At 35.7% G+C, this 43,202-nt stretch carries 28 protein-coding genes; 21 read left to right on the top strand and 7 right to left on the bottom strand.

The features are described from left to right. From HOO91_16710 to HOO91_16700, 3 genes are all read left to right on the top strand, one after another. A partial coding sequence (locus HOO91_16710) for an RHS repeat-associated core domain-containing protein (protein ID NOU19200.1) occupies nucleotides 1–1,031 on the top strand: 1,031 nt, incomplete at its 5' end. Beyond that, on the top strand, nucleotides 1,028–1,429 hold the full coding sequence (locus HOO91_16705) for a hypothetical protein (GenBank protein ID NOU19199.1): 402 nt from the start codon (nucleotides 1,028–1,030) through the stop codon (nucleotides 1,427–1,429). The genes HOO91_16710 and HOO91_16705, both read left to right, overlap by 4 nt. A gap of 792 nt (nucleotides 1,430–2,221) precedes the next feature. Continuing rightward, on the top strand, nucleotides 2,222–2,785 hold the full coding sequence (locus HOO91_16700) for a transposase (protein ID NOU19198.1): 564 nt from the start codon (nucleotides 2,222–2,224) through the stop codon (nucleotides 2,783–2,785). 85 nt (nucleotides 2,786–2,870) lie between these two features. On the opposite strand, the gene HOO91_16695 is transcribed toward HOO91_16700, so the two are convergent. After that, nucleotides 2,871–3,185, bottom strand: coding sequence for a type II toxin-antitoxin system RelE/ParE family toxin (locus tag HOO91_16695; GenBank protein ID NOU19197.1), 315 nt, complete (start codon nucleotides 3,183–3,185; stop codon nucleotides 2,871–2,873). Further along, nucleotides 3,185–3,418 (bottom strand): hypothetical protein, encoded by a 234-nt coding sequence (locus HOO91_16690; GenBank protein ID NOU19196.1) that lies wholly within the window; start codon nucleotides 3,416–3,418, stop codon nucleotides 3,185–3,187. Before HOO91_16690 ends, HOO91_16695 begins: the two co-directional genes overlap by 1 nt. Nucleotides 3,419–4,227: 809 nt before the next feature. Between HOO91_16690 and HOO91_16685 the strand changes: the two genes are divergently transcribed. From HOO91_16685 to HOO91_16665, 5 genes are all read left to right on the top strand, one after another. Then, nucleotides 4,228–10,461 (top strand): M6 family metalloprotease domain-containing protein, encoded by a 6,234-nt coding sequence (locus HOO91_16685; GenBank protein NOU19195.1) that lies wholly within the window; start codon nucleotides 4,228–4,230, stop codon nucleotides 10,459–10,461. Between the two features lie 247 nt (nucleotides 10,462–10,708). Beyond that, the gene (locus HOO91_16680; protein NOU19194.1) at nucleotides 10,709–11,746 is read left to right on the top strand and encodes a hypothetical protein; all 1,038 of its coding nucleotides are present in this window, start codon (nucleotides 10,709–10,711) and stop codon (nucleotides 11,744–11,746) included. A 36-nt stretch (nucleotides 11,747–11,782) separates the two neighbouring features. Continuing rightward, nucleotides 11,783–13,765, top strand: a complete 1,983-nt coding sequence (locus tag HOO91_16675) for a caspase family protein (GenBank protein ID NOU19193.1) — start codon at nucleotides 11,783–11,785, stop codon at nucleotides 13,763–13,765. Nucleotides 13,766–13,873: 108 nt separating this feature from the next. After that, nucleotides 13,874–14,410 (top strand): hypothetical protein, encoded by a 537-nt coding sequence (locus HOO91_16670; protein NOU19192.1) that lies wholly within the window; start codon nucleotides 13,874–13,876, stop codon nucleotides 14,408–14,410. Between the two features lie 93 nt (nucleotides 14,411–14,503). Further along, nucleotides 14,504–15,802, top strand: a complete 1,299-nt coding sequence (locus HOO91_16665) for an MFS transporter (GenBank protein ID NOU19191.1) — start codon at nucleotides 14,504–14,506, stop codon at nucleotides 15,800–15,802. Nucleotides 15,803–16,016: 214 nt separating this feature from the next. Here HOO91_16665 and HOO91_16660 read toward each other — a convergent pair whose 3' ends face one another. Then, complete coding sequence (locus tag HOO91_16660; protein ID NOU19190.1) at nucleotides 16,017–19,682, bottom strand: GHKL domain-containing protein; 3,666 nt, start codon at nucleotides 19,680–19,682, stop codon at nucleotides 16,017–16,019. Between the two features lie 73 nt (nucleotides 19,683–19,755). Next, nucleotides 19,756–20,229, bottom strand: a complete 474-nt coding sequence (rlmH, locus tag HOO91_16655; GenBank protein NOU19189.1) for a 23S rRNA (pseudouridine(1915)-N(3))-methyltransferase RlmH — start codon at nucleotides 20,227–20,229, stop codon at nucleotides 19,756–19,758. Between the two features lie 229 nt (nucleotides 20,230–20,458). On the opposite strand from rlmH, the gene HOO91_16650 reads away from it, so the two are divergent. The 4 genes from HOO91_16650 to pdxH are packed head-to-tail and all read left to right on the top strand — an operon-like array spanning nucleotide 20,459 to nucleotide 23,374. Next, nucleotides 20,459–20,884: a DUF4783 domain-containing protein gene (locus tag HOO91_16650; GenBank protein NOU19188.1), complete on the top strand. Its 426-nt coding sequence runs from the start codon at nucleotides 20,459–20,461 to the stop codon at nucleotides 20,882–20,884. Nucleotides 20,885–20,912: 28 nt separating this feature from the next. Beyond that, nucleotides 20,913–21,755, top strand: coding sequence for a carboxylating nicotinate-nucleotide diphosphorylase (nadC, locus tag HOO91_16645; GenBank protein ID NOU19187.1), 843 nt, complete (start codon nucleotides 20,913–20,915; stop codon nucleotides 21,753–21,755). A 9-nt stretch (nucleotides 21,756–21,764) separates the two neighbouring features. After that, a complete protein-coding gene (locus HOO91_16640) occupies nucleotides 21,765–22,733 on the top strand; it encodes a YihY/virulence factor BrkB family protein (protein ID NOU19186.1) in 969 nt (322 codons plus the stop codon). Then, nucleotides 22,730–23,374: a pyridoxamine 5'-phosphate oxidase gene (gene pdxH / locus HOO91_16635; protein NOU19185.1), complete on the top strand. Its 645-nt coding sequence runs from the start codon at nucleotides 22,730–22,732 to the stop codon at nucleotides 23,372–23,374. The genes HOO91_16640 and pdxH overlap by 4 nt, the downstream gene beginning before the upstream one ends. A 34-nt stretch (nucleotides 23,375–23,408) precedes the next feature. On the opposite strand, the gene HOO91_16630 is transcribed toward pdxH, so the two are convergent. Then, the gene (locus HOO91_16630; GenBank protein ID NOU19184.1) at nucleotides 23,409–27,215 is read right to left on the bottom strand and encodes a PAS domain S-box protein; all 3,807 of its coding nucleotides are present in this window, start codon (nucleotides 27,213–27,215) and stop codon (nucleotides 23,409–23,411) included. A gap of 130 nt (nucleotides 27,216–27,345) precedes the next feature. Next, nucleotides 27,346–28,851: a glutamine synthetase gene (locus HOO91_16625; GenBank protein ID NOU19183.1), complete on the bottom strand. Its 1,506-nt coding sequence runs from the start codon at nucleotides 28,849–28,851 to the stop codon at nucleotides 27,346–27,348. Nucleotides 28,852–29,417: 566 nt separating this feature from the next. Between HOO91_16625 and HOO91_16620 the strand changes: the two genes are divergently transcribed. Next, the gene (locus HOO91_16620) at nucleotides 29,418–30,659 is read left to right on the top strand and encodes a PD-(D/E)XK nuclease family protein (GenBank protein ID NOU19182.1); all 1,242 of its coding nucleotides are present in this window, start codon (nucleotides 29,418–29,420) and stop codon (nucleotides 30,657–30,659) included. A gap of 235 nt (nucleotides 30,660–30,894) precedes the next feature. Here HOO91_16620 and HOO91_16615 read toward each other — a convergent pair whose 3' ends face one another. Then, nucleotides 30,895–33,522, bottom strand: a complete 2,628-nt coding sequence (locus HOO91_16615) for a valine--tRNA ligase (GenBank protein NOU19181.1) — start codon at nucleotides 33,520–33,522, stop codon at nucleotides 30,895–30,897. A gap of 686 nt (nucleotides 33,523–34,208) precedes the next feature. Between HOO91_16615 and HOO91_16610 the strand changes: the two genes are divergently transcribed. The 8 genes from HOO91_16610 to HOO91_16575 all read left to right on the top strand — a co-directional run bounded on the left by HOO91_16610 (nucleotide 34,209) and on the right by HOO91_16575 (nucleotide 42,863). Next, entirely contained in the window at nucleotides 34,209–34,424 is a 216-nt protein-coding gene (locus HOO91_16610; protein ID NOU19180.1) for a DUF1653 domain-containing protein, read from the top strand. A 3-nt stretch (nucleotides 34,425–34,427) separates the two neighbouring features. Then, nucleotides 34,428–35,510, top strand: a complete 1,083-nt coding sequence (gene dcd / locus HOO91_16605) for a dCTP deaminase (GenBank protein NOU19179.1) — start codon at nucleotides 34,428–34,430, stop codon at nucleotides 35,508–35,510. Between the two features lie 455 nt (nucleotides 35,511–35,965). Continuing rightward, on the top strand, nucleotides 35,966–36,964 hold the full coding sequence (locus tag HOO91_16600; GenBank protein ID NOU19178.1) for a radical SAM protein: 999 nt from the start codon (nucleotides 35,966–35,968) through the stop codon (nucleotides 36,962–36,964). A 633-nt stretch (nucleotides 36,965–37,597) separates the two neighbouring features. Further along, on the top strand, nucleotides 37,598–38,080 hold the full coding sequence (locus HOO91_16595; GenBank protein ID NOU19177.1) for a cupin domain-containing protein: 483 nt from the start codon (nucleotides 37,598–37,600) through the stop codon (nucleotides 38,078–38,080). Nucleotides 38,081–38,646: 566 nt separating this feature from the next. Further along, nucleotides 38,647–38,973, top strand: a complete 327-nt coding sequence (locus HOO91_16590) for a QacE family quaternary ammonium compound efflux SMR transporter (protein ID NOU19176.1) — start codon at nucleotides 38,647–38,649, stop codon at nucleotides 38,971–38,973. A 211-nt stretch (nucleotides 38,974–39,184) separates the two neighbouring features. Further along, nucleotides 39,185–40,567 carry a hypothetical protein gene (locus HOO91_16585; protein ID NOU19175.1) on the top strand — a complete coding sequence of 461 codons (1,383 nt, stop codon included), beginning with the start codon at nucleotides 39,185–39,187 and terminating at the stop codon, nucleotides 40,565–40,567. A gap of 4 nt (nucleotides 40,568–40,571) precedes the next feature. After that, nucleotides 40,572–41,963, top strand: a complete 1,392-nt coding sequence (locus HOO91_16580; protein ID NOU19174.1) for an LPP20 family lipoprotein — start codon at nucleotides 40,572–40,574, stop codon at nucleotides 41,961–41,963. A 189-nt stretch (nucleotides 41,964–42,152) separates the two neighbouring features. After that, nucleotides 42,153–42,863: a hypothetical protein gene (locus HOO91_16575; GenBank protein NOU19173.1), complete on the top strand. Its 711-nt coding sequence runs from the start codon at nucleotides 42,153–42,155 to the stop codon at nucleotides 42,861–42,863. Nucleotides 42,864–43,202 lie beyond the last annotated feature (339 nt).

Below are 43,202 nucleotides of genomic sequence, written 5' to 3'. Positions count from 1 at the left end.
GCCATGAGCACATGGCTGGATTTGGCTTAATTAATATGAATGGGAGGTTGTATGACCCTTACCTTCAAAGATTCTTAAGCCCCGATCCATTTGTACAATCACCTACCAATACCCAGAGTTACAACCGTTATACCTACTGCCTAAACAACCCGCTAGCATTCACCGATCCAACGGGGTACATTCAGCAGTCAGCCTTTGCAGATGGCTGTTATGAGTTAACACCAGCCTATTCTGCTTTTCAAAGAGCGTTTGGTTTACAAAATTTTTTACTCAATGCGGGTCGTAATAATACAATGCTAGCAATGAATCCACTTGTTGCGATTGGTTTACTAGGGAATTCAACGTCTGGCGGATCGTGGTCAAGGTCTACTGGAATGTCATATTATAAATCAGATATAGATGGGCTCAATGCTGGTTGTGATTACAACGATTACTTTAATTCTTGGGGTGAAACTGAAGCCAAAAGCAAGGCAAACGCCAGAGGAGCTTTTGCTAATAATATGACCGCTGAACAGTATCTTAAATATATGAGTTTGACCTGTTCAATTGAGGGTGGAGTTACACCCACAGGAGGAGGGGATGGATGGTTTAGTAATATTGATTGGGAAGATCTTGTTGCCCGAGCGGATGATTTTTTCACAGTTGCAGCCATGGCCGATGCTCAATTACCTATCGGAGATGTTGTCGGACTTGTAGCAGTGGGAGGCGCTAGATTAGGAAAACTATTATTTGCGACTAGCAAAGTTTTTAAATTTGGTGGTGATGAAGCGGTTATTCACTTTGGTAGGCATGCTAGCCAAATAATGCAAGTCACAGGAAAGGCTTCATATAATTTAGCAAATTATATAAGTGATGCAAATTGGATTATTAGAAATGGTACATATAGTTCTCAACTGAATGGCTATTATTATTACATGGGTAATTCTGCAAGAACAGGTGAATCACTATTTGGCTTTGTTGGCATGAAAGAAGGTGGTACTTTAATTTCTACTTTTCACATTAAAACGGTCACTCAATTAGGATTAAGATGATGAATTACAATGCATTAATTAAAAAAATTGATTGGATTGACAGAGAAGGTCAAGAAGCAGATATTCTTTTTGAAATATCCGGAAAAGTATTTTGGGCATTTTGTCATCCATGTGATTTTGAGGAAGGTGAAACAGCAACTGTTTGTTTTAACTTTATAGAAAAGGATTTACCTGAAGAAACATTTTGGGAAGAAAACAAATCCAATAAGAAAGGAATAGTCTCATTAGAAAACATTCGAGGGTATTATAATTGTTATGGTCAAATTAAAAATATTCAGCCTGTGATGATAGATTGTGGAACAATTACTTTTTCTAATGGAAATTGGATAAATGATACCGAGGCGATTGGCAAATATGTATACTTCACAATATCGAGACTTGATATCTCAAGAATATAAGTTAAAAACCTCTGGTTGCATTGAGGTTGAATCTAGTTTCTTTACTAGGCTTCTAGACTATAGACAGAATAATCCCCGTTAGGCTGAGGCTATTTAAAGAAGTTCGGCTAAGGTTCTACCCCCGTTAAGCTGAGACTGTTTAAAGAAGTTCGGCTAAGGTTCTACCTTAGTCGAACATATCTTTACAGGCTACAGCCTGCTAGGATAGAGCCAACTTACGCAAGCAGCCTAAAAACAAACAAATCAAACCACAAGTAAAATAATCGCATTTTGCGATAATAATACGGAAAGTGAGTTGTGCCTTGGCTGTTACAGCAGATTTCACACCACAGTTAAGCTGAAGCTATTTAAAGAAGTTCGGCTAAGGTTCTACCTTAGTCGAACATATCTTTGCAGGCTAATGCCTGATAGGATAAAGCCAACTTACGCAAGCAGCCTAAACCAAACGAAGCAGGTCATAAGTAAAATAATCGCATTTTTCGATAATAATACGGAAAGTGAGTTGTGACTGCAGATTTCACACCACAGTTAAGTTGAGGTCACTTCAAGAAGTTCGGCTAAGGTTCTACCTTAGTCGAACATATCTTTACAGGCTTCAGCCTGATTTGATAAAACCGACTTAGGCACAGCCTAAGCCGAACGAGGATTGATTGGGTTCGGCGGCGGCTACATGTCGCCGTCGTTCTATGAATAGTAGGCTGCACCTGAGATCAAGGTCAGCAAAATTATTAACCACTGTAAAAGCAATTGATAATGGTATAATTTGTAAATTCGCAATAGAAACTACAAAAAATGTCTACAGGTTATAAAATTGCTGAAAAGGATGGTCTTTACTATCTAACTTTTCAAATTGTTGGGTGGGTTGATTTATTTACAAGGAAAATTTACCGTGATATTGCCATCGATAGCTTTAAGTATTGCCAGCAGAATAAAGGCTTAAGCCTTTTCTCTTACGTAATTATGTCGAACCACATACATATACTTGCACAAAGCGAGCGCAATGATTTAAGCGGAATCATTAGAGATTTCAAGAACTACACGAGCAAAAAAATTTTAGAGGTAATAAATGACGGCATTGAGAGCCGTAGAGAGTGGATGAAGATGGTTTTTGAGTACCATGGAAAATTCAAGAATAAGCAGACCAACCAAGTGTGGACACATGAGAGTCATGCAGAGATAATCTATAGTCAGAATTTCATTGAACAAAAACTTGAATATATTCATGATAATCCTGTGCGAGCGGGTATCGTTACAAAGCCAGAAGATTACCTTTATTCAAGCGCAAGGAACTATGCAGGTCTCGATTATGTTCTTGATATTATTGAGATTGATATGAAATGGAAAACCGTTAAATGAATTTATACATTATACGAATTTCAGGCAAAAGCCTGAAAGGAATGAATACAAATTTCACTCCTATTTGAGTGTGGGTTTGTGTTTTTTAATGCCTGTTGGTTTTCTCTGTCCAGATTTTGGGGTTGCGATCGGTGCTAATCACAGCAAGTACTTCAACCGTACCGTTCTCTTCGTTAACATAAAAATGCACCATGTAGGGGAATTTCTTTATCAAAACACAACGAATCTCCCTGTAGCGAATGGCATAAACTTGAGGTTCTTTGCCCAGCGAATTCATCTGCTTAACCACTGTTTCCTGAAACCTTACGCCAAGTCCAGCTTGTTTTTCGTTGTACCATTCGGTAATTTTCTGAATGTCGGTAAGGGCATCGGGCTCAATCTTTATTTTGTACCTCTTCATCAGGCTTTCAGCGTTTTCTTGGCTTTGTCCCAATCCAAAAGCCTTTCAGGGTTCTTGCGTACTCTATCAAAGCGTTCCAGCACTAACTTCTGGTGAGCTTCGGGGACTTCAAGGCTTTCCTTCTCTTTCTTCAAAGCATAATCGAGTATATTCTTTATAGCGTTAATCAGGTTCACATCGTTAACCTGTTTAAACTGCTCTATGATAATCGCTTTTTGGGCTTGTACGTTCATGGTAATTACTTTACTTTGTTAAACTGCCTAATTACTTTGAATATTACAGTGCAATTTACGTTGAAAAATCAAAAAAACAATTCCAAATATTGAGAAATTAGAGATAAAGCAGGTTTTTTAAGCGTTCCCTGATTAGGCTCTGTTTGAAGAAGTTCAGCTAAGGTTCTTCCCCCGTTGGTAAGCGGAAGCCTAAGCCCAACAAATCAACCCACAAGTAAAATAATCGCAATTTGCGATAATTATACGGAAAGAGGGCTGTGCTTTGGTAGTTACAGTAGATTTGATTTTGTTGAACACTTTAAGTTGAGGCTGTTTGAAAAGGTTCATCTAAGGTTCAACCTTAGTCGAACATATCTTTACAGGCTACAGCCTGCTAGGATGGAGTCAACTTAAGTACAACTTGTTCCTCTGATAAGCGGAATTTTAAGCCCAACGAAGCAACCCACAAGCAAAATAATCGCATTTTGCGATAATAATACGGAAAATGAGCTGTACTTTGATTGTTTCAGCAGATTTCTTTTCGTGGAACTTGCAAAAACGCTTGGTTAGCAAAACGTAATCCGTGCTAAACAATGTAAGAAGCAAACAGTAAACCCAACTGTAAAAGGTTGGGTTTACTGTTCATAAAAGTGAATAACTAATAACAAAGTAGTCACCAAGTACTATTATATATATTGTTAATTATCAGGTTCTAATATGCATAATATAGAATAAATCTATCAAAATCCCAAAACCTACCTATAAAAATTTCTTTATATATATTTTTTTTATATTGACCCGTTTGAAATTACTAACCTAAAAACCTAATTATGAAGAAAATTTTTACTCTAAAATGGTTATTTGCGTTGTTTCTATTATCGGTTTTTTCTTTTGTAACCGATAAGAATGTAACGAGCAATATAACATCGACAATTGGGCAAGGAATCTACTTTTGCCCAGCTTATCCTGGTAAAATAGTATATACAAACCCTGATGGCTCAACAATTAACATCTTCCTAAAAGGGGATGAATCTTTGCATTGGGCAAAAACCGTTGATGGTTTTACCATTATTCAGGATGAAGAGGGAACATACTTCTATGCCGAACAGGATTCAAATGGCAATTTAGTTCGTTCAGATATTAAAGCGAATGATCCAACCAAGAGAACTGGAATGGAACAATCGTTTCTATCTTCAAAATCGAAAGATTTATCGTATAGTTCAAAACAATTGCAAACCGTTAAATCCGAAAGAGAGTCTATTACAAAAACGGACGGACCTCTTGAAGCATTCCCAACTGGCGGAACAAGAAAGGTTCTTATGATTTTGATGGATTTCCAAGATAAACCTTTTGCTTTTACAAAGACTGATTTTGAAAACATGATGAATCTGGAAAACTACAATGGAACTGGTAGTTTTAAAGATTTCTATGAATCAATGTCATACGGTACCTTACATTTACAAACAGTGGTTACCCCAATATATCATGCAACTGGTACAATGGCAAAATACGGTGCAAATGTTGGTACTAGTAAATATATTAATGCCAGACAATTTGTTCAGGAAGCAGTTGATGCTGCTCACGCCGATGGAATTGACTTCTCTCAATTCGATAACGATGGTGATGGTGTTTGCGATGGTGTTATTGTTGTGCATTCTGGTTATGGCGAGGAAGCTGGTGCCTCTCCAAATACTCTTTGGTCGCACAAATGGAGTCTTGGAGCATTGGCAAGAAATTATAATGGTGTTTTAGTTGATGCATACAACGTTGACCCTGAATTATCTGGTTCTTCTGGCTCAGCAATGACTAATATCGGTGTTATTTGCCATGAATTTGGCCATGCACTTGGCCTACCCGATTTATATGATATTGACTATTCAGGCGCATTCGATGCTGGTAACTGGGATTTAATGGCTGGTGGTTCATGGAATAATAATGGTATTACTCCTTCAAGTCTGTCAGTATGGTGTAAAACTTTCCTTGGATGGTCAAGCCCAACTGTAATTTCAACCCCTGGTACTGGTAAAACAGTAAACTCATCAGTTGCAAATAATAGCTTCTTCAGGGTAAACAGCACCACCGATAATGAGTATTTTCTTATTGAAAATCGTCAAAAAACTTTGTGGGATCAATATATTCCAGGTCATGGTATGGTAATATGGCATATTGATGATAATTGGAATGCTTCTCATCGCGGGGTTAATGATGATCCAACCCATCAAGGCGTTGATCTTGTTGAAGCTGATAATATTCAAACGGCAGCAACTGTTACTGGAGATCCATTCCCAGGAACAGCTAACGTAACCTCATTTACTGATTTAACTACCCCTAACTCAAAGTCATGGGCAGGGAAAAGTACTTGGAAACCGATAGTAAATATTGCAGAAAACTTAGGAGTAGTTTCTTTTGATTTTATGCAGAATATGCCTACGACCGATGCAACCATAACCGGAATTACAGCCCCAGCAGGTAACACATGTGGTTTAACAAGTACAGAGACAATTACAGTTGTAATCAAAAATAATGCAACAACTGATATTACAACAGGATCGGTAAGTTTTCAGATTAATGCTTTGACCCCTGTTTCAGAAACATTTAACATCACAATTGCAGCAGGAGCTTCTGCGCCTTACACCTTTACTGCAACAGCAGATTTGTCAGTAGTGGGTTCATACACAATTAAATCAACTGTAACTGTTACAGGTGATGGAAACACAGACAATGATGTCTACAGCAAATCTATAATTAACTTCCCAGTTGCTTTAGCTACAATGCCATTTACCGAAGATTTTGAAGGAACATTCCCACCAACCAATTGGACAATTCTTAACCCTGATAATTCTACAACTTGGGCTCAAGCCGCAATTGCTGGGAATGGTGCTAGTACAAAAGCCGCTAAGATGGATTGTTGGAATTATACTGCTACTGGTCAACTTGATGGATTGGTAACCCCGAAAATTGATTTATCAGGTGCAACTCAACCAACCCTTACCTTTAAGGTTGCTTACCATATGACAGCTGCCGATGGATTAGGTGTTTACGTTTCAACTAACAGTGGTGCAACCTTTACAAAGGTTTATTATAAAGAGGGTTCGGAACTTCAAACTACAACCAATTATGACCCAAGCTTAGGGATGACCCCCGCTACTGCTAATGAGTGGCGATTGGAGAGCATCGACCTAACCCCATATGTTGGAAGCAGCGTTATGATTAAATTCGAATCGTTTAATAATTTTGGCGATAATCTTTATATTGATGATGTTGCAGTATCTGAACCTTCGTGTGTAACCCCAACATTGCAAGCAAAAGATTTTAATGCAAGTGCTCTTGCTTTAACATCGTTAACCGCAAATTGGACTCGTGGTAACGGTGCTGGTGTAATAGTTGTTTATAAACAAGATACTCCAGTTGATTTTTCACCTGTAAATGGAACTGATTACACCTCACTGGTTGGAACAGATCTAGGTACTGGTAATATTCTAGCTTATGTAGGAACAGGAACAACAAATAATATAACTGGATTAAATGCTGCAAAAACATACTATTTCGCAATATATGAGTATTCTGCAACTAACTGTTATAAAGTTCCTTCATTAGTTGGAACAGCAGCAACACTTGGTACTCCATCTGTAGTAACCAGAACCATAACAAATATAAATATTCTTGCTGCAACAATTGGTGGCGAGGTAACATCTGATGGTGGCGATGTAGTTACCGAAAGAGGATTTGTTTGGAATACAGCGGGTAAAGCAACTTTGGCTGATAACCATATTGCTGTTGGTGCTGGTGTAGGTACTTTCCAACAGGCAATTACCCTAAGTAAACTTGCAACTTATTATGTAAGAACTTATGCTACAAACAGCTACGGAACAGTATATGGTAACGATCTATCATTTACTCCCACAGCTGGTTGTGATAAAATGTCATTTGCATCTACATTATCACAAATAGTAACTGGTGGCGCATATACAGACCTAGGTACAGATGGTTCTGCTATTACAGTTGCCAATAACGATAATGCAAACTCATCGGCTATTGATATAGGTTTCCCATTTAACTTTAACTGTGGTACTTTTAGTAAGTTTATTTTAAACACCAATGGTTTCATTAAACTGGGAGATACACCACCTTCAACGGCTGCTTTGTTCTATTCTACATATAGTGGAATGGTTGGAGGTGTATTCAATAGTACAAGTTTGGATGATATAAACTTTATTAGTCCATTCAATCACGATTTAACTGCTGGTACAGGAACTCCTGAATTCAGGGTGTATACCGAAGGTACCACTCCAAATCGAATAACCACTGTTCAGTTTAAAAATTTAAGCGATAAGGTTAAGACTGGTGGACCCGTTCAGTACTCAAACTTATCTTTCCAAATAAAACTCTACGAAACTACAAATGTTATTGAGTTTGTTTATGGAACCTTTACTCCAACAGCAAATGCATCAACATTTAAAACAGTAGCAGTTGGATTAAGAGGATTCTCAATTGGAGCTGAAAATACAGTATGTATTACCAAGGGCTCAACAAGTGCTTGGACTGCTGGTTCATTTTTAGATGGTAATTATACTGGAAACGCATTCAATATAAGACTTTCACCTGTCCCTACTGCTGGTTTAAAGTATAGATTTACACCTCGTCAGGCTAATGACATATCTGTTAAAGAGGTTTATACTATGGCTCAGTTGCCATTAAACTACGGTGCTCCTCACATTGTTTCTGCAGCTATCTCCAATGAGGGTACTTCAGTTCAAACAAATATTGATGTTACCTTAAACATCACAGGAGCAAATACTTTTAGCCCTGCTGTAGTAAATATACCAACAATTAATCCAGGTGAAGTAAAAGTGGTAAGTTTTGCTTCTTTCACACCTAGTGTTACTGGTGCAAATGTTATTACTGTTTCTATTCCTTCTGATGATATAAACACCAATAATACAAAATCAATTAATCAAACAGTAACCACTGGAACATACAGTTATTCAGATCCTGCCAGTACTGCTTCAAGTGCTTACTCAGGAAGTTTTATTGGAGCATGTAAATATCATGTTACAGGTACTGCCTACATTGCTTCAGTTGATGCAATGATTTTGAACAATGCTGTAATGACAGGTCTTACTACAACTGCCTATGTAATGGATGCTAGCGGAGCAATAATTGGACAATCAAATCCATTTACTGTTGCGGCAGGCAATTTAGGTACCTGGGTTACATTTACAATTCTTACACCACCTTCTATTACTAATGCTGATTATTATGTTGGTCTATCATGCGCTGGTGGCTACTTTGGTTCATATCAAGCAGAAAACCCATCAAGAAGTGGAGCATTCTTTAAAATTCCTGTAGGTGGTGGAATTCCAAGTGAGTTTGGCAATAATGCAAGGTTAATGTATAGAGCAAATGCTTACCCATCGCTTCAAACAATCACCTTTAATGCTCTACCTGCAAAGGTTTATGGTGATGCCGATTTTGATGCAGGGGCAACTACTACCTCTCCACTAACTGTAACTTACACAAGTTCAAATACTGCTGTAGCTACTGTTACGGGTAGTACAATTCATATTGTTGGTGCTGGTTCTACTACAATTAAAGCATCGCAAGCGGGTGATGCTAACTATGCACCTGCAAATAGCGTTTCTCAAACATTAACTGTTTCAAAGGCTACTGCAACTATTAATATTAGCAATACCACCCAAACCTACGATGGTTTAGCAAAACCTGTTACAACCGTAACTACTCCTTTAGGTTTGACTGTTAATGTTACCTATGATGGCTCAACAACTGTTCCAACCAATGCCAGTACATATGCTGTAGTTGCTACTATTAATGATGCTAACTATCAGGGGACTCAAAGTGGTTCGTTAACCATAAGTAAAGCAGAACTAACTATTACTGCCGATAACCAAACAAAAACTTATGGTGCAACTAACCCAACATTAACTTTCCACTATAGCGGATTTGTTAATAGTGAAACTGAAGCTGTTCTTTCAACTGCTCCAACAGCAATTACTAGTGTCGATGCAACCACCGTTGTAGGTACTTATAATGGAGCAATAACAGTTTCTGGTGCTGTTTCCAATAACTACACTTTCACCTATGTTGATGGCAACTTTACTGTAACTAAGGCACCTTTAACTATTACTGCTGATGATCAAACAAAGGTTTATGGAACTGTTAATCCAACTTTAACATTCCAGTATAGCGGTTTTGTAAATAATGAAACTGCCTCTGTTCTAACAACTGAACCTACTGCCAACACAACAATCGATGCAACCACCGTTGTTGGAGTATATACTGATGCTATTACAGTTTCTGGTGGGGTTGATGAAAATTATTCTTTTAGCTATGTTGCCGGTGATTTTACTATTACCAAAGCTACTGCTACAATTAACATCACAAACACCACCCAAACCTACGATGGTTCAGCAAAACCAGTAACTACCGCTACCACCCCAGTAGATTTGACTGTTGATGTTACTTATGATGGTTCAGCAACTGCTCCAACCAATGCTGGTACTTACGCTGTTGTGGCTACTATTAATGATGCTAACTATCAGGGAACTCAGAATGGTTCATTGACTATTAGTAAGGCTACAGCTACCATTACAATTACCAATACAACTCAGGTATATAATGGTACAGCAAAAACAGTTACTGTTACTACAGTTCCTGCTAACCTTAACTATACCGTTACCTACGATGGTTCTGTTACAGCACCAACCAATACTGGTAATTATGCAGTTGTTGTTACAGTTAATGAACCTAATTATCAGGGAACTCAAAATGCTACACTACAGATTACACCTGGTACTGGTGTAGATCCTAATGATTTGAACTCGATAATGATTTACTCTAATACTACGGATATTTTTGTAGAAATCCCCGTACTTGAAGGAGCTGCTCAACTTGGTATTTTCAACATACTTGGAGCGCAAGTTCATTCAACAGTTAATCTAATTCAAGGATTAAATAAAATTGAAGGAAACTTTATTTCTGGTACATATATCGTTAAGGTAGTGGTTGGGAAAAAGGTTTACACTCAAAAGGTTCTTCTTAAATAGTAACTATTTCAAATAACCTGTAAAGAACAGGTTCTAGATTATAAGGTGAAGGCTACTCTCAATGGGTAGCCTTCATTTTTATTATTGATGATATCCCGATAGTCTCTATATCTATTCTAATTGGTTTACAATTGATAATGCAGCTCTCACATATCATTATCGACCTTACATCAAAAATGGATAATATAGTTTGGTAATGGAATGCTTTTTATTTCCTATTTTTACCTAGATAAGAGCTTTTAATACTATGATAAAACTTTACCTTTACAGCATCCTTTTTCTTATTGCAATTGTCATTATTCCAAGCAATTCCAAAAGTCAAGAGAAAAATAATTTTGAGAAAACTTTTTTAAAAGAGACCAGTGAATCTCAAAACAGATCGTCAAATAAGTTTAAAAATTTGACAAAACTAAGCTTCTACCCAGATACACTACCTACTTGGTTTTTTACACCACCGCAGAGTGCTATGAATTGCATTTACGCTGTTGGAATTTCCGATCCCGATATGGAATCGGCTCAAGCAAAAGAAATGGCCATTCATAGAGCTAAAGCAATGGCAGGGATATATCTTAATGCTAAACTTCAATATTTTAGGGATGTATACACTTCCGATAAGCAGTCAGGCAGGTATTCCGATTTTCGGCAACGATACGATACTTACTTTAAAGTTTCCTCGGCATCAAAAATTGATGATGCTTCTTTTGCTGTCTTGGATAGCCACATGACACGCTATAACGAATCGATGATACTTATTAAATATGAACCTAAGGAATTAAAGACTGAAAGTAATAATATACTTTCAGTGGTGGGTTCAGTACTTTATATTGAAGCACAAGTTGCCGATGCTTTTGAAGTTCAGGCTGAGTATGAACTATTATCGGCATTGCGTCAATCAGAAAATGTAACTCAATCAGCACATTATCTATATCGCGAGAAAGGAAATAAGTTTCTATCCAACTCTGAATATTTAAACAACAAAATTGAATTCCCGGTTTATATTTATAAATATACAGCTCCCACTGAGGATAAAAATATTCCTCCTCTAATCAGCTATAATGGACTGTGGAGCAAATTTACCCGGGAACTTCTTCGCAACTTGACTCTCTCCACACAACAAACCAAAACTAGAATCAAAAACCTAGGAGAAAAATATAACCCGTCAACATCTAACCTTACACGCGAAACCGTTTCTTACCTTGCCCAGCTAAAATTAAATGGCATTGTATTTGAGAGGGACACTATGAAACTTGATTTAAACATAAACGAAATATTTACTCCCAAATAATAAACTATATTTTCAGAACCTATAAAACTTTAAAATATGAGCAAAAGATTTAGAACAATCTTATCAGTAATGGCGGTAATATTGCTTAGTGCAATTTCCGCATTAGCTCAAGATTTCACTAACATTTCAGCAAAACAATTTGGCGAAAAAGTTAACCTTGAGTATGCAATTTCAGGTGAAAGCCTTGGACAAATGTTCAACGTAACACCTTATTATTCTCTTGACGCTGGCAAAACTTTTTTGCCAATGAAAAGCGTTTCGGGTAACGTAGGGGCTAACGTTCCTGGTGGAAGAAATCAAATCATCATCTGGGATGTTCTGAAGGACATGAAAGAACTCGACGGAGATGTTATGTTTAAACTAACCGCCGACACAAAATCAACACTTCCTACACAAGATGAGGTTGGTAAGGTAAATTTCAAAATTGAAAGTTTACATCATCTGAATAAAAATAGTTTAGAGATGATGCTTACTATTACCAACAATGGTCCAACCCGTGATCTGAAAATGATTAATGGGTTAATTACAATCACTGACTTTAAAAAGCAAAAATACGATGCACAGCGAGGTACTTTAGGTGATGTTCAAGGAAATGAACGCTACTCAACCCCAACAAAAACTTTAAAGAACGGTGAGACGGTAAAAGCAGTTTTTACTTTTGATAGAGTTCCAGAAGATTTGAACCGAGCCATGAAACTCGATCTTGGTATTGAGCTTATTACTTATGATGGTTATGGACTAGATCTCAAAATAGGAAAAGTAAAGTTCCAAGATTTACCAATTACTGCAGTAAAAACTCTTGGAATGAAAGTTGAAGTTTCAAAGAAACTTGAAGCTGCATCAAGTCCATCACATCTTACCATTAAAAAAGTTGAGGTTGTAGATAAAAACCCTCCTGTACTTACTGTTACAAGCCCAGAAAATGTTGTTCTTTCAGGGAAAGAAGCAACTCGTGGTCGTCCTTATGGTCAATTATCAAGTGGAATGCACGATAAACGCTTAAGAGCATTAAGTACTGGTGAGGAATTTGCAACTACTGAATCGAATATAACAGTTAAAGGGAAGGCCGCTGATGAAAGTGGTTTATACGAGGTTGTTATAAACGGTCTTGAAGCAAAGTTAAGTTCCGATGGAACCTTTGAAGCAATTGTTTCTCTTTCCGTAGGAAAAAACGAAATTGCAATTAGAGCATTGGATGTAAGGCAAAATAGCGTTGAGAAGAAATTTTTTGTCCTTAGAAAATCTACTTCTGGTGCAACTGCAAAAGGGGAAGCTGAAGAGTTAGATCTTCTTTTTAACAATACTGAGAAGAGAGCACCAAAATACTATGCTCTTATCCTTGGTGCAAATGATTATCAGGATCCTCAAATTCCAACTCTTGATCAACCGATTAGCGATGCTGCAAAACTTTCCTTAGCATTAACAACCCGTTACACCTTTAATCAAGAAGATGTGACATTTATAAAAAACCCAACTAGAGAGCAAATAATCAACGAATTAGATCGGTTAACCCGTAAAGTAACTAAGAACGACAACATTCTTGTTTTCTATGCTGGACATGGCTACTGGGATCAGCAAACTGATTTTGGGTACTGGCTTCCTGTGGATTCAAAATCCAATACCACATCAAATTGGCTCGCAAATAGCCAGATAAAGGATTATGTTGCAGCAATAAAGTCAAAACACACCCTTTTAATCACTGATGCTTGCTTTGGTGGTAGTATTTTTAGAAATCGTAAAACATTTGAGGAAACCTCAGCTGCAAAGAACAAACTTTATGATAATCCCAGTCGACAGGCGATGACGAGTGGAGCACTAACAGTTGTTCCCGATAAGAGTTTATTTCTTGAGTACCTTGTTAAAAGGTTGAATGAAAATACCAAAGATTATCTTACTGCAGAAGAACTTTTCAGCAGTTTTAAAACTGATGTAATGAATGGAAGCCCTGTTACACCTATGTATGGTGATATTAAGGATACTGGCGATGAAGGTGGCGAATTTATGTTTGTGAAAAAATAAAGAAAAAGATACCCACTAAAGTAAAGTGGGTATCTTTTTACTAAATTTACCCAACAACTTGAAAAAATCAACGTACAACTATCCAGTTTAATCTTAAAAAAAACCATTATGAACAAACTTATACTCCGAAGTCTAAAAATATCCATGATACTTCTATTCCTAGTATCTGTAAACCTTAGTTTTGCTCAAGATGATCCTAAAGTAAAGAAACTTCAAGATAAGGTTGATGCAGCAAAATTAAAATTTGATAAGGCTGATGCTAAAGTAGTCTCTGCTGATAGCCTTATTCAAGTTGGGCAGGAAATGTCAAAAGAAGCTGAAGGTGAACTTAAGTCTTTAGAGAGTGAACTTAAATCGCTTGATAAAGAGTATTTCTCGAACACTAAACCTCTTGAAAAACAGCTGAGATCTAAGGATAAAGAGACAGTTACACAAGCAAAAGCTGAATTAAAAACATTAGATACTAAGTATAAAGCTGATTCTAAAGAGATAAATAACAAAATCAAAGCTTCTACTAAAAAGTATGAAACTGGTAATAAATTGAAAATAAAAGGAAAAGAGGCTCTAAATAAAGCTAAGGATGCAAAAAAAGAAGCCGAAAAAGCACTGAAAGAAGCCGAGAAAAGTCTGAACAAAAAGAGTTAATTTTATAAGATATTTTTTTATTCAAAAAAAACAGCTGTTCTTTAATGAATGGCTGTTTTTATATTTAGATAATCAATCCTGATGATAAAAACTATGGAAGTTAAATCTGCTAAAACTAATGTTTATAAGTCATTTCCAAAGAACTTTTGGACAGTAATTGTAATGGAATTCTTTGAAAGGGGTTCCTATTATGGTGTGATGTCAGTTCTTTCAGTTTATTTAATTTTGGATACAAATCAGGGAGGATTAGGCTTTTCGAAAGAGGGTGTAGGTGTTATTAAAAGTGTTATTACACCATTACTCTACTTTCTACCTATACTATCAGGGGCAATTGCGGATCAATTTGGCTACCGAAAAACCTTAATGTTTGCCTTTATTGTAATGAGTTTAGGGTATTTCTGTACCAGTATTAGCACATCCTATTTTGCCGTTTTTCTTAGCCTACTGCTTATGGTAACTGGAGCAGGAACCTTTAAACCTATAATATCTGGAACAATTGCCCGATCAACAGATCAAAGTAATTCCGCTTTAGGTTTTGGAATTTATTACTGGTCTATCAACCTTGGAGCATTTCTTTTTCCGTTAATTTTAATCCCATTCCTTAAGAATATTGGCTGGTCTTATATATTTCTTATGGCATCAGCATTTACTGGTTCAATGCTCATCTTAAATATCTTTATTTTCAAAGAGCCTCAAAGAGCCACAACCTCAAAATCAATCATAGATGTTTTTAAAGGAATGGTATTGGTTTTAAAGGATTACCGATTTTTCCTTATGATTCTAATTTATTCCGGCTTTTGGGTAATGTATTTTCAGATGTTTGATGCTGTACTTTGGTATTTAAAGGAGTATATTGATATGGCTCCTGTGAATAATGTAGTTAATTCATTCCTATCTATATTTAAAGAGAACCCTCAATGGGCTTTTGATGCTGAACACGTTACAGTAATTTCAGCAGGAACAATAATTCTACTCCAACTTGTTATATCAAATATTGTAAAAAACAAAAAGGCACTGCCAACCATAATTATTGGTATTACATTTGGAACAATTGGAATGGGAATTATTGCATTGTCAACACAAGCATGGGTCTTCTTAATGGGATTGGTGGTATTTTCTATTGGTGAGATGACGGCTCACCCAAAGTTCATTTCCTATATTGGATTGATTGCGCCTGAAGAAAATAAAGCCCTTTACCTTGGATATTCTTTCCTTTATGGTGTAATAGGTAGTTTTATAGCTGGTATTTTAGGTGCATTTTCATATGTGAGATTAATTACAAAAATGGGACGTCCAGACCTGTTTTGGTTTATGTTCTCTATGATTGGGGTTGCAACAATTATTGGTCTTTTACTTTATAATAAATACTTGGCACCTAAAAAAGATGTTTAATCACAATGTTTCTGAGTACGTAGATTTCAGGGATATTTTGGTTATATGAGTATCCGTTTAGATTACTATTTCAATAAACATACTTAGTTGTCATTCCGGGCGAAGTCCCGGAATCTGGATGTAAACAATGGGATTCCTGCATTCGCAGGAATGACAGGATAAAGGTTTGATTTTGTTATTTAAACGGACACTCATATTGGTTATTATTCTGAATCTAATTATTGGAATTCAATGGCAGTTCCACAAAAAACTTTGTTCCTTTACCTAATTCCGTTTCAAACCATATCTTACCGCCCGTACTCTCAACAATTCCCTTTACAATTGCCAAACCAAGCCCCATACCACTGGATTTTGTGGTAAAATTTGGGCTAAATAATTTTGGACTAAGTTCATCGGGTATACCTTTACCATTGTCTTCAACACTAACAATCACTGTTTTATCTTTACAAGATAACTCAATTTTAATATCCCCTCTTTTCCCTTTTTCAATGGACTGAACGGCGTTTTTAGTAAGATTTACAAAAACTCTAAATAGCTGCTCTCTATCCCCCTTAACAGTAATCTGTCTACCACACCCATTAACATAGGTGAATTTAATATTGTTATACCCTGAGAATAAGGTCAATATTTCATCAACAATTGAATTCATATTTACCTCAACAATAGATGAAACGGGCATCTTAGCGAAGTTTGAAAACTCAGTTGCTATATTCGATAAACTATTTATTTGATCAATAAGGGATACAGAAAACTTCTGAAACATCAAATCCCAATTCTCGCTCCCCTCCTGTTTTACCTTAATTAAATGCTGAAGGCTAAGTTTCATGGGAGTTAAAGGGTTTTTAATTTCATGTGCAATTTGCCTAGCCATTTCGCGCCAAGCACTCTCACGTTGACTTCTAGCTAACTTCTCAGCACTATCAGCAAGTTCCAGTACCATCCTATTGTACTCCTTTACTAGTTGGCCTAACTCATCCTCGCTAATATATTTTATAGGTTCATTATGACCTGAAATATCTACATTACGTATTTTCTCTCTAATTAACTCAAGTGGCTTGGAAATCTGATTCGATATTATTATCGCCACAACAAAAGCAAATAGCGTGATTAGCGCATATATATTGATAATTGCAACAATTATAGAATAGAGTTCAAGTATAAATTCCCCTTGACGTGTAAAATACGGTAAATTAAGGTAGCCTATGATATTACTGTTCTGATCAATTAATGGAACATAAGCCGAAAGGAAGGACATATTACCTATCTTTTCCTTATGAATAATTTTTTGGGTATTGCAGTAGGCCATTTCATACCAAGCGGCTGGATTCATATTTCTTCCCTGCAATTTTCTTTCGAATATTTCGGGGCGGGATGAACCAAGCAATATGCCAGATGTACTGTAAAGGTTAATGTCAGAATAAAAAATATTTGATAGCTGAAATAGTTTATTTGATAGAAAATCGTAGTTGGATGGTGTAAATAGATCTTCTTTTCCGTAATCTCGTTCTATCTCAACCATCACAGACAGTAGTTTCTCGCTAAGATTATCGATGCTTCTTTTCTCAAAACTCTTAATGCTATAAATAACTGAAACCGTTGCTACTAGAATAAGTGAAAGAAAAACGACTAAGATCATTGCAGTCTTTATCCTATACTTGAAACTGGATATTTCAGATCTTGTTCTTATTGGGAATAATGCTAGTTTGAACAAGAGTGTAAGTACGAGTCCAAAAAAGAAGAATATGTAAGCAAATGATGCCGTTGTATTTAGTAACGTTTCTCGGGGTCTGCTGATTATAACAATATCGTCATCATCGTTTCTGTAAACCAGATGGTTATATTTGCCAAGATTTGTGAAGTCAAACTTTTGAGTTGAATCGAGCTTAAATGTACTCTCTAGCCTGTAGGAATAATCACCCGTTTGAGCTATTAGCTGATTTTGGTGATATTTCGCTGTAGAGTAAACAGGAAGTTTTGATTTGCTAATAAATTTTTCCTCAAGAAGCAATTCAGGGTACCCCAACTGCTCAAGATTCATTTTTGAATCAAATTCGATATAAAGTCTGGATGTCCTAGATTTGTGATTACATTCTGCATATCCAATGTAATTTATTCGTCCATTTTGAGTATTCAAAAAATAGAACGATGTACCTGGAATGCTTATGCCATAAACATTTATCAAATCATTAAAAAATCCATTACAGTCAACCTTTTGATCGGAATTATCCATTATAAGATCAGACCCCGGATAGCAGACTGTTGCTCGAAAATTATATTTTTTAAAATATCCATTAAAGTATGAGTTCTGCAAATAACCGTACATCTCAATATCATGCTTTTGAATATCTTCCAGATATTGATGTACTATCGTATCAGCCTCTAATCTCCTCTTAAGAGAACTAAATAAGGTCTCCGCTATTGGATCTCTTTCGTTACTAAGATTAATTGCCAATACCTTTCGTACTTCACGATCTTTACGATATGTAAAGTCTGATACTAAAAGAACGGCGTAAAGCGCAAGAAAACATAACAAAACCAAAAACCATGATGTTGAAATCTGAAGATTCCTATATCTAAGTCTAAAGAGTAAACTAAACGTGGCTATGGCCCAAAGTAATCCGTAAATTGTAGGCATATAACCCAATGTAATGCCAATGGTATATGCTCCAATGAAACCAAATAGTGCATTTAAAGCTAAGGTTGACTCATTAAAAATTTTCCTGAAAATGCTTGTCCATAAATCTGTAAGGAGCAATGAAGAAACAATCCAAAAAGATATGGCAACATAGCAAAGGAGCGAAAATATTGAAAGGTTAAAAATTCTATAGGTTTCTAAAGTAATAGTAGAATGCATTATAAGCGATGAAAAAAGACTATCAACCAAAATATAGACACCCCAAACTAAAGCGGATAAAACGATAACATAGATTTTTTTAAACCTAATGGATACTGTGATACTGGAAAGTCTGTATTTCCTATAAATCAGCAATACTAAAGTGAAGACAAGAATAGCATTTATTAGAAAATCTCCAAGAGAGGGATTTAATGTTGAATGGGCATATATTTCTGGACTAAAAAGCTCTCCTAACCCACGGTTTGGATATCCAAACTCTAAACTCAATAACCTAAGAAGAATGATTAAACTCGTACTAGTAATTGAAAATAGCAAATGCTTATTCCTAAAATATTGGTGATTGAAAAAAGTAAACACAACTCCTAGCAACGACAAGAATGATATCCATTGAAGAATAGATTTGATAATACTGTACCAGTCGTTATGTTGCTTTTTACTGTTCTTAAAACTAATAGTTGTGCCATCTTTTAGCATTAATTTCTTAGTATTATTATCGTTCTGCTCAGCAATTACATACCCATTCAAATCATTGAATTTAGGGTTATAGCCATTCTCCAGAAACTTATTTTGATATGGGTATTCATGCTTCAATAGAAGTAATGCTAACACCTTATCACTCTTTTCAGTCGCCCACTGTCCAACATACCAAGTGTTTTGATTATTACAGAGAAAATATTTTGATTTATCAATCGCATTACTTTTAAAATCAAGGCTATTGGACCAAAAAACGAGTTTATCATTTCTAAAAAGTAGAATTGAAATATTTTTTTCAGCCAATTCCTCACTTAAACTGTCTGTGTAAATTTTAAAAACCCTGCTAATACCATATCTACTAGATTTATCGAGGAAAAATTGAGCGTAACGTTCTGCTTCATTTAAATCCTTTTGGATTTTTCTTTCAATTTTTTTGAAGTTAGGTTCAGATCTAGACAGAGATGATAATATAGATGGCGAATATTCCGAAAGTAAAAAGAAGCCAATAGCCGCAATTGAAAGGATAGCTGAATGAAACCATTTATAATTCATAGCTGTTTTTTTTGGACTTTAATTGCATCAAAAACTAAGCCGCTTCTTATATTTTAACCTAGAAAACTAATTTTTACTCGTGATGATATGGTTCTCCTTTAATGATTGTCATTGCCCGGTAGAGCTGCTCCATAAAAACTAACCTAACAATTTGATGTGAAAAAGTCATCTGTGATAACGAAACCATTGCCGTAGCCTTTGATTTTACATCGGGCGAAAAACCGTATGGTCCACCAATAATAAATGTAATTTCTTTTAATCCCAATACGGCTTTTTTCTCAATAAATCTTGCAAAATCTATTGATGTGTACTCACTCCCCCTCTCATCAAGAATTATAACCTCTGTTGATGAACGAATTGCAGCTAGGATTAATTCTCCTTCCTTTTGCATCTGAATAGCTGGCGTCATCGCTTTTGAATTCTTTATGTCAGGTATCACTTTGACATCAAGTTTGCAGTAGTGTGAAAGTCTTTTTTCATATTCAGTGAAACCATCAAGAATATACCTTTTGTCTATTTTGCCAACAACTATTAGAGTTATCTTCATTAACCAGCTTATTAGATTGCAAAAAAATCAAACCTTAAGGGGATTTGGTAAATATAATATCTTGTTCAACGAACTCAAGCAATTTACAATAAGTTTTGAATATCTGATTTTAGGTAAAATTAGGTATTTTGCCAATTCTAAATTAAATTTACCATTTAATGGCTCTAGCTTTTTGGTCTAAACTTTGTTATCCTAAGTAGTATACTGGATAAATATTAAAAAAAAGAAAATGATAAAAACTAAAATTCTACCTCTTATAATATTAGCGCTTAGCATTATGACTGTATTTGCATTTACAATGAGTCAGAATGCAACGGATGTTATGAAAAAGGTATCCACAGCACTCCAAACTGGTAATTCGAAGGAACTTTCGAAGTATTTTACCGAAACCGTTGAGCTTGAGATTGTAGGGAAAGAAAATTTCTATAGCATATCACAAGCTGAAATTCTTCTTAAAGATTTTTTTGAAGAGAATAAGCCCACCAAATTTATTATTAATCATCAGGGTGTAAAAGATGTATCAAGTTTTGCGATAGGAACTTTAACTGTAAAAAGCGGTAATCTTCGAGTATCGTTTTTTATGAAAACAGAGAATAACCAAACTCTTATTCATCAGCTTAGGATTGAGCAAAACGACGAAGGAGTCAACGAATAATTCAAATTAATAATCCCTTTAATCAACAATGGAAGATATTCTAATTGATAGCCTAATTGATTTAGCTATAGCGGAGGATATTGGCGATGGTGATCACTCATCGCTTTCTTGTATACCAGAATCCGCAAAGGGAAAGGTTCGGTTAATGGTTAAGCAACAGGGCATAATTGCTGGGGTTGAAATTGCTAAAAGAATTTATCGTAAATTAGATATCTACATTGATTTTGAGGTTCTTATTATTGATGGTACTCCTGTAAATTCGGGCGATTTTATTTTTACTGCTGAAGGTAAAACTCACTCGCTACTTCAAGCCGAACGGATAGTTCTAAATGTGATGCAACGCATGAGTGGAATTGCAACGCAAACCAATGAATACGTAAAAAAAATTGAGGGAACCAAAGCCAAAATTCTTGATACTCGGAAAACTACACCTGGTATGAGGGTGCTTGATAAGATTGCTGTGAAAATTGGAGGTGGTGAAAATCATCGTATGGGGCTTTACGATATGATAATGCTTAAGGACAACCATATTGATTTTGCTGGAAGTATTGAGAATGCAATTCTACAAGCGAAAAATTATCTCTTAAGAACAGGGAAAAGTATTGGAATTGAGGTTGAAACACGCAATTTGAATGAAGTTGAAAGGGTATTATCTGTTGGGAGCGTTCAAAGAATTATGCTCGATAATTTTAACCTCGAGAATACCCGACTAGCCGTTAAAATGATTAATGGTCGTTTCGAAACGGAATCATCCGGTGGAATAAACCTAGATACAGTAAGAGGTTATGCTGAATGTGGAGTTGATTTTATATCTGTAGGAGCAATAACTCATCAGATCAAAAGTATTGATATGAATCTAAAGAAAGTATAGGATTCTCTTATGAGCATTAAGCAAAACAATCGTTTTATTCAAAGACAAATAAGATTTTTTAAAATTAGCTACCAAATTGCTATCAAAAAAGCAAAAAGTTTTACCGTTCCTGGATTTCATGAGGTTCCTTTGTATTATGTAATTAAATTTTTCTTCAAAGGAATTGTAAACGGGGCAATTACAACACGAGCATCGGCGGTAGCTTTTAGCTTTTATCTTGCAATTGTTCCAACTCTCATTTTTCTATTTACACTCATTCCTTATATCCCAGTAAAAGATTTTCAGGTTCAACTACTCTTGTTGATACAAGGAATAATGCCCGATTATGCTTTTCATACCGTTCAATCAACTTTAACCGAAGTTCTAACAATGAAGAGCGGAGGATTGCTTTCCTTCGGATTTTTTGCTGCGCTTTTCTTTAGTCATAATGGGGTTAATGCATTAATCGAAGCGTTCAATGCTACATACCATACTATCGAAACCAGAAAGTTTTTTGAACAACATCTCATTGCACTTGTTTTAACCCTGATTCTACCAATTTTAGTGATGATTGGTGTAGTACTCATATTTTTCGGCCAAAAGTCCTTAACCTGGGCTATAAACTTTGGGTGGATTGAAATGGATTTGACTTATTACCTTTTAGATATTGGTAAATGGTTTATTATTATTGCCCTATTCTATTTTTGTATTTCATTTCTTTACTATTTAGCTCCTGCCAAAAGGGAAAAATTTAGATTTTTCTCAGGAGGTTCGTCGCTTGCAACCTTACTTATTATTCTTACCTCGCTGGCTTTTTCATTCTATGTTAACAATTTTGGTCAATACAATACTTTCTATGGATCTCTGGGAGGGTTAATCGTTTTCCTTCTTTGGTTATACTTTAACGCCTTCGGTTTAATCCTTGGGTTTGAATTGAACGCTTCAATTACATCGGCAAAAGAAAAATTAGATAGTGATAGCAACCCGATATTAGAATGAGTACTCGAAATATAGCCTCCATTCGAAGGGATTATACTCTTAAAAAACTTGATGAACAGGAGATTGATCGCGACCCTTTTGTTCAGTTTGGTTTATGGTTTGATGAAGTTTTAAATGCTAAAGTTCTCGAACCCAACGCTATGATTCTTGCAACATCAACCCGTGAGGGAAAGCCTTCGGCAAGGGTTGTTCTACTAAAACAATTTGATAATAGAGGGTTCTCATTCTTTACTAATTACCATAGCCGGAAAGCTTTGGAACTTGAGAAAAATCCTTATGCATCGCTTGTTTTCTTTTGGCCTGAACTTGAGCGACAGGTTCGTATAGAAGGATATGTAAGTAGAGTTAGTGAGACCGAAAGTGATAACTATTTTGACTCAAGACCAGAAGGTAGTAAAATTGCTGCATTGGTATCCCCGCAAAGTCAGGTAATACCAAATAGAAACCATATTGAGTCATTACAGGTTGATTATCATCATAAATTTTCAGAAAAGCCAATTAATCGCCCATCGAATTGGGGTGGGTATCTCCTCCGCCCTTCTCTTTTTGAGTTTTGGCAAGGTCGAACCAATCGCCTTCACGATAGAATTCAATACAGGTTTGTGAACGGTGAGTGGATAATAGAACGATTAGCTCCGTAGTAAAAACTTCATAAACTTCATCGGATTTTTAAAACTATTCTGCCTTCTGAAAAACATTATGAATTTTTAAGAATAAAAGATCAGGGTCAATGGGTTTTGTAATATAATCATCACATCCAAAGGATGCGCTCTTCTCTTTTTCTCCATACATTGCATATGCGGTTTGGGCAATAATAGGAATTTCGGGTTTAGCCCTTTTGAATTCAAGGGATAGATCATACCCATCACCATCAGGTAATCGGATATCAAGTAAAACTAAATCAATTTTTTGATTATCATTAAACAATCGCCTTGCTTCTTTTAAAGAGTCGGCAAAAAGTAATTTTACACCTGTTCTTTCAAGTATTTTTTCAAGGTAAAATTGAATCTCTTTGATATCCTCGATAATTAAAAATGTCTTACTAGACCAATTTAGCCCATCAACTCTATTCAATCCAATATCTTCAACTTTACTACTATCAGGTTTTTCTCTTATTTCTGAGAATACACAATTTATTGGCAAAGTAAAATAAAATTCAGATCCTTTACCCACTTCACTTTCGACCCAAATTTCACCCCCAAGTAATTCAATTAAACCTTTTGAAATGGCTAAACCAAGACCCGATCCACCATATACTCTAGTATAGGAGTCGTCAGCTTGGCGGAATCTTTCAAAGATTAACTTTTGCTTTTCGGGAGCTAAACCAATTCCTGTATCCTTAACAAAAAGTTTAATTAAAGGATTTTCATCATCAATAATAATTGAATAACCGAACTCTATAACACCTTTTGGAGTAAATTTCATTGCATTGCTCAACAGATTGATTAGTATCTGCCTGATTCTTAAATCATCAGAATTTATTAGGAAAGGTGATGGATTACCAAATACTGGAGGTAGTAGTAAGGTGCTTCTCGTAGGTTTCTCCTTAATTTGAGTGCTAAATACTGTAAAAACATCAGAAAGAAGAGCATTAAGATCGAACTCATGAATACTCAATCTGAGCTGATTTGCTTGAATTTTAGATGTATCTATAATATCCTCGATTATTGAAATTAGCTGCATCCCGCTGTTTGAAATAAGTTCAATGTATTGCCTTCCTTCTTCAGAGAGGTTTTCCTCCTCTTTAAGAATTCGAATAAACCCAAGGATTGCATTCATTGGAGAGCGTATCTCATGGCTCATATTAGCTAGGAAAGACGTTTTAAGTCTGTCCGACTCCTCCGCTTTTTCCTTTGCTGCTAAAACCTCCTGTTCGCTAGCTTTTCTATCAGTAATATCATTAGCAACTCCAACAAACGCTAATGGTTCTCCATTTTCATTTCTTACAACAGCGGTTGACAATGATATTGGGAATTCGCTTCCATCCTTTCTTTTGTTTATTAACTCCCCTTGCCATCCACCATTAAGGGTTCGCTCTAGTATTATTTCAGGCAAATTACTGTCAACTGAAACTGATTGAATGATTGAAATATCTTGCCCTAATACTTCATTTTCTTCATACCCATAGGTCTTTAAAAATGCAGGATTAACATATATAAGTTTACTATTTAAATCTTCTATTGAAATACATTCCTGCACATTCATAATTGTTTGAGCAAGCATTCTAATGTTCTCTTCTGTCTTCTTCTTATCTGTAATATTTCTAAAAAATGATAGCACCTCATTCACTCTAATTGGAACTAAACGAGCTTCAAAAAAGTTTAATTCATCCTTTACCATTATTGAATATTCAAATGATTGGAGTTTTGATGTTTCCAAGCATTCGTTTATTTTTGAAAGTAGAGTATTACAAAAATCGGATGGGAAAAATTCAAAAATGGATTTACCATTCATTTTATTGGACTCGATAATAAAGTCTTCCTTTTCTATTGCAGGCAAATCGAGATAAACCCCCTCCTTGTTAAATTTAAATATTTGATCTGGAATGGCATTTAGCATTGCTCTTAGGTTACCCTCACTATTTCTAAGTGCCTCGTCAGCTTCTTTTTGCTCAGTAATATTCTCGATTACCCCAGCTATATATAGAATTTCGCCTTTTTTGTCGTATGTAATTTGTCCATTATCTCTAACCCATATGATTTTGCCATCCTTGCGAATTATTTTTAACTCATCACTTATTTGTTGTGATTGATTATTTATTCTTTGAGCGTGATCAAATCTTTTATTAGGAATGAGATAAAATTCATTCGAGTTATGTTGCATCAATTCAGCAACTGAATTAAATCCAATTATTTTAGCAAGGGCAAGATTTGCGTATAAAAAACGACCATCAACAGTAATTTGATACAATCCAACGGGGATTTGCTCTGCTAAAGTTCTGTATTTCTCTTCACTCTCAATTAAAATCTCTTCAGCGTTTTTTCTATCAGATATCTCTCTAGCCATTGCAAATACGACATCATTACCAAAATAACGCCCTTTATTTAGGTATACTTCCTTAGGGAAAATTCTCCCATTTTTTGCTTTACCCCAAAATTCAAAGAATTGAGTTTCTCCTTCAAATGCCTTGATCAATCTTTTTTTCGTTTCTTCGAGATTATTTTTATCAGGTGCTGACAATTTCTCAGGTGTATGGCCTACGATTTCGGATTTTGAATATCCGTAGAGTTTTAAGGCCGCTTTGTTAACATCTAGAAAAATTCCCTTTGAATCTTGAATATAAATTGCCTCACTTGCATTATCAAAAACACTTCGATAACTCTCCTCGCTCTCTCTCAAATATTTTTCTGCTAATTTCCTTTTCGAAATATCTCTAATAAATATTATTGTTATGTTTTCACCTTTAAACTTTGCATTTTTTGCGCTAAGCTCAACAGGTAAATGTTTCCCATTTGCACTTAGAATTGATGTTTCATAAATATCAGAGATATTTTCTCCAAGATGCTGATTTTCGAATCTGTTTTTTATTGTTTCTGATTTGTCAGAATAAATAAATTTTTCTATAGGTTGACCAATAAACTCTTCCGAAGGAATACCAATTAATTCTAATATTTTCGGGTTTCCAAAAATCAACCTGCCATTCTGGGCATAGGCTATTCCATCATTTGATTGCTCAACGAGAATTCGATATTTTTCTTCTGATTCTGATAGTGTTATATTTATTTCTTTCCATTTAGTAATATCTGATAACATAATTACATAACCGAGTTTACCATCCGAAAGTATAATTCGTGTTTCAACAATGTTGAAATATTTGATACTACCATCTTTGCAAATGTTTATTACTTCAGAATATAGTGTTTCGCCATTTATTATCCTTTGAATGTTTTCAACTATTTGTTTATGAATATTTTTAGGAGCAATATCCTTAACATGCATGGAAAGTAACTCTTCAAGACTATACCCTAAAAGGTCGCAAAGTATTCTATTAGCATTAATAATTTCACCCGATTCATTGCAAATAATAACTCCACTAGGAGATAAATTAAAAAGAGCCTGAAATCCTCCAATATTTATTCGTAAATCGTTTTTGGCTATTGAACTCCCTGTTACTATAAAAGCCTCTAAGCACAATTCCAGCTCACGAAGTGTAAAGGAATGATTGATATAACCAAAATTACTCAAAAGACCCTTTCTCACCAACTCTTTTGCTCTAACTTCGGCAGCATAAATGATTATTGGTATTATAAAACCAAAATATTTTTGAATAGTTTCCTTTGTCTCCGATAACCATACCTCACTCTCATTATTGAGTTCAAGTACTATAAGTTCAAAGGATGAGTTAGGTTTAACTGTTTGTATGCTAGCAGCATTTGGAATAACAGTAAAGTCAGTAAATCCTAAGGTTATCAGATTTTCTTTAACCCTACTAACGATTAATTCGTTTGATGTAATTACAATAGCACCTCTTTCTCTCCTCATAATCATAAAACGAAAGTCGTCTAAGTTATGAATTTTTTGAATTTATATACGAAAATTAAAAATTAAAAAGCCCCCTGAGAATAAAGCATTCATAGGGGGCTTTTTTTTGAATAAACATAATATCCTAATTCTATGCAATATGCAAGAATTGTTGAACTAACTTAGCTATTTCGTCGTTTTTACCATAAAGTTTCTCGCTAAGACCCTTATCATTAAAAGCCTTTAAATATTTGATTCGAGAATCAATCATACCTTTTGGGAAGATGCCATTGGCCTCAAATGATGCACGCTTTGCGTCAAGCGCTTCGGCTGATTCATAGCAAGAAAGTGGTAGCTGTTTAAGTGTAGCCAGTTTCTCTTTGAATTCTGGCTTGAATATATTCACATCTACATACAATTTCTCAGCTACTTCAAGAGCATCTGGACGTTTGATTCCGTTTAAAGATGAAATAATAAGCCCTGCAACCAAAAGGTATGGATCAGCAGAACCATCGGGTACTCTGAATTCAAAAGTTTGCTTATTAACACTTTCGGGCTGGCATTTGCAATCCTGAGGGTTAGCATCTTGAATCATGTGTTGAGCACCTGACCATCCAAGAGGAACGCGAATAACTACTGAACGGTTGCGATCTCCCCAGCAAATATTCGTTGGAGCTTCCTGATGAGGCACAAGTCTTAAGTATGAAGTTGGGATTGAGTTTCCAAATGCTGTTAGAGCATCTGCAACGTCAAGAATTCCAGCAATCATCTTACGAGCCATTGGGCTTAACTTGCCATTCTCAACCATTAGATTACAACCATCCTTCTCTGCCATCATATGGAAATGGAGGCCGCTTCCTGCCTTCCCAACTGTAATCTTAGGGGCAATACTGATATCAACACCATACTGATACCCAAGCATTCTAACAATCCATTTTGCAATTACAAACTGGTCAACAGCTTGTTCAGCAGGGGTTGGTAAGAACTCTATTTCGTGCTGCTCGTATAGTTTATCCTCAGTCATAAAGCAACCAACCTCGGAGTGTCCATATTTGATTTTCCCACCAGCTTTTGCAATTAATACAAGAGCTTCCCTTCTAAGGCCTTCCCATTTTGCAAATGGCTCGGAGGAATGATACCCTTTTTGGTCAACACCAGGGTATGCATCTTCTCTCTCACTAATTACATAATACTCAAGTTCTGCAAGTGCTTTAAAAGTAGCTCCTGTTTCTTTCTTAAATAAATCGTGAGCTTTCCGTAAAACATATTCAGGTGAACTCTCAAGAGGTTTTCCCTCATTGGTATAGAAAGTACAAAGAATATCAATGGTTGGAACTTCTGTAAAAGGGTTTACAAAAGCTGTTTTATAACGAGGTATTACATACAAATCGCTACTACCTGCCTCAATGAATGAAAAAAGGCTACTCCCATCAACTCGTTCTCCTGCAGAAAGTATTGAATCGAGATGTTCCTTGGAATTTATAACAAAATTCAAGGTCTTTAACTTCCCATCCTCAGCAACATAGCGGAAGTTAACCATTTCAATACCATTCTCCTCGCAGAAAGATATAATGTCATCCTTGGTAAATTGATCTGCTGGTTTCTTTAAAAACTGAACCAGCTCATTAGGGTTCATTGAGATTTCAGAATCTTTCATTTTTATTCTGTTTTATTAAAAGAAAAGTTCACAAATCTATAAAAGTCCTTTACATCAGCAAGCAAAAGAAAAAATGTTTCGCAACAGGCATTTAAGAAAAAACCTTCCAAGATGAGTATCCTGAAAAGTTTTGTGAGTATTATATAGATTAAATCGTTCTGAGTTTGATATGAATTCGGAGTTTTTAAAGGTATGGAATTGTAAAGTTTAAGAAGTTGCTTTAGAAGGAATTCGACTTTCCTACCTTATTCTATCGTTCGAGAAGAAAAGAATTCGACTTTCCTGCATTGGTAAATCGATTAGGAAGAAAGAAAAGACTTTCATTAAAATAAAATATTAACTTTGTATAGGGTTCGATAAAAAAAGTATACATTTTTCTGATTTTTGGAGGATATATACGGAGAACCTGAATAATTAATTAGATGCGGCACTCAAAAAAAGAAAGGCAAACGGTTCAAACAAGAATACTAAAAGACAAATATTTATAAACAACAATTATTTTGGGTTTAAACCAAATTAATTAATCTTAAATCAAAATGTGTAAAAAAATGAAATTCAATTAAAATATGAATGACGAAATAGAACTGTTTGGTGATTCAATTGCATTAGTTAATGAGATTTATCATTTGTCCGACATATCAAATCTAATTGACTTTGATGAAATTAACAAGTTGACAGTTTCGTTTATGTCAATTTATCAAACTGAGAAAAATAAATTACCCTATCATATAAATATTTTGGATTTATTATGGGCAAATGAAAATGCAAATAGCAGAATCTTTGCAGAATTATTAAAACAAAAAAATGACAATAAATCTGAAATACTTCACAGTTTTTTATGCTATTTGACAACTCAAAATGCTGACTTTAATCAAAGACCGGTTAAACCTCAAATTACTTCTGAAAAAGAAAGAATTGATATATTAGTTATTGACAAAGATTTTGCTATTATTATTGAAAACAAAATTCATGATGCAGTAGATCAAGTATCCCAAATAGCTCGATATATTGATAAAGTTAAGAAAATGGGATTTAAAGAGACCCAAATTTATTTTATTTACCTAACAAAATATGGTAATAAAAAACCTGAAAATCAAAGTTGGATAAATGAAAATGGCACTAATTATAGAGAACTATTCAGTAAAAGATATTTTCAAATTTCATTCAGACACGATATTTTACCTTGGCTCACTGATTATGTACTTCCAAACTGTAAAGTAAAAGATGTCTATCTAAAATCTACTATAGAACAATATATTGATTATTTAGAAGGTATGTTTAATCTCCGAAAAATTAATCATAAAATGAACTCAGAATTACAAAAACACATCAAAGAGGCTCTTGAATTAAATTCAACTCCTGAAAAAAATCATTATAAATTAACCAATAAACTATCACAACTTATAAAAGTTGAAGAGCAAATCAAGTCGATGTTGCAATCCACAGAAAAAGAATGCTGGAACAGTTGGCTCAGACAATTAAAAATTGATTTTCCTAACTTGGTTACTGTAGATTATGTAAATGCAATTAAGTTCCCAAAAGTTGGTGTTATTATAGAGTACAATGGATATAAGTTTGCTATTTTAATAGAGAAAGAAACAAATATCTACTATGGTATTGGCAGACATGAAGCGAGTGCTGAGTTAAATGAAGAAGTTAAGTCGTTTTTAAAGCCATTGTTAGAAGGCTTCAAAGAAACACCATGGTGGTACGGTTGGAAATATACGACTTTTGAAAATGGATATGGTAGTTTAAAGGTTTTAATTGAAAATGTTCTGATTAAAATCTCCGTTCATCCGAACCAGTAAGCAAAAACAAAAATGATTGTTTTCGGCGCAAGTTAGCTGAGTGTACTTGCATCGTTCTATTGCTACAGGCTACGCCTGAGATCGAAACCAGAAAGACTAGCAACTTCCGTTTTATCCTACAAAACCACAAAGGTCTTTAAGACCTTTGTGGTTTATGAAGTTTACGATAATCACGTTCAGCTGAGGCCGTAAAACAAAGAGTTCCGAACTTTCAAAAAGTTCGGAACTCTTTGTTTTATTTGGATAGTAGAGCCAGCCTCTCCTCAATAACTTTAATTTTCGATTCAGCATCAGCTTGTTTATTCTTTTCTATTTCAACAACCTGAGCAGGGGCGCTATTAACAAATCGTTCGTTGCTTAGCTTCTTCATTACACTTTGGAGGAATCCCTTGGTATACTCCAGCTCGGCTTTAAGCTTTTCGATTTCCTCTTCCGCATCCACTAAGCCCTCAAGAGGAATATAGAATTCTGCCGATTTAACCATAAACGATGCAGCACCCTCAACCTTCTCATTGGTATAGGTTAAACCTTCGAGACCCGCAAGTTTAGAGATAATGCTCTCAACCTCATCACCAAATTGATCTGTAACTTTAATGAAAAGTTTGAGCGATTGCTTATTGGGGATATTCTTTTCCTGACGAACAGTACGAACCCCTGCAATAACCTCCTTCATCAGCTCAAAACGCTCAAGTAAACCCGAATCGAAACTCTCAGCATTTGGCATTTGGCTAATCATAAGGCTATCGCCCTGTTTCCGCTCCTTTAGGTACTGCCACAGCTCCTCAGTGATAAATGGCATAAATGGGTGTAGCAGTGCGAGCATCTTCTCAAATATATCAACCAGTTCGGAATAGGTTTTAGCATCGATAGGTTGCTGATAGGCAGGTTTAACCATTTCGAGTAGCCATGATGAGAATTCATCCCAGAATAGCTTGTAAACCACCATCAACGCTTCGGAGATACGATATTTATTGAAATGATCGTCGAGTTGAACTATCTCCTTATTTAAAATATTATTGAACCACTCGATCGACGCTTTTGACGAAATAGGTTGTGATATCTTATCATCTACCTCCCACCCTTTAACCAAGCGGTAAGCATTCCATATCTTATTGCTGAAATTACGACCTTGCTCGGGTAAACTCTCCTCAAACATAAGGTCGTTCCCAGCGGGTGAGCAGAGTAGCATACCAATCCGTACCCCATCGGCACCGTACTTGGCAATAAGATCGAGCGGATCTGGAGAGTTTCCCAGCTGCTTGCTCATCTTACGCTTCTGCGAATCGCGAACTATACCCGTTAAGTAAACATTCTTAAAAGGTTTTTCATTTTGATATTCGTACCCAGCAATTATCATTCTGGCAACCCAGAAGAAAAGAATTTCGGGAGCAGTGATAAGATCATTTGTTGGGTAGTAGTATTTGATATCAGCGTTTTCGGGGTAACGAATACCATCAAAAACGGAAATTGGCCATAACCAAGAGCTGAACCAAGTATCGAGAACATCGCCCTCCTGCCTTAAATCGGATAGTTTAAGCGATTGATTCCCCGTTTTCTTCTTTGCAAGTTCAAGAGCCTCCTCGGCGGTTTCGGCAACAACGTATCCACCTTCGGGCAGGTAGTATGCAGGAATCCGATGTCCCCACCATAGCTGGCGCGATAGACACCAATCCTTAACATTCTCCATCCAATGGCGGTATGTATTCACGAATTTGGCGGGATATATCTGAACATCACCATTCATTACTGCATCCAATGCAGGTTTAGAGAGATCCTGCATCTTCAAAAACCATTGCATTGAGAGCTTTGGCTCAATAACCGCATCAGTCCTTTCGGAGTATCCAACTTTATTCTGGTAATCATCAACCTTTGCAAGGTTACCAGCAGATTCTAAATCCCTTACAATAATCTTGCGTACCTCAAATCTATCCTTACCGATGTATAGCTGAGCGGCTGCGCTCATAGTGCCATCATCATTGAAAATATCAACAGTTTCCAGATTGTGCTTATCACCCAGCATATAGTCGTTGATATCGTGTGCAGGAGTCACTTTTAATGCCCCTGTACCAAACTCCATATCAACGTACTCATCGTAAATAATAGGAACGCTCCGCTTGATAAGTGGTACAATAACCTTTTTCCCCTTCAAATGGGTATAGCGTGGATCGTTAGGATTAACGCAAACGGCAGTATCGCCAAGAATTGTCTCAGGGCGAGTGGTAGCAATAGTTACGAAACCATCCTCACCATCAATAAAATATTTTAGGTAGTATAGCTTACTATTAACCTCACGGTAGATTACCTCCTCATCGCTAACAGCAGTTTTAGCCTGTGGATCCCAGTTTACCATACGAACACCACGGTAAATCAAACCCTTATTATGAAGATCAACAAAAACCTTTATAACGCTAGCCGATAAGCTCTCATCCATTGTAAAGCTGGTGCGTTCCCAATCGCACGATGCACCCAATTTCTTTAGCTGCTCAAGGATAATTCCACCATGCTTCTCCTTCCATTCCCAGGCATGTTTAAGAAACTCATCGCGGGTAAGGGAATTCTTATCAATTCCCTCAGCTTTTAGCTTCGAAACAACCTTTGCCTCGGTTGCAATCGATGCATGATCTGTTCCAGGAATCCAGCACGCATTTTTCCCTGTCATCCTAGCCCTGCGGATAAGCACATCCTGAATGGTATTGTTAAGCATGTGCCCCATATGTAGCACGCCTGTTACGTTTGGCGGGGGGATTACAATACAGTAAGGTTCGCGCTCATCGGGAACTGAACGGAAAAACTTATTCTCCATCCAATACTTATACCACTTATCTTCAACCTCGGCAGGGTTATACTTTGCAGGAATTTCCATATAAATTGACTCAATTATTATTTTAAAAACATAGCTGACAAAAGTAAGAAATTAATGAGAAGAATAAAGAAGTTATTCGGAAGATAATTAGAATGAAACAGAAGTGAATCGGAATTAAGTCGGGGGTTGGAAGATGGGAGACCGAAGATCGAAGACCGAAGACGGGAGTTGGAAGATGTTTAATAATTTGAAAATTGGGGAATTTGAAGATTGGAGAATTTGAAAATTTGAAAATTTGAAGATTTGAAGATTTGAAGATTACCTCAACAAACCAACGACCCCACAGCATCACAGAAAAACAGCAACACAATCCCTTTCTATTGCATCAGATTATGCCTAAAATCTAAAACTCCAACACAGTTGAGGAATCGTTTTTCTTTCACCTATCCTGTTAGCCAAAACAATCCAAACTTTACACAAAACATGTTTCTAAACATCAAATAAAAAGTAAACAAAATATAAGTTTAATAGTAAAAGAGGAACAATATACAGAGTAAACTATGGAAATTGAAAGAAAGCAAATGATATTAAACCCGAACCCACAACCTAATAAGCTATCGCATTTTGCGATAGGGGGCATTACACCCAAGAGTTCCCAACCTTTTAATGGGTTGGGGGCTGTGGGGTTTTATTGTATATATAAACAAGTTATGCACAAATAATACAAACTACAAAACAGAAACAACATGAAAGTAAAAAAAGGTATTTACAAACACTTTAAGGGACATACCTATAAAGTTATTGGAATAGGCAGACATTCTGAAAGCCTTGAAGAATTTGTTGTCTATATCAACACTGAGGATGAAAATGATATTTGGTTAAGACCAGAAAAAATGTTTCTTGAGAATGTGACAAAAGACGGTGAAACATTCCCTAGATTCCAATTTATAAAAGAGGATTAAAAAATGCGATTATCCGACAAGGACATACATAAATATTTAGAAAGCGGTGAATTTGTTGCTGTCGGAACAAATCCAAAATATCCTTTTGATAGTATTAAGCAAGTTCAACCCTGTTCAATTGATTTAAGATTAGATAATAAATTCTTCAAATTCCGAGAAGATATTAATGATTTTGACTTAAAGTATTTAGGGAATATTCAAGAATACATTTATGTATTTGAGGTTGCAGATGGTGAGAAAATTACTTTGCAACCACATGAAATTCTTTTCGGACAAATTTATGAACAATTGAGAATTCCCAGTGATTGTTCTGGAATGATAGAAGGTAGAAGTAGATTTGCACGGCTTGGATTGTCCATTCATGCTACCGGTGGGTTTATAAATCCAGAATTTGAAGGTGCCATGCCTTTACAAATTATCAATAACAATAATATTCCAATTATAATATATCCATACATAACTGTTTGTCAATTGTTATTGATTAGATTAACAACAAAGCCTTTAATACCATATCCAATGAGGTCTGACAATCCATATCACAAAGAAATAAGAGCAGGGCATTCAAATCTTCATAAAGATGTTGCATTAGGCATAACAGATGAAAATTTACCAAATCTAAATATTGAAATAGAAAGAAGATTAGTATCTAAATATTTAAAACAAATGGAAATGGCAGAATTACAAAAACATTTAAGCTCTCATATCCCTAAAAAAGTAACAAATATTCGAATTGATAATAGTCAAATCGGATTGCTTAATACTGGAACTATTGAAAAAACGAAAAAAATAACAGCAAATGTGAATTCTCTTAATAAAAAAGGGGATAAAGAAATAGCAAAAAGTTTGGAAGAATTAACAAATGCTGTTATTAATTGCTCCTCGTTAAAAGAAGAAATAAAACACGAGATTATTGAACAGTTAGAAGAAATATCAAAACAAGCGACTTTAAAGGAAGATAGAAGGTCTAACAAGTCAACTATTAAAGCAATCTTAAAATCTATTAGTGAAACTCTTTCAGCGACTGGAGGTTTAGCCGAAATATGGACAGCATGGGGGAAGGATATTGCTTCCTTTTTTGGACTATAAATTATCCCTCTGTTCAGCTGAGAAAAAAATATTTATCCAATAATCACAAACCAATGTCCGAATAAGGAGCGGACATAAAACAAAAAGATTATGGCAACTCCCACAGAAGAAGAATTTCAAGAATTCTACAATGAAGAAACTGAACATCAAGATTCTCAGGATGCATTTGAAGATGCATATGTGGATGCAGTAGAAGAAGGCAATGCAAATGATGAAAATGAATAGCATCCCCTAGAACCTCCACTCGGCATAGATTGCTTTCAGCAAACTCGAAAAGAACTCTCGGTTACCAAAGCGAATCTATGTAGTGATTAAACAGGTAATCCCGCTAGGTGAATTTTCGCTTCACTAAACTTCACCTTATCTGGAGTATCAAAGAACGATATTGTACACAGTTGAAAATGATCAAAACAAAACGCAATGCTTGTGTTTAATAAACTAAAAAATTTGTACAAATGAAAAAAATAGTACTACTGTATAAAAAGAAGAATCTTATAACTAAACATTTTAGAATTTTCCTCCCATATATTTCTTTACTCAAACTTACTAATTTAATGTTATCTTATATTGAGTTTTTAATGAGAAGAGAGAAGTTAATTTCCAGTCCAACTTTTATTAAGATTGAAACAAGTCGCATTTGCAATTTAAAATGTCCAACTTGTTCTCACAGCAAGGAGGGTAATGAACTTAATGAAAATGTTAATTATTCATTAAGTTTAGCGGATGTTAAAAAATTAATAGAACCTTTTCACAAAACGTTAATATTTGCAGCTTTAACATTACAAGGTGAAGCATTTTCTAATAATGAGCTACCTTTAATAATTGAATATATTCACAAAAAAGGTATTGCTACAAGTTTTCCAACAAATTTTTGTTCTAAAATCACAGATGAAACATTTGAAAAAATAATTCTTTCAGGATTTGATTCAATTTATATATCATTAGATGGTACAACAAAAGAAACATATAGTATGTATCGAATAGGAGGAGATTTTGATCTTGTATTACAAAACGTTAAATCCCTTTCTGATACAAAAAAAAGGTTAAATAAGAAAAACCCTACGATTGTGTTGAAATTTATTGTTTTCCCACATAATGAGCATGAAATAGACTATGTTACAAATAATTATAGCCAATTAGGTTTTGATTCGTACTATTTGGTTCATGATGCTTATGGTAATATAGATTCTTACATACAGAAAAGAAAAGCATATAAACAGGAAAAAATAAGAAAAAAGAAAGCTTGTCTTTATTTATGGACAACCATAATTGTTAACTGGATGGGTATAGTTCACCCTTGTACCAATCAAGAGCATAATTTAGGGAATGGACTTAATGAGAATCTTAAATCAATTTGGAACAATGAAAATTACAGATATTTACGAAGGGGCTTTAGAAAAAAGAACTTCGAAGAAAATATGGACAAATTTTGCCATAAATGCATTAGAATTTAAGTTGTTTTTTTCACGTTCAACCGAGACTGAAAGCAAAAAACAAAAATAATTAAGTTCGACGGCGGTACGCTTTGCTAACCGCCGTCGTTCTATTGCAGCAGGCTGTGCCTAAGATCAAAACCAACAAAACGACTAACCATTGCCTATAAGAGTTCCGAACTTTTAAAAAGTTCGGAACTCTAGGGGTTAACTAACCATTGCAAAAGCAACTGCTAATAGCATAATATCCAAACACCCCATCGGGGTCAAATATTTATAGAAACAACCCACCTAGCAACAATCCGACTCCGAAGGAGTCGAATAGCAAAGGAAAAGCAACTTCTATAAACATCCGATCCCTCCGGGATCAAAAAGCTTTGATAAATTATCGCATTTTGCGATAAGGGGTATAAAGTTAGAAGTCCGAAAATGGAAGTTGCTTAATAATTTGAAAATTGGGGAATTTGATGATTTGAAAATTAACCCCACAGCAACACCGCAACACAAAACAACACAAAAACACAGCAACACCGTATCACAACCCCACAACCCCACAGCATCACAGCATCACAGCAAAACAAAAAAAATTAATCCTTACCTTTGATCCGTAACCACACAAAAGTGTAGCTATGCAACCTTAAAAACTAATACCCCATGACATCGAAAGAACTAATTGATAGTTTAAACCTATTACCTCACCCAGAAGGTGGATATTATAAAGAGACTTATAGATCCGATGAAACAACAGTCAATAAAAATGGCGATTTAAGAAACGTATGCACTGCAATACACTTTCTGCTTGAAGATAAGGATAAATCGCACTTCCATAGAATACAATCCGATGAACTTTGGTTCTTTCACCTAGGGCAACCCCTCGAAATTTATTACATACTCGGAAAGGAAATTAAAACCGTAACGCTAGGAAATAATATTCAAAACGGCGATGCGCTCTTTTGCAAAATACCCGCCAATACATGGTTTGCAAGCAAATTAAAAAAGTTGGAAGGATTCTCTCTTGTAAGTTGCACCGTTGCCCCAGGATTTGATTTTGCAGATTTTGAATTGGCAAAAAGGGATGAGCTCACCCAAGAATTCCCTCACCTAAAAATCATCATCGATGAGTTTACAAAAGAGTAACCATCATCAACCATAACAAAAATCATTGAGCTCGGCAGTGGTTAGTAAAACATATCTGTACATAATGAGGTTGTCTAAAAAGCTCAAAAAAGTTTCACGCAAAGACCGCTGAGAAAAAAAGCAAAGACCGCAAAATGCTGATTAAATGAATTATATACTTTGCAATCTTGGCGAAAATCTTTGCGATCTTTGCGTGAACTCTTCTTTTTAAACAGCCTCCTAGGCAAAAGCAATTGGCAATGGCATAAAACCCAAAGAACCTATTCCTTCGTGATCGAACAACCTTGGCAAATTATCGCATTTTGCGATAGTGGGAATAAAGTTGGAAGATGGAAGTCGGAAGATCGAAGTCAGAAGTCGGAAGACCGAAGATGGGAGTCCGAAGACAGCAACACAGCAACACCGCACCACAGCACCACAGCATCACAGCATCACAGCAACACAGCAACACATATAACAGCAACACCGCACCACAGCAACACTGCAACACTGCAACACATATAACAGCATCACAGTAACACAATTAAAATAACTTTAATAGATTTGCATCCAATATTCTAAATATAATGAAAACCTCCTTTGCTTGGTGGATACTTATCATCGCTGGCCTATTCGAAACCGCCTGGGCTTTAGGTATGAAATACTCCAACGGTTTTACAAAACTTTGGCCAACTATATTTACTGGCGCAAGCATGGCAATTAGCGTTGCACTACTATCAATCTCCCTAAGAGTACTACCCGTTGGATCCGCCTACGCTGTATGGACAGGTATTGGTGCTGTAGGAACAGTAATCCTTGGCGTTATACTCTTTAAAGAACCCTATGATCTTTACCGATTATTCTTTATTTCACTTATCATATTCGGTATTGCAGGGTTAAGAATCATAAGGTAAACAAAAGCCACCGCATCACAATTGCACAGCAACACATCAACTCATCAACACAATTAAGATTACCCCGTGCTTTACCAGTTAAAAGTTAAATTGAATTTCTCCTAAAACCAATTGCCCAAAACTAAAGGAATAACTAACTTAGGCAAGTAAATCTGATGCCATTAATGGCACGTTCATTGCTGATAATGCAAAAACCTAAACTAATATAAAAGTGAAAAAAATTCTACTCTTCATCCTCGTAATTGCAATGGTGGCACTTGGATCATCATGCGCATCGAAACGATATGCTAAAAGGGGTCTTAAGTACGAGCAAGCTGGAATGTACGAAATGGCTGCGCAAAGCTATCTCCGCTCGCTTCAGGCCAATCAAAGCAATATTGACGCTCGAATTGGTTTAAAGAAAAACGGGCAACGATTACTGGATCAAAAACTACTTACAGTTCAAGGTTCCTATGATTCTGGCGATGACAAAAAAACCGTTTACGATTACCTAGATGCAAAGGGTTATAAGGATCAGGTTGGTTCATTAGGCGTTGATCTGCTTATGTCTGAGCGTACAACCGAGATGTTTAAAGAAATAAAACCCAAATATCTTGAAAAGATTTACAATGAAGCTCAACTTCTACTTGATGACGATAAGTTTAAACAATCCGAAGAATTACTTGCCGAAATACAAAGGCTAGAACTTGGCTATGGAAAAACCGATGAGATGATGAAGGTATCAAAATGCGAACCTTTGTATCGTGGTGGCAGGGAGTTTTTAAGTACAAATATGTATCGTAAGGCTTATGCTAATTTCGATCAAATCCTAAGAGAACAAGGATCTTATAAAGACTCAAAAGATTTACGTGAAGAAGCGCTAATGAAAGGAATGGTTACAATTACCTTAAATAATCTAACCAATAAATCCAGATACAGTGATATCCAAACTACAATCGAAAGTAAAATAAGAACATCCTTGAATAACCTAAAAAATCCATTTGTTAAAATAATCGATACGCAGAACACAAATCAAATCATCGCAACACAGCAGCAAGGGTTAAGCCAAGGTTCCGATATACAAGTTGGCAAAATACTCGCGGCAAAGGCAATATTCAATGGGAGTATAATCAACTTCAATATTAATGGAGGGGAATTGAATAAACAGATTAAACGTGGATACCTAAAAGAGGAAATCACCAAAAAAGATCCGGTTACAGGTGAAACCAAGAAAGATTATAAATACCATAAAGTAAACTATACAGAATACACGCAAACAAATCAGGTCTCAAGCTCCTTTCAGTACCAATTAACTTCTACCGAAACATCCTCAATCCTTGTATCAGATGCAATGGATATCAATGCTGATGATGATGTTAACTACGTTACATTTGAAGGTAATGGGAATATGCTAGTACCCGGTTATTGGGAGTTTAAGGAAAAGGATTCACCCACCGATAAAATTAACGATACATCCCGCGAGGTTGGTAATCTTCAAGGACTTCTCAAAGCAAAACGTAACATAAAAAGCGTAGAAACTCTCAAAAATGAGGTGATTGATAATATTGCTGCACGCGTAGCGAGTAAAATAAATAGCTATAATCCAGAAGAATAAAATCATGAGATTACTAAAGATACTCCCAATCCTACCCCTATCGCTACTTCTGTTCGGTTGTGGTGGTACTAAAAAGGTAGAAACAATCTACCCCCCTGTTCCTGCATGGGTTCAAAACAGGCCAATATCATCAACCTACTACGTAGGAATTGGTTCGGCCAGAAAAACAGGGGATATTAATCAAATACAGCAAACCGCTAAACAGAATGCACTTGCGGATATGGCTAGCGATGTATCGGTAAACATCTCGTCCAACTCCTTACTTTACGCTTTCGAAAGTAACCTTAATCTTACCCAAGATTTTACATCATCTATAAAATCCCAAGCAGAGCAGGATTTAGAGGGTTACGAAACTGTAGGTAATTACGAGGATCAAAACAACTACTGGGTTTACTTTAGGCTATCTAAAGTCGATTATCAACGAATAAAAGAGGAACGTAAGGCAAAAGCAATAGCAAAATCTCTCGATCTATACGATAAAGGACTGGCAGCAGAAAAATCGGGCGATGTTCGTTTAGCATTCCTTAACCTCATTAAGGCATTAGAACCCCTTAAACCATATTTCACCGATCCTTTACAGGTTTCATACCAAGGGCAAGATATCTACCTAGGAAATGAGATTTTTAGGCAGATAACCCAAGTACTCTCCTCAATTCGGGTTGAAGCAAAAAATAAGCAGATTAGCGTAAAACAGGGGCAGCAATTACCGTTAGGTTCTACGGAATTTAAAGTTAGCGGGCAAAATGGTCAGCCAATAAACGGAGTAGCCCTTACAGCTACTTACACCGAAAGACCTTTACGAAATAGCAAGGTGCAAACAGATGTGAACGGGCTAGCATCCTTTGTTCTCGATGCAATACGTTCAAATAAGAATACTGAAACGCTTAAAGCAACAGTAAACCTTGAGGTTATTGCCAACGAAGCTACAATGGATTTCATTATTCGTAAACTGTTTGCTCGTTTCCGAGCACCCGAAGCATCAATGAACATCAATATTGTTAAGCCTGTTTTTTACATCAATTCTAGCGAATTAAATCTCGACAACAAGCTAACGTCACCAATCCTTTCCGAAAGCCTAAAACATCAGATAATTGAGGCAGGATATACAGTTGTTGATAAAGATATTGATGCTGATTACCGAATAAACATCACGGCAGGTACACAGAATAGTGGTGAATCGGGCACATATAAAAAAGCATCGCTTAATTGCAGCATTTCGGTAAAGGATAAATCCAATGCCGAAGTATACTCGAGGCAGCTTGAGAATATCACGGGAACTCATTTTGACTATCAAATGGCTGGAATTGAGGCATACAAAGAAGCGGCAAAGAAACTTGAGTATACAATTTCCAGAGAGATTATTGATGGAGTAACTAAAGGAAAATCGGCTTACTAAAGGTTATATAGTAATACCAATATTTTTCACACAAAGAGGCTGCCTAAAACGACCAACAGGTCGGAAATAGGCAGCCTCTTTTGATCTAACAAAATTGACTTTGGGTAAATTATAATAATTCACTAAGTTTGGAAATAAAACACACCTTTGGGGTGGATATAAACGAGTTAGGTGTAAACATATTGAACTATGACATACAAAGACTACTTGACAATTGTGATTAGCTGTTTTGCACTGACAATTTCAATTATTTCTCTTATTATTTCAATTATTCAGAAAAATAAGGAAACTAGAAGGACAATTAGGAAAAACCTAAGTGATACGCTTGAAAATGTAACAAAAATCAATATTGAATTTGCAAAACTCAAGCACAACGAGCAGGAATATAATACAGACAACTTTATTGAATTAAGGAGAATTTATAATTCCCAGAAACGCATTTTAATTGCACATGCTGACTATCTAACCACAAATTATGACTACATGGTTACAGATATCGATTGTAACTTATTAGCAGGTGCATATAGCGATATTGGAGATTACACAAAAGCAGACAATTATTGGATAAAGACAATTCAAAAATCTGCGTCAAATTCTGTTAAACATATGAATCTGCGTGGATATGCTCGCTTTTTGTTCTTTCAAGGAAAATTTCAACTTGGTCGCAGTAAGTATGAGGAATCTTTAAAAGTTGAACTACCTGATACCGATAATTATCGAAGACAATTAACTGATACATATATAATGTGGGCTACTGTGGAAAGAGAATTTAACAATGAATCTGAAACAAGAAGACTGATTGATTTAGCAAAAAGTTATTGTTCAAGGATTGGACATAGTAAAATGAGACAAGAAATGGATGAAAGGATTAATAATTTTGACCCAATAGATGATAAATAGAAATGTCTACGCCTAACAGCGTATTTATTGTATTTGGGCTGATGACGCAATTGGAGTTCTTAACGCTTTTCGTTAATTTTACTAACGAGGGATTAGAAAGCATTTTCAACCTTACAAATACGCAGAACGTTGGCTGCAAAGCGACTCAACTTCCACAATTGACATATCCAATTCTTCATTTCATGAAGAGAATACTAAGAGCCTGTTTAAATATTTTTATTGAGGTGTTTATTTAAGCACTAATTTTAACATTCTGATATGTAATGGGATCACCTTCAACCATTCGAACAATAAGTTTATGAAAAATGGTTTGCTTATGTATCGATCTGTTGATCCTAA

The organism is Bacteroidales bacterium (assembly GCA_013141385.1).
Lineage (GTDB): Bacteria > Bacteroidota > Bacteroidia > Bacteroidales > Tenuifilaceae > UBA8529.
The sequence above is the reverse complement of the archived record's forward strand: the minus strand, read 5'-3'. Positions and strand labels throughout refer to the sequence as shown.

What these genes read in the sequence shown, in the direction of transcription:
- HOO91_16705 (NOU19199.1), top strand. Translation starts at nt 1,028, where the DNA reads ATGATGAATTACAATGCATTAATTAAAAAAATTGATTGGATTGACAGA.
- HOO91_16700 (NOU19198.1), top strand. Translation starts at nt 2,222, where the DNA reads ATGTCTACAGGTTATAAAATTGCTGAAAAGGATGGTCTTTACTATCTA.
- HOO91_16695 (NOU19197.1), bottom strand. Translation starts at nt 3,185, where the DNA reads ATGAAGAGGTACAAAATAAAGATTGAGCCCGATGCCCTTACCGACATT.
- HOO91_16690 (NOU19196.1), bottom strand. Translation starts at nt 3,418, where the DNA reads ATGAACGTACAAGCCCAAAAAGCGATTATCATAGAGCAGTTTAAACAG.
- HOO91_16685 (NOU19195.1), top strand. Translation starts at nt 4,228, where the DNA reads ATGAAGAAAATTTTTACTCTAAAATGGTTATTTGCGTTGTTTCTATTA.
- HOO91_16680 (NOU19194.1), top strand. Translation starts at nt 10,709, where the DNA reads ATGATAAAACTTTACCTTTACAGCATCCTTTTTCTTATTGCAATTGTC.
- HOO91_16675 (NOU19193.1), top strand. Translation starts at nt 11,783, where the DNA reads ATGAGCAAAAGATTTAGAACAATCTTATCAGTAATGGCGGTAATATTG.
- HOO91_16670 (NOU19192.1), top strand. Translation starts at nt 13,874, where the DNA reads ATGAACAAACTTATACTCCGAAGTCTAAAAATATCCATGATACTTCTA.
- HOO91_16665 (NOU19191.1), top strand. Translation starts at nt 14,504, where the DNA reads ATGGAAGTTAAATCTGCTAAAACTAATGTTTATAAGTCATTTCCAAAG.
- HOO91_16660 (NOU19190.1), bottom strand. Translation starts at nt 19,682, where the DNA reads ATGAATTATAAATGGTTTCATTCAGCTATCCTTTCAATTGCGGCTATT.
- rlmH (NOU19189.1), bottom strand. Translation starts at nt 20,229, where the DNA reads ATGAAGATAACTCTAATAGTTGTTGGCAAAATAGACAAAAGGTATATT.
- HOO91_16650 (NOU19188.1), top strand. Translation starts at nt 20,459, where the DNA reads ATGATAAAAACTAAAATTCTACCTCTTATAATATTAGCGCTTAGCATT.
- nadC (NOU19187.1), top strand. Translation starts at nt 20,913, where the DNA reads ATGGAAGATATTCTAATTGATAGCCTAATTGATTTAGCTATAGCGGAG.
- HOO91_16640 (NOU19186.1), top strand. Translation starts at nt 21,765, where the DNA reads ATGAGCATTAAGCAAAACAATCGTTTTATTCAAAGACAAATAAGATTT.
- pdxH (NOU19185.1), top strand. Translation starts at nt 22,730, where the DNA reads ATGAGTACTCGAAATATAGCCTCCATTCGAAGGGATTATACTCTTAAA.
- HOO91_16630 (NOU19184.1), bottom strand. Translation starts at nt 27,215, where the DNA reads ATGAGGAGAGAAAGAGGTGCTATTGTAATTACATCAAACGAATTAATC.
- HOO91_16625 (NOU19183.1), bottom strand. Translation starts at nt 28,851, where the DNA reads ATGAAAGATTCTGAAATCTCAATGAACCCTAATGAGCTGGTTCAGTTT.
- HOO91_16620 (NOU19182.1), top strand. Translation starts at nt 29,418, where the DNA reads ATGAATGACGAAATAGAACTGTTTGGTGATTCAATTGCATTAGTTAAT.
- HOO91_16615 (NOU19181.1), bottom strand. Translation starts at nt 33,522, where the DNA reads ATGGAAATTCCTGCAAAGTATAACCCTGCCGAGGTTGAAGATAAGTGG.
- HOO91_16610 (NOU19180.1), top strand. Translation starts at nt 34,209, where the DNA reads ATGAAAGTAAAAAAAGGTATTTACAAACACTTTAAGGGACATACCTAT.
- dcd (NOU19179.1), top strand. Translation starts at nt 34,428, where the DNA reads ATGCGATTATCCGACAAGGACATACATAAATATTTAGAAAGCGGTGAA.
- HOO91_16600 (NOU19178.1), top strand. Translation starts at nt 35,966, where the DNA reads ATGAAAAAAATAGTACTACTGTATAAAAAGAAGAATCTTATAACTAAA.
- HOO91_16595 (NOU19177.1), top strand. Translation starts at nt 37,598, where the DNA reads ATGACATCGAAAGAACTAATTGATAGTTTAAACCTATTACCTCACCCA.
- HOO91_16590 (NOU19176.1), top strand. Translation starts at nt 38,647, where the DNA reads ATGAAAACCTCCTTTGCTTGGTGGATACTTATCATCGCTGGCCTATTC.
- HOO91_16580 (NOU19174.1), top strand. Translation starts at nt 40,572, where the DNA reads ATGAGATTACTAAAGATACTCCCAATCCTACCCCTATCGCTACTTCTG.
- HOO91_16575 (NOU19173.1), top strand. Translation starts at nt 42,153, where the DNA reads ATGACATACAAAGACTACTTGACAATTGTGATTAGCTGTTTTGCACTG.